Consider the following 43,174-nt stretch of genomic DNA (forward strand, 5'->3'; position numbering starts at 1 on the left):
ATAGTGCCGGAATATTATCGAACAATGGGTAATGGCTTTTAGAAACTTGCGAACCAGATTGGGGAGTCATGCTCTGATAAGTCGCCCTAAAAGGGTTTTGTAGCGTATCAAGTATTTTAGCTATTTGAAATGATAGAAACTTTTTAGCATTAAAATAAGCCAACTTATCTTCTTTGCTTAAACCGTCTAAGGTCTCACTGGTTATGGTCCAAAGATTATTGACATCAATTTGCGCTAAGTAAAGATGTTTGGCGACGGCAAACAATGCTTTACCATAGTCTGAATTGGGCTTTATACCAAAATGCGCTAATTGCTCATAGGCAAGTTCATCAATACTGAGGCTTCACTGGTGTTACGTCTTGGAGAAAGTAATTTGGCTTGTTTTGCTTGCTGCTCACTATTCATAAGATTACCTTTTATAATACAACTTACCAAGCTGTTATTTATTTCTTATTTATGAATAATAGGTAATTATATAAGGCAAAATAAACACAAATCCAAATATAATTTTGAATGGATTGCATATAAATAGGAAAGTTAAGTTTACTATAGGACGACAAAATGACTGATATATTGATCTGTAGCCGAGATGCAATGGATTATGTAGAACAAATTGAACTGGCCAAAATAACCAATCTTAGCCTGCAAATTTGTCCAAAAGACCCCAACTTAATTACCAATGGCCACAGGGTTAACATTATATTAGGCGAACCTGAACTATGTATCGCAGCACTTCCCTATTGTCCAAATGTACAATGGGTTCAGTCGACTTGGGCTGGAATTAAACCTTTTATCGATAAAGCCCCCCAAACCTTTGAATTAACTGGTATAAAAAATGTTTTTGGTTTCGCAGATGCGAGAATATGTATTTAGTTATTTGTTGTATTTTTCGCGAAAAATTCAAACCTTCAAAGAATTGCAATCGACTCAGGCTTGGTCTCAACCAAACTGTAATTCGTTACAGGGAAAAACCATTGGCATTCTTGGAATGGGCTCGATTGGAGTGGAAGTCGCCAAAACAGCAAAGCACTTCGGAATGGAAGTCATTGGAATCGCTCAAACCCCTCGTTCCCTTGATTGTGTTGATGAATTTTATTCACTTAAACATCTGAAAAACTTTGCCCATCGCTTGGATTACTTAGTTGTATTGCTGCCGCATACCAACAAAACTGAAAATATAATCAACCAAGAGTGTTTGACTTCACTTAATCCCCAGTGCATTTTAATTAACGCTGGCAGAGGGCAAGTTGTTGATGAAAATGCGTTGTATGATGCTCTTACGCAAAATCAGATACAGGCTGCGGTTCTAGACGTATTTACTGAAGAGCCATTGCCAAAAGAACATTTATTTTGGCAGCTGAACAACCTGTATATCACTCAGCATACCGCAGCAATCTCTCAACCGAAGGAAATTTCTAGAGTTTTTCTACAAAATTTGCATTTATTTTTAACCCAGCAAAAGCTCCAAAATATAGTGGAATGGAATAAAGGTTATTAATGGCATATTTAATTGCCCATACATACACCTTTACCCTTATCGATAGTTATTAAAGTTAATTAATATAGTGTAAATAATCATAAGTAGTCGTCTGATACTTTGTTATGCTGTATTAAATTTAAGCAAATAATCTTTAAATGGGTTAAGCATTACGGAGGATGCAATAAATTATGATTACGCATTCGGCCCCCATTAAAAAGCGTAGTGCTGAAGAAAGCATTATTCTGACACTTAGTGGCGCAAGTTCCATCGGCGTACTGCCCTTTGCCATCTATCGAATAATGGAATCAGATTGGGCTATCGCTTGCTTAGATTTATTTGCGGTTTTCGCTTTGGGCTCTCTTTTTGTTTATGTCTATCGAACCCATACAACCCAGTTACCTGGCCGTATCCTCGCCTTTGTATCCATGTTTGTTGTTTTTGTGACGGTTTTGCTCAAAGGTATTAGCCAATTGATGTGGATATTTCCGGCTCTCACCGCGGTGTTTTTTTTATTACCCGCCAACATGGCAGCTATTTACAGCATCTTAATTCTACTCTCCATTGGCTATGTTCTTCGCGAGCAACTTACTATATTTTTAGCCTTAGAATTCTATGTTACAGCCATAGCGACATTGCTATTTAGCTATGCATTTTCAGATAGAATGCGTAAACAGCAGCAACAATTAACAGAGTTAGCGACTTGCGATCCCTTAACAGGTGCTGGCAACAGACGAGCTATGGAGCAAAAATTGCTGGAAGTCATTGCTTTTCAAAGAAGAGAGCAAAGTTTGCCTGTATCCTTAATATTGATGGATTTAGATAACTTTAAAAAGGTTAATGATGCTTATGGCCATGCTAAAGGTGATGATATTTTAAGGGTATTTGTAGAGACCATCGAAAAGCGTATTCGCTCGACCGACAAACTATATCGTTTTGGCGGAGAAGAGTTCGTCATTATTGCCGACAACACGCCCCTAAAAGAAGCGATGAAATTAGCGGAAGAATTCCGTTTTTCCATTGAAAATGAAGGCTGGTTGGCAAAGCATAACATCACTATATCGGTTGGAACCGCTAAATATGCTCCCCATGAAACCGCCTTCGAATGGCTTGGTCGTGCAGACCGTGCAATGTATCAAGCGAAAAAATTAGGCCGCAATAATTGCTGTGTTGCCTAAAATTAATCTACCCAAAAGTGTTATTCTAAGGGAAAAATTATGGCATATTCCCCTTCTCAACTTTTATTCGTCGTAACTAAGTAACTCAGATGACCCAACCGCCAGACAACAAGCCCAACTTCGTCACTAAATATTTCAATAAAATAGAATTATTTGGCTGGCTGTTATGTGCATCGTCAATGCTCACAATCGTATTTGCTAAAGAGCTCAACCCGCAAATAATGCCATTTGCTTGGTTAGGAGCGATTGTTGGTGCAGGTATAATAGGTTGGGGAGCAGGACAAAAACATAAACGAAAATAATTGTCCAAAGCCAAGTGATAGTTAGTGCCCACTATCAACAAGCTGACATGAATAATTGCCACAGTGGTGAAATCCTAGTCATTTAACCTTGCATCACTGCGCTAGATTATCCGCAACACCCACCTCATTACCTAATAGTAGCTGCGAGATAGGCGCATAATTCCACGCCTAAATGCTAGTATCAGTGTGGGTTTTAGTGATATAAGTCTTTGCATATTCGTAGTGCTATTTAATCCATTGATTCAGTTTAACCTGTTTTAATTTTTTACTATCAATTTGGATTTTTCTTGTAGCTAACTTATGCCTTAAAAAAGGAAAAATTTATGCCTTCGCAATTTCACGATGTTATTCAAATGTCCCCAGAAAAACGCCATGCCTATCTATTAACTCAGGCAACGATTAATCAAAAAATTTGGATCCTCACTGACGAGCATGGTTGCGTCATGTTAAATAGTGAAGATGAAGACTGTGTTCCCGTTTGGCCGTCAGAAGAGTTTGCTAAATATTGGGCTACCGGAGATTGGGCCGATTGCACACCTAAAGCAATTACCTTGTCAGACTGGTTTGATCGCTGGACCAGAGGATTAGAGGGAGATGGAGTCAATATTGCGGTATTCCCCAATCCAGATGAAGAAGGAATTGTGGTTTTTCCTGACGTATTCGACAGTGAACTCAAAGAAAGAAACCAGTCTAAATTAAACTAAAAGCATTTTAGCTCAAACCTACTTTAAAAGTGAGGTCTTACACCTCACTTTACCTGCTCTAAAGCACGATATTCCCGCGATTCAAGATAACTTTTTCGAATTTAGTTCTGGGGTTTGCTAGAAGATAACCGAAGATTATCTTTAAACGCCAACATACATGGAGTCAACACTAAAGTAAGTACAGTAGCAAAAGCCAATCCACCAGCAACAGCAGTAGCCAACTGAGACCAGTATTCAGTAGAAGGCCCACCAATATCAACATTGCGGCCGATAAAATCTATATTAACCCCTATCACCATAGGTAATAAACCTAAGATAGTTGTTACTGTAGTCATCATTACCGGTCTTAAACGTTGTGCCCCTGTACGCAATATAGCTTCGGTGGTTTTCAGCCCTTCGCTTTTCAATATATTGTAAGTATCAATGAGTACAATATTATTATTCACCACTATACCAGCCAGCGCGATAACACCCACACCAGACATCACAATTCCAAAAGGTTTTTGGAATAGGAGCAGGCCCAACACTACACCAACAATTGAAAATATAACTGCGCTTAAAATTAAAAACGCCTGATAGAAACTATTAAACTGAGTTACCAGGATAATAGCCATTACAAACAAAGCTATCAAAAAAGCGTTCATCAAAAAGGCTTGAGATTCATCTTGTTGCTCATTTTGACCTTTAATGGTTATCTCGACTCTAGGATCTAAATTCAGCGTAGGTAACTGCTCTCGCAGTTCAGGCAGGGCAATACTTAATAACTCACCCGGCACCATATTGGCTTCAACCCGCAGTACTCGTTTACTATCAACGTGGCGTATTAAGTCGGTTTTCAAGCGCGCAGTGCGCTCAACAAAATTACTAATGGGGACTAGACCATTTGCCGTTTTAAGTCTTAATTCATCGAGTTTTCCAATGTATCTGTCAGTGCGGGGAAACCTGACACGAATATCTAATTCATCGTCGACGTCATCGGGTCGATACTCACCAATTCGTAAACCTGTCGTCACAAATTGCACCGTATTTCCTACCAAGGTTGCATCCGCCCCAAATCGGGCAGCATCACTTCTATTTACCTTTAATTGCCACTCAATACCAGGTTTTGCAGTGGTGTCGCCAATGGATGTAAATTTATCATTTGCATCTAAGGCTTTACGGATTGTGACTGCCGCATCATTGAGTAACTCAGGAAACCGAGAGGAAATTTCGATTTGTAAATCTTTACCTGATTGCGGCCCTTCTTGATCAGGAGCAACTTCCATATCAAGTCCAGCCATATCGCCAATGCGGCTTTGAACTTCTTTCAATATCTCATCAGAATGTACTCGCAAATGCCAATCAACTAAGTTCAACCTAAGGGTACCAATTTGATCTTGCCCACCTGAGCGTGAATACAAGGTTTCGATTTCTGGCATATCAATTAATTTTGCTTCCACTTCTTTGATAATACTGTCTTTTTCGTAAACCGAATAATCGCCAATGGAACGCACGGTGATATTCACGCCTTGGCTATCCGCTTTTGGAAAAAACTCCACACCTAAACCCGAGGATGCATAAAGAATAAAAGTGACTACCGCAAAGGCAACCGCAATTAATACGCTTTTTAGGGGGTGAGCGATAGCTACTGAAAGGAAACGAATATAACGACCGGTGTAACCTTCGAGGGTATTAATGTCACCATTTTCTGCTTGCTCAAGTTGCTGTCTAGTTTTGCTACTGATGTATCTTGGTTTACCAAAAGCCGCCCCTAAAGTAGGAACAAATACCAATGCCATCAGCAATGACGCGGTTAAAACAGCAATCAAGGTGAAAGGTAAGTACTTCATAAATTCACCCATAACGCCCGGCCAAAACATTAAGGGCGCAAATGCAGCCAAAGTGGTAGCTGTAGAGGCGGTTATCGGCCACGCCATGCGCAGCGCAGCACTTTTATAAGCCGTTTTTTTATCCTGGCCTTCACTCATACACCTATCGGCATATTCGGTTACAACTATGGCACCATCTACTAACATGCCCACGGCCATAATCAGCGAAAATAACACAACCATATTCAAGGTATAACCGAACAGAGAAATGACTAAAATTCCGGTGAGAAATGAACCCGGTATAGATACTCCAACAAGGATCGCTGTTCTCACCCCCAATATAGCAACGATGACAATCGCCACTAAAACGATGGCACTGGTGACATTATTCTGTAAATCACCCAGCATCATATTGATGTTGATTGACTGGTCACCTGTGTAGGTTACCGACACACTGTTGGGCCAAACTGAAGACTTTTGAGCTTGTTCAACAAATGCTTTAACCTTTTCTACGGTAATCAGCAAGTTCTCACCGGGGCGCTTTTTGACTTCCACCGACACTGAAGGGTGGGAATTTAAGCGCGCAAAACCTGACGGATCTTTATAGGAACGGCGCACCTGGGCCACATCCTCAAAGGTAACGACTCTGTCACCATCCACCTTAATGGGTTGCTCTAATACATCCTTAACACTTTCGAATACGGAAGGAACTTTCACTGCAAAACTGCCAACACCAGTATCCATAGTCCCTGCAGGAACCAAGCGATTATTACGCGATAAGAGCGTTAAGATTTCAGTTTGATCAAGGCCGTATGACTCTAATAACAAGGGATCGACAATAATCTCGACTAAATCTTCGCGATCACCACCGATGTCGACCTCGAGCACTTCAGATATGCCTTCGAGTCCATTTTGCAACTCACGGGCAGTCGTTATTAACGCTCTTTCCGACACTGGACCAGATAGCACCACGGTTAACACAGCCTGTTGACCTGCCATGGTAATTTCATGAATCGTTGGCTCTTCAGTCTCATCGGGTAATTTAGCCCGCGCGACAGTGACCTTATCACGAACGTCCGCTAGGGCTTCTTTGGAGTCAAAACCAGCAACAAATTCCATGGTGATACTGGCAAAGCCCTCACCAGCGGTGGCTTTCATTTCTTTTAGACCGTCAATGGATCGCAACTCCCTTTCCATCGGCTTAACAAGCATGCGTTCAGCATCTTCAGGGGCGATACCATCGTGGACGATTGAAACGTAGATAAATGGAATCGGCACATCTGGATTCGATTCTTTCGGAATATTTAAATAAGTGACTGCACCAGAAACTAACAATAATACAAAGATCATTAGTACGGTGCGCGTATGGTCAATTGAGGCGGTTATGATATTTTTCATGGGAAATTAGTACTGCTACTTTTCAGATGTCACGTCATCGACGATTTCAACTTTATCACCATCACGGACAAACCCTTGCCCGCGAGTAATAATGCGCGCTTGTTCGCCTATCCCTGATAACCAGACCCCTTGACTGTCACTCTTTACAATATCAATGGGCACAAACCTAACGATGTCACCTTCAACTATTTTGACACCTAGGTTACCTTCTTCATCCAAGGCCATTACCGCAGGAGTAATTTTAATTGCACGCTCTTGTTGCAGGGGAATATTTAATTCAGTACTCATTCCAGCCAACAACGTCCCTTCGGGGTTAGCCACTGCCACTTCCAGATTAAAGGTATTCGTGCCTTGATTAGAAATACTGGAGATATATCGAATTTTGCCAGTAAGGGTTTGCCCAGTAGTCAGTCGGCCATTCGCCTGTTGACCAAGGTGAATCTTTTGAATCCAGTTTTCCGTTACATCGGCAGAAATAATGAGAGGATCTAAATCCACTACGGTAGCAATGGTATCGCCGTCTCTCAGTAAATCGCCAATTTCCACTTCACGGCTGTTTAGTACACCATCGAAAGGCGCAATTATGGTTGTTTTAGTGATAGCCAACTCTAAGCGTTCAATTTCAGCTTTTGCTAGCTCAACATTGGCTTCAGCTTGGGCTAAAGCTGATTGTGATTGAAAGCCCTTTTTCCCTAAAGATTCGGCTGCGTCTAATTCAATTTCACGCTGTTTAAGAATCGATTTTGCAGATCGCAACAAGGCATTCAAATCATTTCCATCCATGCGCAAAATCTTTTGTCCTTGTTTGACAGCTTGCCCTTCCTGAACAAAGATATCCACTACCTGACCTTTAACTTCAGAGCGCAGTGTTGCTACACGATCAGGCTCTGTACGTCCATAGATGCTAACTTCTCGGCTAACTTGCTCGGCATATAGGGTGTCTACCTTCACTTTGGTTAGAACTTCTTCAAGCTGTGCTTTTTTGCCTTCATCCTGCTGTGCAGAAAGGTGCCCTGAAGCAATCCATAAGCATAAAAGTATGAAAATAAACAACGCTATCCACGCCGGTTGGCGCCGAATTTTAGTTAGCAGATTTGACATTCTACCTCCTTGTTCAATGGCGCTAACGTTACTACTCTGAAAAAGATACTACCAATTATAAATCGTTTCGAAATATGTACGAAATCAACACCCATTGTTTTAACTCAGTTTTTTCAACTAATTGGCTTTTTACGTTTCGCAAATAATAAAAGTTCTAAAACACACTTAAACTGAGATGGACTAAAGTTTTATTCGACCTAATAGCATTGCCTGCCTGTAAAAAACAAAAAAGCCCCGATGCATAAGCATTGGGGCTTAACAATAAAAATTAGCTACTAACTTAAAATATCAAAACTATCGGTATCCATTACTTTAGTCCATGCGCTAATGATCATTCACAAACTTCTCGTTGCTGTCCACTTCACGGCATTGGTTTGACGATCACAGATGTCATATGTATTTTTACCACTTGGCTGCCACGTATAATTCATGTCGATCATTAACGCATATCTTTTCTAAGGGCTTCAACATCAAGGTTTTTAACGGCTTCCCTATAATCAAACTCTTCCCCTAAAGGATTCGTTTTATAGTCATGCTGATGTAAAATATTTAGGTTTAGGCCACCACTCCAATACTGACATTTTGCTCTCTGTTGCTCCACCATGCATTACTGGGCATTTGTTTTTTGACATATCTAACTTCCCAACTTGTAAAATGAATATCAAGTCACCTTTTAGTTCAAACAACAAAAATGCTTCGCAACCTAAATTTAAGCTCACACTAAGCCAAACAACTTAATAAAAAGTAAGCTATTATTTTTTTAGCAAAATTAATCGATATAGAATTGATATTTGTAAAACAAAACATTGTATTTAAAACTAATTTTAGATGAATAATTTCCTGCGACGCACTTAAGTTCTAGGTTAAATAGTTTCGCTGTGCACACAAAAAAGCCAGCTTAATGCTGGCTTGTTGGTTTAATTTACTTTGAGATTAAACACTAAATGAAGAACCACACCCGCAAGTCGTTGTTGCATTAGGGTTGTTCACCAAAAAGCGAGAACCTTCAAGGCCTTCAACGTAATCGACTGTTCCGCCTACCAAATACTGTAAACTCATAGGATCAACTACTAATGTGACTTCGTTTTTATCGATAGTCATATCGCCTTCATTCACTTTTTCATCAAATGTAAAACCGTATTGAAAGCCAGAGCAACCTCCTCCAGTTACATAGACTCGTAGTTTTAGGTTTGGATTTTCTTCCTCTTCTATTAAAGTACGAACCTTTACGGAAGCGGCTTCAGAAAATTCAATTGGCACCGCCATTTCTACCGACATATATTACCTCTACCTTTACTAACAGGGGAAATACCCTATTTATGGACCAATTATCTAATACCTGAGTAATCTAATCAACTATTCTGTGCTGGTTTGTGTATTTTCAATCTTCCAATCAAAGGTTTTTTCCAATTTGCCCCGCTTTCGTTTGAATTGGAAAACTTCGGTTTTTACTAAGATCTTTTCCGGTGAAAAATTGTTTGGCAGAATCAACTCGCCGCGAATTGTTTGAAAATACTTGAAACTAAAGCTTAACTTGGAAGGCTCATCAGTGACTAGGTCAGACAAATTATATTGCTTAGGCTTACCGTTTTCACTACCCATAATTGTGACGTCAATAGAGCCTTTCACCACATTTTTAATTTTGTTTTGTTGCATCAACACCAATTCGAACCAGTAAGCTCGGTCACTTATTGATTTCTTAACCTCGAAAGCTTCAATTACAAAACCATCTTGTTCCAATTCTGGGGCCATGACTCTTTGATAGAATTGAATTTCTTCTTTTAGTTTCGCTTCTTTGGCTAGTCCTTGCTCAAGGCTAAGCTGTGATTTTTTCACCGCCTCTCTTTGCACTTCCAATTCCACGCCAAGTATATTTAACTGCTTAGTTAAACGTTGGTTATCCTGTGATAAGTTTTCTATTGTGTGCTCAAGGGTGCTGATTTTTGCCTTTTGACTGTCATAGTGAGAATTGCCATAGGTAAATGCAAAATAAGCGGTACAAATAAATAAGATCACTAAAACTGAATAGAATTTAAATGCACTCCAGGTTTTACGAATTTCATCAGGTATCACAAGGTATTTTTCCTAAAATAATTTTATCATTGTTTACAAGCACTTGTGGTAAGCTAATTTTAGCCTAAGGGTGCATCTTAAAATGAATACCAAACACCATTATTACCCATTGAAAGTATAAGCCCAACACATAATGACATTAAAATCTTTCAGACAGGAATTAGCAAATCCTCGCACATCAATTCAACTATGTATATTGGGCATAGTGGGCGGGATGAGTGCTGCGTCATTAATCATTTTATTTCGGCTCTGTGTTGAGTGGTTACAGTTAAGTTTTTTAGACGAATTAAACCGTTTCTCTGATCTAAATCCTTACCTACGCTTTGCTTTACCGATTGGCGGTGCGCTGCTAATAATCTTATTTGCCTTTTTAACTGGCTTTAAGCACTACCGAATGGGCATCCCCTTTGTAATCCATCGACTCAAGCAGCGCTACGGACATATCCCCTTTCGCACAACCATTAATCAATTTTTCGGCGGCATGATTGCTTTAGCCAGTGGGTTTGTTGTTGGTCGAGAAGGTCCTTCTGTGCACTTAGGCGCCGCAGGCAGTAGTTTTATCGGACACGGCTTGAAACTACCCTACAATAGTATTCGTATTTTATCCGGTTGCGGTATCGCTGCTGGAATTTCCGCATCTTTTAACACACCTTTTGCCGCCGTTATTTTTGTAATGGAGGTAGTATTAAGAGAATACCGTATCCATTTATTTATACCGGTAATGTTAGCCGCAGCATGCGGTTCACTGATGACCCGGGTGGTATTTGGGCAAGTTCACGAGTTATCTTTTTTATCTTTTCAATATATTAACCACTGGCATTACCCCTATTTAATTATTTTAGGAATTTCTCTAGGCTGTCTGGCCACCATATTCAATAACCAATTGATGAACGTGATTCGCCTGTTTAGACCTGTAAAAATGATATGGCGGATCTTGATAGCAGCGGTTATCACAGCAATATTTGGCTATTTTTTGCCTGAGTCCCTAAGTGCAAGTTTAGACACTACCCACTCCTTCGTAAGCGGTGAAACCACAAGCATGCTAGTGGCTATTTTAGTCGCCAAATTTATACTCGCATTGGTGGCCATTGGCTTAGGTGTCCCTGGCGGGCTGATTGGTCCAGTTTATGTGATTGGCATGCTTGCTGGAGCAGTGTTTGCCATTCCATTGGGCTTCGTTTTATCAGAAAATATTGATTACAATAATAGCTTTGCGCTACTTGGTATCGCGGGCATGTTAACCGCTGTTCTGCACGCACCACTTGCAGCCTTATCTTCGATTATGGAATTGGCTTACAATGCAGATATCATTTTACCCGCGATGTTGGTCATTGTGCCTGCCTATGTAACCTCTACGCAACTATTCGGAAACCGTTCAATATTTATCCGCCAGTTAGAATATCAAAAATTGCCATATAGTATTTCCCCCATCAGGGAAGCGTTACAGAAAACCGGTGTATTGGCAGTAATGGATACTGAATATAAATTATTTATCGATGCACCAGACAAGCACATAATGGAGTTCTTAGACACCTCTCCTAATCATCCAGTGGTGCTGCGTTCTTCGTTCGAAATTGATGTGCAGTATTCATTGGTACAATACGAATTAAGTTTAAACCACAATAGTGCTCCATTAGCGTATTTCGATATGGAAGGCGTTCCAAGTCAATCGACGTTGGCGGAAGTGTACGAAATATTACAAGTTAGTCGAGATGGTGCAGTGTATGTCTACGAGACGACTCCCTCGAGTATTGTCGGAGTAATTACCTGGAACAGCCTGCGTACATATTTACATCAGGAAAAGTTCTAACAAGTTTAAGAAGGCCTAAGATGTTATTTTTTTGGATAAAAGCGTTACACATTTTTTTTATGATTGCTTGGATGGCTGGGATTTTCTATTTACCTAGGTTATTCGTATATCATGCACAAACTAACAACCAAGACGTGCGCGATCAATTTAAAATCATGGAACGAAGGCTATGGTTTTTTGTTACCCCTTTTGCGGTGCTAACCCTGATTTTTGGCGTTATTTTAATTTATATGCATGGTGCAGAATGGTTTGCCGTTTCTAAGTGGTTGCACGTTAAATTGACGTTAGTCATATTCATTTATGGATATCATGGGTATCTCTATTTACAGTTGAAAAAATTTGCCAAGGATATTATCCCTCACTCATCACGTTTTTATCGGTTTTTAAATGAGACTCCAGTGTTGGTGTTATTTGCCATAGTGGCTTTGGCCGTGCTAAAAGCATTCTAATATTGGGGAAATGTAAACTATCGATTATATTTGCTTTACGCTGTTTCATTAGCCAATATATAGACAGTTAGTAATAAAGGATTGGAATAAAGACAAAATGGATGTCAGCAATCGGCAGCTCACTATGCTTTTAAATAAAACGGATTCTGCGTTTAAGTTACTTCGTGATAACCCTGATTCGGTTGAATATAACAATGCTTACGAAGAAGCTAAACAAGAACTCGACTATTACCTTCACAACATCCGCGACTCACTAAAGAAAAAATACAAAGACTTTTAACCTCCTCACTGACTCAATTTCACCACTAATTAGCGACTTAATCCCTGTCGTATAGGGTTTACGAATATATCCCTATAACAAAATACTATGTATTTTTAATTTACAAACTCCAGTGTCAACTTCTACAATGTTAACCGTGTTAACACTTTATTAACACGGTTAACGTTTTAGTGCTTAGTTTTAAGCCTCAAACTAATAGTAGTCATGGAGTGAATTTGAAACAGTTGGTTTTTTTGTTTGTTATTTTATCTTGCGCATTCCCTGTATGCGCAAAAAGCCCGTTGTCATTAGAAGACTTAAACCAGATACGTAAAGTGAAGACAGTGGCGTTTTCCCCCGATGGGCGTTTGACGGCGATCACTCTAAATTTGCCGGATGACAGCTATGATGGTATTGATTTAGTCAGTTTAAGAGAGCTTTATGTGGTTTCTAAAAGAGGAAGAATCTCACCTGTAATATCAGGTGGCAGACAATTAGGTCATGTAAAGTGGAATAAAGATAGTGATGCTTTGTATTTCTTAGCAAAAATGCAAGATGATAAGACCGTATCCTTATACAGTATTGCTATAGGTGACGATGAGCCTGTAAAAATTTATGCCGGTGAAACCGATATTAAAGGGTTTGATATAAACCAAGATAATGATGTGGCACTTGTCTGGGGATACCCGTCTGAAGATAAACAGCAAAAGCAGTTAAGCAATGCAGGATTCAACGCAAACGTATTTGGTGAGTCTGCTAAAAACGCTTCTTTATGGCGAGTGGGCTTACTCAATCAAAACAAAAATGCTCAGTTACTTTACAACCAAAGTCACGTTCTGAGTGCAAAATGGGTCCCTCAAACTGAACAAATATTATTACATCACTCCCCTAGTCCGTTTGCTGATGACGTAGTAATGGAGAGCGCAATTTCAGTATTGAAACCAAATGGTCAAATTCAGATTACCAATCTCCATCGCGGCAAGGTGGGCGGAATTAGTGTCTCTCCAAATGGAAGCCACTATGCATTTATTGGCGCAGAAGATCAGTCTGACCCCTCAGAGGGTCGGCTTTGGTTAAGCCAAATATCATCTCCTAACCCTGTAAATATACTGCCTAATTTTGAAGGACACGTCACTGCAATTAATTGGTTTAATCCAACAACTATAGGTTTTATTGGGGCTCAAAACCTAAGCACTTTTATTGCCAACAAAGACATCGAGGATCTGAAGAAGTCATATAGAGTAAGAGTGAAACACGAAGGTAAAATTAGTGCCTTAAGTGTTGATAGCAAAGGATACAATATTGCCTATTTAGCCGACTCTCCAGAGCATCCAGACGAGCTATTTATTAAGACCAAACATAGCAATAAAAGAATGACAAATTCGAATATTTGGCTGAAAGATAGGGCATTGCCAAAACAGACTGAAGTCTATTACACGGCTAGAGATGGCACCATTATCGATGGAATTTTAGTTGCTCCATTAGATGATTCTGGACCGAAATCATCGGCCATTATTTTCGTACATGGTGGTCCAGAGGCGCATTTTTCTTTGGGATGGAATAATAGTTATTCCTACCCTGTCGCTTATGCAGCAAGCAAAGGATTTTATAGTTTTTTGCCTAACTACAGAGGGTCAACGGGAAAAGGCGTTGCTTTTACTAAGTTGGGTCAAAGTGACTATGCTGGAGCTGAATTTGACGACCTATTAGATGCTCGAAACTTTTTAATCGAAGAATATGATGTTGATCCTTTGCGCGTAGGCATAACAGGCACATCTTACGGTGGCTACGCTGCGGCTTGGGCAGCAACCAAACAGCATGATTATTTTGCCGCTAGTGTTTCAGGAATGGGGGTATCCAATCAAATTTCAAAATTTGGTACGACCGATATTCCAACAGAAATGCTTAAACTACACGCTTTAGTTGCACCTTGGGAAGACTGGACATGGTATTTAGAACGAAGTCCAATTTATCATACTAAAAATGCAACAACGCCTCTTTTGTTATTACATGGAAGTGAAGATACAAGAGTTTCCCCGAGTCAATCAAAAGAGCTTTATCGCTATTTCAAGTCAAATGCAAATGCCCCAGTAAGGCTTGTTTTGTACCCTAATGAAGCCCATGGATTGGCGTTGGCACCTGCAAAATTAGACTACAGCATGCGATTGATGCGGTGGATGGAGCACTTTATTGTTCAGCAGAATAAATCAAAGCCAAACAAACAACTCCCCCATTATAACTTGCCTGAAGCTGAGCTAAGTAGCGAGTGAACTAAATACAAATCCTTTTCTAAGGTCGCATTGTAATTACCCTACTTGGATTCAGCTGGGTGAAAGTTACTTCATGTATTTGGTTTTTCTAGCATCCACATAATGTTATGATGCTGGGCTACCTAACGAAATTCGGCATTCTGAACAAGTCAGAATAATGCAAACGAGACCACGAATAGATGTCACAAGAACTACAAGACCATTATGCAAGCATCCTCCAACTTTTAGGAGAAGACACTGCCAGAGAAGGTTTGATTGATACTCCCAAAAGAGCGGCGAAAGCTATGCAGTTCTTAACCGATGGCTATGAAAAAGATATTCATGGCGTGGTAAACGGAGCCATTTTCGAAGCCGATACAGACGAAATGGTCATCATCCAAGACATCGAATACTACTCGTTGTGCGAACACCACGTGCTACCGTTTATCGGACGCTGTCACATTGCCTATTTACCAGATGGTAAAGTTCTTGGGTTATCGAAGTTTGCGCGAATTGTAGATATGTTTGCTCGTAGGTTACAGATACAAGAAGGATTGACCAAACAAATTGCTGATGCAGTTTTGGAAGTTACCGGTGCTAAAGGTGTGGGTGTTGTCATGGAAGGTAAGCACATGTGCATGATGATGCGTGGCGTGCAAAAGCAAAACTCATCAATGATTACCTCAGTCATGCTAGGTTCATTTAGAACCTCCCAAGCCACTAGAAACGAATTTTTGCGCTTAATCGGCAAATAAGTGTGCTTTATCTGGTCTAGTTTACTCGATAAAAAAGGCGCTTTTTGAAAGCGCGTTTTTTAGCTTTTGACGAAAACTGTCGAAGTTAAAGATCTAGTTCTTTTAACTTACGCGTTAAGGTGTTTCTGCCCCAACCAAGTTTTTTGGCGGCATCTTGTTTATGCCCATTGGTATATTGCAATGCTCTTTCTAGCATAATTTTTTCAAATTCATGGATGGCTTCATCTAAGATATTCTGACGACCCGAATGCAGTTGTTTATCAGCCCAACTAGCAAGTAATGTTTTCCAATCGCCTTCATGGTTGGCTGATTGGCTGTTTACAGGCTGGGTGTTAATTTCTGGTGGTAAATCATTGATTAAGATTTCTTGTCCACTGGCCATTACGGTTAACCAGCGGCACATATTTTCCAATTGTCTTACGTTACCAGGCCAGGATAACTGCGAAAGTACATTAGCTGCTTCTTTGCTCAGAGATTTTGCATCAACTTCTAACTCTTTCGCCGCACTGTTAAGGAAATGCCTAGCCAACAAAGGAATATCTTCACGACGTTGCGCTAAAGTTGGAATGTGAATTTTAATCACATTCAAACGGTGATAGAGATCTTCTCGAAATTTTCCATCAACAACTCGTTGTTCTAAGTTTTGATGGGTTGCGGCAATAATCCTAACATTAACACTTACCGGATTGTGACCACCTACTCGGTAGAACTGCCCATCTGCTAACACGCGCAATAGTCGTGTTTGCACATCCAGAGGCATATCACCTATTTCATCTAAAAATAGTGTGCCTCCATCTGCTTGTTCAAACCTACCTTGCCGAGCAGATTGCGCGCCGGTAAAAGCCCCCTTTTCATGGCCAAACAATTCAGACTCGATGAGATCAGCGGGAATGGCCGCCATATTCAGGGCGATAAAGGTATTCGTTTTGCGGGGACTATGACGGTGCAATGCTTGAGCGACTAACTCTTTACCAGTACCTGATTGCCCATTGATTAACACACTAATACTAGAGCGTGATAAGCGACCAATGGCACGAAACACTTCTTGCATTGCCGGAGCTTCGCCAATGATTTCGGTATCTTTCGCCTCAGGTTCTGCCTGTCTTTGTGAATTTTGTTCCCTTGAGTGTGCTAATGCGCGCTGTACTAAGTTTACCGCCTCATCAATATCGAAAGGTTTAGGTAAATACTCAAAAGCGCCACTTTGATAGGCATTTACCGCACTATCTAAGTCGGAGTGGGCCGTCATAATAATCACTGGAATATCAGGAAAGTGGCGATGTACTTCTTGCAGTAAAGTCATTCCATCCATTTGTGGCATTTTAATATCAGAAACGATGACTTCTGGTTGTTGACCAGAATGTAATTGCAAAAGTAAATCTTCTGGATTCTCAAAACTAAAACAAGGAATTTGCGCCGACTGCAACGCTTTTTGTAATACCCAACGAATCGAGCTATCGTCATCTACGACCCATACTGGTTCAGCGTTCATTAAATTACGTCCTTTTTATCTATCGGTAAATAAATTTTAAATGCGGTATGTCCGGGCCAGCTTTCGACATCAATTTTGCCTTTATGGTGGTCCACCAAAGATTGTGCAATGGATAATCCTAAGCCTGTGCCATTTGATTTCCCAGTTACCATTGGGTAAAACAGGGTATCTTTAAGCTCTACAGGGATACCTGGTCCATTGTCGATAATTTTAATTTGTGCGACTAATGGGTACTTTACGCCATGTATTGTAAATCGACGTTTGATTCGGCTTCGAATAATAATCTCGGGCTTTTCAGCACTTCCTTCCAAAGCTTGAATACTATTGGTAACAATATTTAAAACCGCTTGTTGCAACATATCTTGGTCTAAATATAGTTCGGGAATACTAGGGTCGTAATCTCGTTCTATGTGAATATTATGGGTCGCGTCCAGCTTTACTAAAGTGCGAATTTTCTCTAAAACTTTATGTATGTTGACCCAATCAAAATTCGGTAAAGAATTCGGCCCTAACAACCTATCGACTAAATTTCGCAATCTATCCGATTGGCCAATAATAACTTGGGTAAACTCTTTTAAATCTGGGCTATGCAGCTCTTTTTCGAGCAATTGTGCAGCGCCACGGACTCCGCCAAGTGGATTTTTAATCTCATGGGCCAAGCCTCGAATCAGCTCTCTAGCAGCTTGGAGTTGAGCCCACTGCTGACTTTCTTGACTAATTCGTTTTTGCTGCTCTATCACTTTAATTTCAAGCAATAGAGCAGGATTTTGTTCAAATTCAACTGATGTAACTGTCACATCAGTTAATACGTGTCGACCATCGGCAAAAGCAAATAAAACTTCGCCATCAGAAAACCCTTGTTCTCGTTCGATTGCATCTTCTAAGCGAGCAAAAGTTAAGCTGGAATGAGATACAAATTGAGTCAACGGAAAACCAAGTAATTGATTTTCTCCAAATTCGAGTATCGACTGCGCAGCTAGATTGACGTACCGGATAGATAGGTTTCTATCCAATACAAGCACGGCCGTAGCTAAGCTTTCCAAAAGGTGTTTATATTGTTCACTCAAAGAAATTTCACCCAATTACATTATTGCACCATGTTAGTGCACAACATTCACCCGTTAAAGTCAATGTCAATTAAGAAGCATGCTACAGGCTTCTAAAACGTTTAATTTGGATTGATTAACGTCGAAGCCTGGTGCATGTAAAACACTCTAGGTTTAGACAATGCAAGGATCTTGCCTGTATGGTGAATAAATTTTACTTGAATTGAATGTTCTCCTCGCACCACATTTTGTAGTTGAAAAGAAGGGGCTGGACTGGTTTGCACTAGCTCACCATCTAAGTAGATTTCGAATTTGCCATTACCTACTGGCTCGAGTTGCGCGCTAACCGATATTTTACCTGCATTATTACGAACAGTAGCTTTATCAGCTGGAGATAAAATTTTAAGCTGATACTCAGGAAACTCTATCTTAGTTCTTTTAGACTGTTTCCTTGCTCCCCCATTTGTTAACGAAGGCATGACTGTACTGTTGCTATTCTGTAAGTCCAGCGGCTGTGCACCACTTTGCGGCGTATCCGTATAGGTTATTGAACCGTCAGAATTTACTATTTTGTATAGCGTCTCCCCCGTTGCAGCGACGGTAAATAACAACAGCGGAATCACAATGGTCTTTTTCATACACTAGAGTGTAGCCTTTTCCAGAACAAAAAAAAGCCCGCAATAATGCGGGCTCGTATAAAAAACAATAACTATAGCAATTAGCAGCTGTAGTACATGCCAAATTCTACTGGGTGAGTAGAAGAGTTAAGTAACTCAACTTCTGCAGATTTAAGCTCAATATAAGCATCAATCATGTCATCAGTCATAACGCCACCAGCAGTTAAGAATTCACGATCACTATCCAAAGCTTCTAGCGCTTGTTCTAATGAACTTGCAACAGTTGGGATTTCAGCCGCTTCTTCTGCAGGTAGGTCATATAGATCTTTATCCATAGAATCGCCAGGGTGGATCTTGTTTTTGATTCCGTCAAGACCAGCCATTAACATTGCAGTGAATGACAAGTATGGGTTACCTGTAGGATCAGGGAAACGTACTTCGATACGACGAGCTCGTTCACTGTTCACGTGAGGAATACGGATAGATGCAGAACGGTTACAAGCAGAATATGCTAGCATTACCGGTGCTTCAAACCCTGGAACCAAACGCTTGTAAGAGTTAGTAGAAGCATTAGTGAATGCGTTAATCGCACGAGCATGCTTAATAATACCACCAATGTAGAACAAGGCGTCTTCAGACATACCAGCATATTTGTCACCAGCAAATACGTTTTTACCGCCTTTGCTAATTGATTGGTGAACATGCATACCTGAACCATTATCGCCTACTAGAGGCTTAGGCATAAAGGTCGCTGTTTGGCCATATGCATGAGCTACGTTGTGTACTACATACTTATAGATTTGAACTTCATCAGCTTTTTTAACTAGCGTGTTAAACAAACAAGCGATTTCGTTTTGACCTGCTGTTGCCACTTCGTGGTGATGAGCTTCAACAGTTAGTCCCATTTCTTCCATAACAAGACACATAGCAGCACGAGTATCATTTGATGAATCAACTGGAGGTACTGGGAAGTATCCGCCTTTGATACCTGGACGGTGACCCATGTTGCCGCCTTCAAACTCAGCGCCTGAGTTCCAAGAAGCTTCTTCAGCATCAATTTTAAAGAAAGAACCTGACATAGTAGTGCTATATTTCACGTCGTCAAACAAGAAAAACTCTGGCTCTGGACCGATATAAACTTCGTCACCAATTCCAGTAGATTTTAAATATTCTTCAGCGCGACGAGCCACAGAGCGTGGGTCACGGTCGTAACCTTGCATAGTAGAAGGCTCAAGTATGTCACAACGAACGTTAATTTGTGTTTCTTCTGCAAAAGGGTCTAGAACGACTGTTTCTGGATCAGGCATAAGTACCATGTCAGATTCATTAATGCCTTTCCATCCAGAGATAGAAGAACCATCAAACATTTTACCTTCTTCAAAGAAGTCTTCAGTTACTTGATGAGATGGGATTGAAACATGCTGTTCTTTACCTTTGGTATCGGTAAAACGTAAATCAACAAATTTCGCTTCGGTTTCTTTGATAAGGTCTAAAGCCTTTTCTACTGACATTGTGTCCTCCTGAATATAATCAAAGATTATGGTATTTTTCAAACTTGCAATACTAATTGCTTAACTAAGCGATTTTCATGCCATATACATGATGCCCCTAAAGTGCCTGTTCTTTCGTTGAAAAGGTGAATTAACAACTCAATCCCGACGATTTAATGCACCAAATAAGGTCAACAAGACCCAATTTGGTGCATTGGTGGTTTATAAGAGCAACTAGTATAGCCAGATTAACCTAATAACAATTAGATAGAAGCATTATTTTGATATTGGCTATTACTAACTTTTTCACAAAAGAGTGCATTCTATTTAAAACTTCGCACCAAGCCACAACCAAAGTTTGTCTGTATCAGCGCGCCCGCTTTCTCCAGAGTAACTTGCGTACTTAATTCCCATGGAATAATTAGCCGACACTTTGTAGGTATACTGTAGGTCAATTTCATTACCAAGATCGTCGACAGACTCTGTAGCTTCGTCTGCGTCAAAATCATGATAGGTTGCCATCAAGCTTCCACCAGCCACTTTGCCAGATAGAGATACCGATAAATCAACTAACCCTTGAGCAGGCGTGCCTAGAAATACATCAGCCCAACCATTAAATTTATGCAAGGTTGCCAAAGGAGTAGAAAACCCATAGTTACCCTCATCAGACCCTAGTAGTTCGTAACCAACTTTTGCTGTAAAACCAGAAAATAAAGCGCCGGCTTCTAACATCAAATAATCGGCATCAAAACTAGTAGTCGCCGAATCACTACTTTGAGTTGCATATTCAGCGGTGTAAATAAGTTTGGTATCACCTACTAAGCTATTCCCTGAAAAACGTATACCAAAGGTATCTAATGAATTTTCCACATTATTATCCACTTCAAGTAGATACCCATATGCCGTTATTTTTCCAATAGATGACTGATAAGAGGCATTAAGTAGATGGTCTTTAGCATCTAAATCGGCGGCTTCAGCAAAAATTCGGTTGCGCTGAGTTAAATATGCGTATTTTAATGAGAGCCCTTTAGTTGGGTTGTAACCGAAGCTTAAACCATCGAATGTTTGACGGTCCTGACGCCAGCCCACATGCCCAACAAAACGATGATTGTCCATGGTAATAACCTGACGCCCAACTTTAGCGGTAAATTCGTCTGTTGAATATTGGACATAACCTTGATCAAGTTCGGTATGCTCAGGATCCGCAATCACGGAATAGATCCCCGAGTTATAACCTGTTGGTCCGACCGTATAATCGCCCTGCCCTAACACTATGCGAGTATCTTCCACTTCAATCATGGCTGAAAAATTCTTATAACTAGCTGATTTATAGCTCAACAAAGTGCGCAAGGTAAGGGCACTGGCATCTTCCACCCCATTGTCTTGTTCAACTGATTCATAACGCAGTAGAAAATTAGCGTTCGCTGTGCCATTTGCCATAGCTTCAGTCACGGTTTCTGCGGCATTTACAGACAGGCTAGATACACTCATTAACGCTAGAGTAATTGCAACATTAAGTGGTTTTTTTGCTATAGATTTCATCGTCGTTTCTCTTATTTTAGACATGACTTTGCCGAGACCTTGGCTGGCTGATAAGCTCATTAGCACAAACCTAGGTCGTGGTTTACATGGTATTTAAAGGTTGATGTGTTTAAATTTTGTCTTAACCTGTTTTTAAGCTTCCAGCGAGTCCGTTGGTCCCTTTACTTTTACGATGGGCTTCCACAGACTCGACCTTTCTCTGTTTTTCGTATAAAAATTTGAGAACTTCATGTCGATAATGGTTGTACTGAGGGTTATCAGCTAACTCAATTCGATTTCGTGGTCGCTCTAATTCTACCGATAAAATTTCGCCGATAGTTGCCGCTGGGCCATTAGTCATCATCACGATGCGATCTGAAAGAAGCACCGCCTCATCCACATCATGGGTGATCATAATTACGGTATTGCCCAGTTGACTGTGAATTTCCATCACGGAGTCTTGCAAATGGGCGCGGGTTAGCGCATCTAGAGCACCAAAAGGTTCATCCATTAATAAAACTTTAGGTTCCATTGCTAATGCTCGAGCTATCCCCACGCGCTGCTTCATTCCACCAGATATTTCCGACGGTAATTTATCTGCAGCATGACTCATATGAACGAGTTCAAGGTTGTGCTCGACCCATTCTTTAATTTCCTTTTTAGAGCGTCCGGTCTGGGTTTGCTTTACGGCTAACTCAACATTTTTATAAGCTGACAACCATGGAAGTAACGAGTGATTTTGAAATACCACTGCTCTTTCAGGACCGGGTTCATTCACTTCCTGTCCTTCAAGTATCACTCCGCCAGTGGTGGCCTGATACAATCCGGCGATTAGGTTCAATACCGTGGATTTACCACACCCCGAGTGACCAATTAAAGATATAAACTCGCCTTTTTGAATTTTTAAATTCACATCTGTCAATGCCGTAAAAGGCCCTTTAGGCGTGGGAAAATCTATTGCTACTTGGGTTAGTTCAAGTTGATGTTTAAATGTCATGTTCATTTCCTCTTAGCGTAAAGTCGCTGATTTATCCCAACTTACCCATTTCTGAAGTTGCAACATCAATCGATCAAGTATGAAACCTATGATGCCAATAGTGAGCACGGCAACCATGATACGAGCTAAAGATTCAGAGCTTCCATTTTGAAACTCATCCCAAACAAACTTTCCAAGCCCGGGATTTTGCGCCAACATTTCGGCCGCAATCAACACCATCCAACCAATGCCTAGTGAAAGACGTAAGCCGGTAAAAATTGCGGGAATTGAAGATGGCATGACAATTTTTATCACATGCTGCAAAGGATTTAACCGCAGTACCTTACTCACGTTAATAAGGTCTGTATCGATACTCGACACACCTACAGCAGTATTAATTAGCGTTGGCCATAGACAACAAAGAGCCACTGTTGCTGCTGAGGTAATGAAAGACTTCGCGAACATTGGATCCTCGGAAACATACACCGCACTAACAACCATGGTGACTAGAGGCAACCATGCAAGAGGCGAAATAGGCTTAAACAACTGAATTAATGGATTGATTGCGGCATAAGAAGATTTGCTTAATCCACATAATATACCTAAGGGAACCGCAATCAGTGAGGCCATTAAAAAGCCGATCATAACGGTATAAAGGCTTGTCCAAATCTGTTCAAAGAAAGTGGGCGCGCCAGTGAAAGCGCGAATCTTAGGTTGATAGTTGGGATCTTTGGCCATCCTTTCAGCATTACGTTTATGCTGGCGTTCGTAAAAAGCTTCGGCTTTATTTTGCTGCGTATAATGTTCATCTACTAACACTTTTGCCTGTTGCCAGACAGCGGTGGTACCTGGAAACTGCCCCAATGACGTATCAATATTTTTAGCTAGTACATTCCATAGGCCAATAAACACAACTAGCCCAATTACCGGCAACATAATTGTTTTCAGCCATCCAGTTAGCTTTGCGAAATCAATCCTCGATTCCTTCTCAGTGATCATGGGAATAGCGGCTTGTTTAGACATTTTCGTTCTCCGTCCGGTTAACCTAAGCCTTACAGCTTAGTGTTACCTTTAATCCCAATAGTGAATTTTTCCAAATAAGCATTTGGCTGAGTACCGTCATAAACAATGTTATCTATAAAGTGTTTCTGAGGGGATTTGTAGCCAGTTTCAGTGGCAAACTCAGGAAAATCTTTTGGGTCAGCCTTGCCTTCTGCAATAAGTGCTTTAGCAGCCTGTGCATAGATGTCTGGACGATAAACTTGCTTGGCAATATCATTATACCAAGAGTCAGGTTTTTGTTCGCTGATTTGGCCCCAACGACGCATTTGCGTTAAGTACCAAATGGCATCACTATAGAATGGATAAGTGGCGTTGTAACGGAAGAATACATTGAAATCTGGGACCTCTCGTTTGTCGCCTTTTTCATACTCAAAGGTTCCCACCATACTATTGGCAATCACCTCGGCATCCGCTCCAACATAATCACTTTTAGCTAAAATTTTCACAGCTTCTGGACGGTTGGCATTATTGTTTTCATCTAACCATATAGCGGCTCGAATCATCGCTTTAACCACACGAATATGGGTATTTGGATTCTCTTCAGCCCATTTTTTACTAACCCCAAATACTTTCTCTGGATTATCTTTCCAAATTTCATAATCGGTGACAACCGGCACCCCAATACCTTTAAATACCGCCTGCTGATTCCAAGGTTCACCAACACAGTAGCCTTCAATTGTGCCGGCTTCCATAGTGGCAGGCATTTGTGGAGGCGGAGTGACCGATAACAAGGCATCGGCATTAATCTGTCCACTAGTATCACCTTGATGGGGCGCATAATATCCCGGATGAATATTACCAGCAGCGAGCCAATAACGAAGTTCATAGTTGTGGGTTGATACCGGAAATACCATTCCCATTTTGAATGGTTTACCGGCATCTTTGAAACTATCAATGACAGGTTTTAAGGCGTCGGCTTTTATAGGGTGTACAGGTTTCCCATTTTCGTGGGGAATATGGTTCTTCATTTGACGCCAAATATCGTTAGAAACGGTAATTGCATTACCATTTAAATCCATGCTGAAAGCAGTAATGATATCGGCTTGAGTGCCATACCCTATAGTTGCACCTAAGGGCTGACCGGCAAGCATATGGGCACCGTCTAACTGACCATCAATAACTCTATCAAGTAATACTTTCCAGTTTGCCTGCGCTTCTAAAGTGACATATAACCCCTCATCTTCAAAAAATTGCTTCTCGTAAGCAATGGCAAGGGGGGCCATATCGGTTAATTTAATAAACCCAAATTTCAGTTCTTCTTTTTCTGGATAACCCACCTCTTTAGCATGCAAACCAGTACTACTAATTACTGCAGCTATTGGGGCTAAAATCATTGTTTTACGAATCGACGATAACAACGTAATAACAATATCCGACCATTTTGTTCGAGACATAATCCACTCCGAATTTTTTCCAAAAAAAAACCCACGTCAACTCCAAAAACTTGAAGTTCACGTGGGCTACTTTGCCGTATCAAATAACTGCGACTGTGCAGACAAATGATATTATGTTAGATGGACAACGCTTAGATTATTATTTTTGCTTTAAGCCTTTGTCTCGAGCGATATAAAGCACGACTAGTGCCAACTTTTATTATTCATTAATATCAATAACTTAGAGAGAACCACCTATTAAGTGGCACTCATATAAAACCATTGTAGTGCAATTAGCACAAAGTTTTTGCTTCATAAGAGTGCTCTCCACTCACTTTTAGTTTTTTATCTTGAGAAGCCTTTAATCAAATTTTTCTAAAAGTGGCGCGATTTGAGCGTAGATATCACTTCGGTAAATACGTTCAATACAGCCGTTGGTTTCGATACCGTCGGGTATCTGTCCACTGCTTTGTATTTTTTGTAGCAGCCACTGACCATATTCAACATCCGGATTATTCACGTCATTTCCATCGACAGTGGTAGAAAACTGATTATACGATGGCACTGAACGTGGAGAAAATTTCGCTTGGGTCAAACAGCTACCTAACAAAGAAGGGGTTATGACTTCTAAAGGCTCACCTAGGAAGCCTTGTTGACTCATCATTACCGCGGTTTCAAAACGATTAGGTACAGAGTCGAGCCAAATACAGGACTGTTTCAAAGCGGCACAAACGGCTAATACTGTATTGGGGTTAGTTTCCACAAATGACGACAAAAAACCTAATACCTTTTCGGGGGAGTCTTGCCATATATCAGAAGACGTTACCACTGTTGCGCCGAAACTGCCACGAACCGCTTTGGCATTCCAAGGTCCGCCAACACAAAACCCGTCGATATCGCCGCTTAACATTGTATCAACCATATTGATCGGCGGTACAACACTAATATTCACGTCGTCAAAGGTAATCCCACCACTTAATAACCAATCTTTGAGTTGATAGTGATGGCAACTGTAAGGAAATACCGTAGCAAATGAGAGTTTGCTTTTATTTTGCTGAATTCGATAATCAATCACATTTTTTAGCAGCTTGGCATCTAAAGGAAACTCTAGCTGAAAGATATTGTTTACCGATAGAAGCTCTTGAACCAAAGCTTCAGACAAGGTTATACCATTACCGTTTTGACTCAAAACCATAGGGGTAACGACATGAATCGGTGCAACTCCCAGCCCTAAGGTACTGGCAATAGGCATAGGCGCAAGCATCTGTGCTGCATCCAAAACACCCGCGTGCAACTTGTCACGTAAGGTTGCCCATGAGTTTTGCTTCTGCAAGGTAACGTCCAATCCCCAGTGTTCAAAATATCCTAAATTTTTGGCTACCACAAAAGGCGCGCAATCAGTTAGGGGGCTAAACCCAAGGGTTAATTGTGTTTTTTCAAGTTTCATCATGCTTTACATTACAACGAGTTAAACATCGATATTATGGTTTTGGCCACATCATCTAATTTCTGACCAGTATCCATTGCTGTTTTGCGCATGGTATGGAACGCTTGGTCTTCACTGATATTTCTATTTTTCATGAGAATACGTTTAGCCTGGTCAATATTTTTTCGGGAATTAAGTTGCTGTTTAGTATCACTTAGTTCGGTTTTCAATTTTTGAAATTCACGGAATCTAGCGACAGCGGCATCTAATATAGGTTTCACTCTATGAGGCTCGAGATCACCGACCACGTAAGCACTTACACCAGATTCAATACTTTGATTAATGGTATCGGTATCTTCTTCACTGGAAAACATCACTACAGGCTTAGGATCAATATTTTTAATAGTATGCAAACTCTCCAGAATGTCACGGCTAGGTGACTCAATATCAATGACTATAATATCTGGTTGTAGTTGATCCACTTGCTTTAATAAAGTACCTGAAGGACTAGCTAAATGACTTATTTGATAACGAGAATTACCCAGCGCAGTGGTTACAATTTCTGCACGATGGGTATTTTCATCAATTAACAGAATTCGTAATTTTTTTGCGCTTTGAGCTAAACTTTTATTATTTTCATTACTCGCCAAAACACATTTCCAGCTTTAAATTGAAAGGATTACTATGGGTAAATATTGTCACAGCAATCTCCACACCATAAATATTAAACCACTAAAATCAATAACTTAGATTTACTCATTTAATAAACTAACGTAAATTCCAATATTATTTGTGCAAACGCACCAACTTTGTGCGAAATTAATGAGCGTAATGTTTACCTGTGGTATCAAATAACGACTTAGCAACTGTTTTTTGCTCAATGGTGCCAGGCCAGCTCTTATTGCGCATTGACCATAAAGCTTTGGCTTGATTAAGGGCTTCTGGCCATTCAAGATTTTCCATCAACACAAGCATAACCCCCAAAGTACCCAATACCGCATCCTGTGCATAGGTATTCTCTTTGCCTTGCCAAAAATCTATTAGCTCACTAGGGACAAGTTGACGAGGTTTAGTCACGCGAGTTTCATTAAACGCGGCGACATTGACCACTTTAGATTCAGTTTTTCGACAAATATGTAAAGCTACATCTCGCTCGGGGTTAAACTCAACTTCCCCCCCCTCTCCTCGAAAACAAAGCATATTTGGATCGTTTAATAATGCCGATGTTAGTCGATGCTTCTCATCCACCTGACGATGAAACACCCCTTGAAGGCTATGCTCTGCCTTTGACGGGTTAAGAATTCGCGCTAGGGTATTTGCACAAGAACGCAGTCCGAATTGTGCGCGTAATTGAATGATCTTATCGAGTTGTGGATTAACTTGTTCTAATCCCATATAACTAAACCCGTGACTTGCTAGCTGTTCAGCAACCATTTGCGTAGAAGTTGCGACTTCAAAACCTAGGTGTGGCAACACTTCATTTAAATACAGTCGCTTTGAATCCGGTTCTGTAGTGCCGTGCAGAAAAATACGTTTTCCTTGTTGTGCTAAAACTAATACCGCTAACAAGAACCAAGGCAACTGCCGTCTTTTTCCCGCGTAACAACCCATGTCTAAATCAACATGTAAAGCATCTAGACCAGTAATAGTATGTTGTCGAAACGCCTGGGTAAAACCCGCTAATTCCTCTGATGTTTCCTCCCTGACTCGTAGCAACATCAGAAATGCACCTTTTTGCTCTGGCGTCACGCGCTCTTCAATAACCATAGTCATGGCATCAAATGCTTCTTGCTGGGTTAATGTACGTCCAGCTCTTTGGCCTCTGCCAATGATACGGATAAAATCTTTAAAGTCCTGTTGTTCGTTCATTCGAGTAATCTACCTTAGCCAGCTATGATTATTATAATGAGTGCTGGGATGACAAAGAGTGTAAATTTAGGAGCGTAAAATACATGTTATGTGCCAGTTTGCAAAGGTTTAAGTTCAGCATCAAGGATGGTTAAATTTTCCTCAAAAATATGACTTTTGACTAGCTGCTTTAACTCAGTTTTACATGAACCACAATTGGTGCCGCACTTGAGCTTGTCACCTAATTTATCAACCGAGTCGCAACCTTGTTTTATGGCATCGACTATGGTGTTTTCACCGACTTTAAAGCAACTACAAACTAACCTTCCTTGGGCAAATGCAGGATCAGGTGTTGCCCGCAATAAAGCAGACTTTTGTTGGTCATCTAATGTCGATTGCTGTAACAGGCTATTAATCCAATTTACATCCATCATTGGAGCATTAGCATCCGCAAATAAAACTAAATCTATTAGGCCATCACGAAGAGCAAACGTATTTCTTATCTCACCACCATCACTTTTGTGCTGAGATGAAAACCATTCCGTGCACAATGGTAAATTCACCTGCAATTCAGAGACCACGTCAGCATGGTTTGAAGCAAAATAAACTAAATGCCCCTGCTCGATAGGGACTTCAGTCCAATATTCGGCTACCTGATTCAATAAAATATGATTCAGCTTATTACGGCTAAACAATTGGCCGTGGGCGGAGAAGTGACATAAATTAACGTTAACAGCAGTGTGTTTTAACTCGGGTTGCCCAGAGATATCATCAGTTGCATCGGAATAAAGTGCTGCAACGGCTGAACTTGATGAATTTGAAGCACTCCAGTGAATGGGGACAAACAACTCTCCTCGGCGTTGTTGTTTCTGCAACTTGACGGGCATGACTACTTTTTGTGTGCTGTCATTTTCTAGGTACTTAGCGGAAATGGCGGAACTTAGCACCACAAAATCCCCCTCACTAATCCCCTTAGATATAGCGTCTAGCGGGTGCATATGTACAAAGGCGCGATCAATATGACCAGTTAATTCTGCGGTTTTTCCCGTTCGCGTCATGGTATGCCATTGATCTCTAATCCGACCGCTATTCAAGACAAAAGGAAAGGCTTCACTTGTGGTGACTTCTGGCGCTTTGGGTTGTAAGGCTATGAATTGGGCTTTTTTAGACGCGGTAAAAAACTCACCACCAGCAAATAAACGAGCGGTTCCCTCAGGATTGTCTTGGGTTATTGGCCATTGAATTGGTTTTAACCTGTCATACTCTTTTTCACTTATATTCTGTAATGCAGATAAATCTAGGGCTCTACTGCCGGCGTTTTGATAAGCAGTTAAGCCTGCGTGCTCACGAAATATTTCAGATGGATGGGCATAGTTAAACCCCTGCTCGAATCCCATAGCTTTGGCTACATCACAAATAATTTGCCAATCATGTTTTGCAAGGCCCGGCGCTGAGAGAATACCTCGTTGTCGAGAAATACGACGCTCTGAATTCGTTACTGTGCCATTCTTTTCAGACCAACCCGTAGCAGGAAGTACAACATCCGCCATGGCTAGGGTGTCATTTTTGGCCACACAATCCGACACCACAACAAACTCACACTTTTCCAATGCACTGGCGATTTTGCCTCTATTTGGCATGCTCACCATAGGATTGGTTGCCATGATCCAAATGGCTTTAATATTGCCTTTATGCACTTCATCAAACATATCCACGGCTTTGAGACCAATGCGTTTTGGAATCGCTGGAGACTGCCAATACGACTGAACAAGTTGTTGATGCTGTGGATTATCGATATCCATGTGTGCCGCTAGCATATTGGCAAGTCCACCCACTTCCCTACCACCCATTGCGTTTGGCTGACCGGTGAGGGAAAAGGGGCCACAACCTTCTCTACCTAACTTGCCGCTGGCCAAATGACAATTAATAATACTGTTGGCTTTATCGGTTCCAGAACTAGACTGATTCACGCCCATGGTATAAGCAGAAATAGTCCGCTCAGATTGGGCAAATAATTGGTAAAACGCGGCAACATCTGTTGCCGGTATATCACAAACTTGCGCAACCTTATCTATGCTCCATTCTTTTGAGCACACTAATGCAGCGGCAAAACCTTCGGTGTTGGCATTGATGTAATCTTGGTCGAGTTTGTTTTCTTGTTGTAAATAATTGAGTAGCCCGTTAAATAAGGCGGTGTCTGTGCCAGATTTTATACCTAAATGTAGATCTGCTATCTCTCCGGTGCCAGTTTGGCGAGGGTCAACGGTCACGATTTTGATGGCGGGATTTAGCTTTTTAGCCCGCTCAATACGTTGAAATAAAACCGGATGAGTCCAGGCCGCATTAGATCCAATAAAGACAATGAGGTCAGCAAGCTCTAAATCTTCATAATTACAGGGGACTGCATCTGCTCCAAATGCACGTTTGTATGCAGAAACGGCGGACGACATACACAAACGTGAATTGGTATCGATATTCGCAGTACCAATGTAGCCTTTCATGAGTTTGTTCGCCACGTAATAGTCTTCTGTCAATAACTGACCTGATACATAAAACGCCACAGCATCAGGGCCATGCTCAGCGATAATTTGCTTAAACTTGCTAGCAACGTGCTCAGTAGCTTGATGCCAATCTACGTCTTGGCCTTGGATTTTAGGGCTTAATAAACGCCCATCTAATCCATTGGTTTCCCGCAGTTTGCTGCCTTTAACGCATAATCGACCAAAGTTCGCTGGATGGTCCGAAGTGCCGTTGACTTGTTTTATTTGCTTCTGCCCACCTACGCTAGATTTTTCTATCTGAACATCAACACCACAACCAACGCCACAATATGGGCAAGTTGTTTTTGCCAGTGTTGCAGACGGTTGACATTGAAGAAATAGATCTTTGTCGGCTGCAACGAGGGAGCTAAGTGGGATATGAGCACTCATTTAGTTCACTAATTGAAGCTGGACTTGATGATCAACAATACGAGCTGGGTAAACGGCAATTTGAACACTTTGGTCATCAACACATTCACCAGATTTCAATTTATAACGCTGCTTATACAGGGGTGATGCAACAAAGGGTTCATCCTTTACCGAACCCACTAATCCACGATACATGACATTTGCTTTACCGATGGGATCCCAGTTGCTCATGGCATAAAGATGTTGTTCATCTCCCTGACAAATTTTGAAGATAGCCACTTGAACATCGTCGATAAGGGCGCAAACTCCCGAATTATCAACCAAGTCATTAGGTTTACAAACGTTAATCCAGTTATCATTCATGCTCATAATTCCTTACTCCACTTCTACAATTTTGATTGTTGAAGCAGCTTCAACAACTGGCTTCACCGTACCTAAAATATTATCGACTTCACTTTCTGTGGCCGGACGGATCTGATCTCGCTCTTCCACAAAAATGATGTTGCTATCACTTTTTTCACTATTCACGAATTGACGGAAACGCTTGCGAGACTCATCAGCTGCTATGGCGGTTTTCCACTCACATTGATAGCTATCGACTACATGTTGCATTTGTTGCTCTAGTTCGGCGGCTAGTCTTAGGGAGTCGTTAATCACCACCTCTTTAAGGTAATCAAGTCCACCTTCCATATTCTCCATCCACACGGAAGTTCTTTGCAGTCTGTCAGCAGTGCGTACATAGAACATCAACACTCTATCGATGTATTTAATTAACGTTTCTGTATCGAGGTCGGTAGCGAATAAATCGGCATGTCGAGGTTTCATTCCACCGTTACCGCAAACATATAAATTCCAGCCGTTTTCAGTGGCAATAATGCCAATATCTTTACTTTGGGCTTCGGCACATTCACGCGTACAGCCAGAAACACCAATTTTTAATTTATGGGGGGAACGCAGGCCTTTATAGCGATTTTCAATGTCAATCGCTTGCCCCACCGAATCTTGCACTCCGTAGCGACACCAGGTGCTACCGACACATGACTTAACGGTTCTGAGTGATTTAGCGTAGGCGTGCCCGGTCTCGAAACCAGCATCAATCAACTCTTCCCAAATAAGCGGGAGCTGTTCAACTCTGGCTCCAAATAAATCAATTCGTTGGCCACCGGTGACTTTGGTGTATAGGTTGTATTTCTTGGCTACTTGGCCCAGTACAATCAGTTTATCAGGGGTGATTTCCCCCCCCGCAATACGGGGCACTACTGAATAGGTACCATTTTTTTGCATGTTGGCCAAATAGGTATCATTGGTGTCTTGTAATGTGACGTGAGGTTTTTCAAGGACAAAGTCATTCCAAATTGAAGCTAAAATAGAAGCTGCGGCAGGTTTACAAATTTCACAGCCTAAACCCGTACCGTGTTTTTCCAATAATTCGTCAAAGGTTTTAATTTGCCCTACCTTGACCATGTGGAATAACTCTTGACGTGAATAAGCAAAGTGCTCACAAATGTCTTTTTTAACTTCTACACCGCGCTTTTCTAGTTCACTGTCAGTCACCGACTTCAGCAACGCCGCACAACCTCCACAGCCAGTGCTGGCTTTAGTACAACTTTTCACCGCGGCTAGATCACAAGCTCCTCCATCAAGGCTGGCAACAATGTCACCTTTAGTCACGTTATGACATGAGCAAATAGTGGCAGTATCAGGCAAAGCGTCCGCGCCTAAGGTGGGTGCGCCTTCACCGAATGAAGGCAAAATGAGACTTTCAGGAAATTCCGGTAAATCTATTTCATTTAATGCGTATTGCAATAAGGTATCGTAATCGCCGGTATCCCCAACGAGTACAGCACCCGTTAATTTGTTAGTTTCCGGATTCACCACAATTTTTTTATACACGCCTGACACCTGATCTTCATAGGTGTAGGTTAATGCGCCATGCTCTCTAGCATGGGCATCGCCGATAGAACCTACTTCTACTCCCATCAGCTTTAACTTGGTGCTCATGTCAGCACCTTCGAACGCAAGATCACCACCGACAATATTACTAGCAGCGGCTCTGGCCATGGTGTAACCAGGAGCAACCAAACCGAAAATAAAGTTGTTCCATAGGGCACATTCACCGATGGCGTAGATATCTGGATCGCTGGTTAAACAGTGGTCATTTACAACAATGCCACCACGCTCGCCAATCACAATGCCAAATTCTCTGGCCAGCTTATCTTGTGGACGAATTCCGGCAGAAAACAAAATCATATCGGTTTCAAGGATTTCACCGTCTGCGAACACCATTTTATAACGACTGTTTTCACCCGCCTCGATACTTTGGGTGGCTTTTTGGGTATGCACTTCCACCCCAAGATCTTCAATTTTGTCTTTTAGTACTCGACCACCGCTGCCATCTACCTGAACAGCCATCAGTTGCGGAGCAAACTCAACTACATGGGTTTTCAACCCCGCTTGTTTAAGGGCATTAGCCGCTTCTAAGCCCAATAAACCACCACCAACAACCACACCAACTTTGCTGACTTGTGCAGATGCGCTAATGGCTTCTAGATCTTCAATGGTTCTATACACAAGGCAGTGAGGTTGATCGTTGCCAGGAATGGGCGGCACAAATGGAAATGAGCCTGTCGCTAAAATCAATTTGTCATAACTTAAGGTTTCACCACTTTCGATAGCCACGGTTTTGGCTTGCTTATCAATATCATTAACCCGTGCGTTAACCTGAAAATTCACACCAAGCTGTTGATAATGTTCAGCACTAGTTAAAGACAACTCGTCGGCAGTTTTACCAGAGAAATACTCTGATAAATGAACACGGTCATAGGCCAATCTGGGTTCCGCAGACAACACTGTAATGTGAAAACGATTTTTACCGTACACCTCTTCACTTTGTTGAATAAGTTGCTCAACAAAATGGTGTCCTACCATTCCATTGCCGACTACGACAATGCGAGTTAACTGTTCATTTGTGGTCATAATAAGCCTCTAATTTATTAGCCCCAGAAACGCAAAAAGCCCGCAGAATCTGCTAAACAGATTTTGCGGGCTTCGTTGCCGGGTATAACTAACCGCCGTGGCTAGTTATTGAATTTTGTGTAATAGATGCAACCCTAGAAAACGTTGCAACCTATCTCTATTAACTAATAAAGCATTAATTAGGCCAAAATATTAACCATATATTATTCAATAACTTAACAATTTAAAAGAACTAAAAAGTAGGTTGATATGCAGTGTATTGGTGCAAGTTTTAACTAAAATAGGGCATGGCCGTTAAACGCTAACTATGCTCAAATAAAGTAGATCAATAATAATAAAATAATAATAAACTCAATTAGGGCTATTATTTTAAAAAATCTAAGTGGATGGCGTTGGATTAGTGGTCGATGCTGAATTTGCGCCAGCATGTTGTAGTTGGGTTTAGTCAAATCCATTAAAAATTCAGAGAAAGCCTGATAACGCTGTTCTGGACTGGTCATTAATCCTTTCTGTAAGGTAATATCTAACCATTGTGGCAGTTCAGGTCTAAATTTTCTTAGGGAAATATATTGCCAATTATCAACCGTTAATCCTGATGATGATTGGGGAGTAAACTCGTTGAAGGGCAAGTGCCCTGCTAACATTTCAAAACACACTACGGCCACTGAAAATAAGTCAGAACGAAAATCGAAGCGGTTATTCAGCAAAAATTCTGGTGCCACATAGTTTACCGAACCTACGGCTACACTCTCTTCTTGCCAAGCTTCCGTTTCCGCTATGGCCCCCACATAAACGGTGCCGAAATCAATAAGCTTTACCTCTCCGGTGCTAGTAATCATCACATTTTCTGGTTTGATATCACGGTGGACCATGTCTTGACGCTGAAATATGCGCAAAGCAGCAATTAACTGCTTAATAATACTTCTAACTTCAACAATAGTAGGAGTGGGGTTATCTAACATCCATTGTCGCAGAGTTTGCCCATCAATAAACTCGCACACATGGTACATAAATTTCGCGTTTTCTGGTCGCGGAATTATTTTCATTATATTCATGTGATTCAGTTTTTGACCTATCCATTCTTCACGTAAAAAACCGCTTAAATAAATAGGATCATCAACAAAATATTGAGACGGTGTCTTTAAACAATACAGCTCTTGGGTGTCTTCTTTTATGACCTTGTACAAACTACTTCGAGTGCCGTTGAACACCTGCTCCAATACTCGGTATCCCTCAAGCTTCATCCCTTCTTGTAAAACAGGTGGCATGGCTAGGCGAGTTAGCTGGCGGTGATATTCATTGAGATCGGCCTGAGGAAGCCCTGCGACTTTGACAAGTAAACAACTTAGATTGTCATCACTACCAGCCTGAATGGCCAATTCCACAATACTTTTGGCTAGCACTTCTAGACTAGTGTTAGGTTTTAGTAACCACTGATTGAGCACAGATTGTATCTGTTTTGGGCTAATAAACTCGTGAATACCATCGGTAGTCAATACAAATAAATCGTTCGTTCTAAGCTCAAAGGTTCGAAAGTCCACATCCAAATTATTTTCGATACCAATAGCACGACTTAACACTTTTTTATTGCCAAAACGGGCATGATGATCTGTAGAGAGCTGTTCAAAATCGCCTTGTTGTAAACGACAAATACGGCTGTCTCCTGCGTGAAAGAGAAATCCGGTGGTTGACTTAAAGATCAGCGCACTAAAAGTCGTCACCATTTGACTTTGCTCCCCCATGGAGTAGTCATGCTGACCGGCACACCAACGATTCAAGCCTTGAAGCACTTGGGTAGCGGCTCTTTTCACAGTCCAGGTCTGTGGGGTTTGTCTGTAATCTTGAATAAAATTGGTGGCGCAGGTGATGGCTGCTTCTTTTGCCCGACTACATGAACTCACGCCATCAGCAATAGTGGCGACTGAGCCTTTAGTTGTTAATTCAGAATCAGTAGGCAGCCAGGCTGCAAACGCATCCTGATTTTCTTGTTTAACACCCGCGGTTGAATAACCACCAAATTCTAGGTGTAGTTTTCCCAAGCTAAAATACCTGAATGAAGTAAGACAATTTATATTATGTGACGTTTATCAATTCGACACTACCATCTTCTCTTACTTCTGTAATAGTGCCGCTTGGCTCTTTCATAAATAGTAATGCTACAAAACCCAAAACAGCTGTACTCGCAATCACAATAAAGAAGGTAGATGTATCGACAAGAGAGTACACGGTTAAATATACCACTGCACCAACATTACCGTATGCCCCAGTCATTCCAGCAATCTGCCCTGTTAAGCGACGCTTTATTAACGGTACCACGGCAAAGACAGCACCTTCACCGGATTGAACAAAAAAGGAACATGCCATTACCACTACTACGGCCAACCAAATCGGCCAAGTTGCATCAATAAAGCTCATGGCAAAGTAACCTAAGGCGAGACCTGCAGTCAGTATCAATAATGTAGGTTTACGCCCAAACTTATCAGAGATGAGTCCACCGCCAGGACGTGACATTAGGTTCATAAATGCATACATTCCCGCTAGTAACCCAGCTGTGGCCATATTTAATGTGAAAGTATCCGCAAAAAAAGCCGGTAACATAGAGACTACCGCCAATTCAGAACCAAAGGTCGCAAAATACAATACGTTCAACACCGCAACTTGCTTGAATTCATATTTATGAATGTCAGGTACAGGCGTAGTGAATATATCTTTGTTAACTTGGTAGGTCTTATAAACATCAAAAATATAGAGCGCGCCAAGGCTCAAATACAAAATTGTTCCCACTTCACTACTCAACAACCCGACGCCATTTGGCGAAAGTTTCCAATTTAATAAAGCCAGCGCCAAATACATGGGCGTTTTCATCACCAATAAAAAATAGAAATCTTTCACACTAGTGACTTCTAATCCGCCGAGATTTTTAGGACGAAAGTACGTGGAACCTTTAGGGGTGTCTGTGGTGTTTTTGTAATAAATAACACTAAAAATCAAACTCAATACACCGGTAATACCAATGGCATAGCGCCACCCATTGTCACCGCCGAACAATAATGCAATGGTCGGTAAAGAAAAAGCAGCCGCAGCTGAACCAAAGTTACCCCAACCGCCATAAACACCTTCAGCGGTACCTAACTCTTTGGGGGGAAACCATTCACTTACCATACGAATACCGACAACAAAGCCAGCACCAATACAGCCCATGGCAAAACGTGCAATTAATAATTGTTCAAAGGTACTAGCTAGGGCAAAGGCAAAACAGGGAATGGCGCAAATGGCTAGTAATGAGGAATACACAAGTCTAGGGCCAAATTTATCGGTTAGGGAACCTATTAATACCCTAGCAGGAATAGTTAAGGCGACATTGATGATCAATAGAGTTTTCCATTCGCTCAGTGTCAGTCCAACCCCGTCAACTATCGCTTCTTTTAAAGGTGCCATGTTGAACCACACCACAAAGGTGATAAAAAAGGCCATCCAGGAAAGATGTAGGGTTTTCATTTTGCCCGTAAAAGACACCAGATTAAATTTTTGAGCACTCATGTTATATCGCCTAATTCGCCGTAACTTTTCGTTGAGCAAAAAAAAACCCACTCAAATTTCCCTTAAAAGGAAAATTGTGCGGGCTTCATTGCCTGACGATGATTATGCTTTGTCGCAAATCTCGTCATATATGTTTAATTGGGTGTAGATCTTTATATTTATTTTTTGTCTTTTAAAAGCAAAAATGGCGCCATGATCATATTTAAGTTTAACTACTTAAAATTCAATGACATATGAAAAACCGGAAGCGATACTGTGAAAATGCACTCTCCACTTTGGTGCAACTCTGCACTCTAATGTTTACTTTTAGCGGTTCCATGAAAGCTAAAACGTCGATTTCAACATACTATGAGGTTAATCATTATGAAAAGGACCCTTCCCTAAAACAATATAGTTTCCTAGGATCACAAATAAATAGGGCGCTGCTCACTATTTACCTGTATAATCCGCGCCCAAACGTAACCCTCGGCAATATCAGTGATGAATACTGGATATTAATGGCAATCCGAGAGCATATTTAAAAGTACAGGCTTACCGATCAAAATGAAAGATATTAGTAAATTAAGAAACATTGCAATTATTGCGCACGTTGACCACGGAAAAACAACCTTGGTTGACAAATTGTTGCAACAGTCAGGAACCTTGGAAAGCCGAGGCGAAGCTGAAGAGCGGGTTATGGATTCTAACGACATTGAAAAAGAACGTGGAATTACCATACTTGCTAAAAACACAGCAATTAACTGGAATGATTACCGTATTAATATCGTTGATACTCCTGGACACGCCGATTTCGGTGGTGAAGTTGAACGTGTAATGTCAATGGCTGACTCTGTACTTCTATTAGTAGATGCTCAAGAAGGTCCAATGCCACAAACGCGCTTTGTAACACAAAAAGCATTTGCTCAAGGCTTGAAGCCTATTGTTGTTATCAACAAAATTGACAAGCCAGGCGCACGTCCTGATTGGGTTATGGATCAAGTTTTCGATTTGTTCGACAACCTTGGTGCAACTGATGACCAGTTGGACTTCCAAGTCGTTTATGCATCAGCACTAAACGGTTGGGCAACTAGAGAAGCAGACGAGCAAGCTGAAGACATGACGGATTTGTTCCAAACAATCGTTGATGTTGTAGATGCACCGGATGCAGATCCTGAAGGTCCTTTCCAAATGCAAATTTCGCAACTTGATTACAACTCATACGTGGGTGTTATCGGAGTTGGCCGTGTTACTCGTGGTGTGGTTAAACCAAACCAACAAGTCACTGTTGTTATGGCAGATGGAACTAAACGCAATGGTAAAGTAGGTCAAGTACAAGGTTACCTTGGACTACAAAGACATGAAGTTGATTCAGCACAAGCTGGAGACATTATTGCAATTACCGGTTTAGGTGAATTGAAAATCTCTGACACAATATGTGATCCAAATGCAGTAGAAGCATTACCACAGTTATCAGTTGATGAACCTACGGTAACCATGACGTTCCAAGTAAATACTTCTCCATTTGCGGGTAAAGAAGGTAAATACGTTACTTCTCGTAATATTCTTGAACGTTTACAAAACGAATTGATTCATAACGTAGCCCTAAAAGTAGAAGAAACAGAAGATCCGGATAAATTCCGCGTATCAGGACGTGGTGAACTACATTTGGGTATATTGATTGAAAACATGCGCCGTGAAGGTTACGAATTAGCCGTTTCTCGTCCAGAAGTAATTCTAAAAGAAATTGATGGTGAAATTCACGAACCGTTTGAAACATTAACCATTGATGCTGAAGAAGAGCATCAGGGCTCGATCATGGAGCAAATCGGTCTTCGTAAAGGTGAATTGACGAATATGTCTCCGGATGGAAAAGGACGTATTCGTATGGACTTTATGATCCCGAGCCGTGGCTTAATTGGTTTCCAAACTGACTTTATGACTATGACCTCAGGCTCAGGCTTGATCTACCATACTTTTGATCACTACGGTCCTCATAAAGGTGGTTCAATTGGTCAACGTAAGAACGGTGTACTTATTGCCAACGCTACAGGTAAAGCACTAACCAATGCATTATTTAACTTACAAGAACGTGGTCGTCTATTCATAGGTCACGGTGTTGAAGTATATGAAGGTATGGTTATCGGTATTCATAGCCGTGATAACGACCTGACGGTAAATGCCCTTAAAGGTAAGCAACTTACTAACGTTCGAGCTTCTGGTACTGATGAAGCCCAAACACTAGTACCACCAGTAAGAATGTCCCTTGAGCAAGCCCTTGAGTTTATCGATAACGATGAACTAGTAGAAGTGACTCCAGAGAGCATTCGTATTCGTAAGAAATTGCTAACTGAAAATGAAAGAAAACGCGCTAGCCGTAGTAAAGAATCATAGTAAGTAGTCAATAACTTTTAAAAACCGGCTGAAAATGCCGGTTTTTTTATATCTGTTTTTTATGAATGGCCTTTAAATGAAGCTTCCGACTAAGTTGCATATTCCTGCATATAGTTAATAATAAGTCACCCACTTCTAACCCCTTAGATTGATGAATGCAAACTAGAACATTCCCTGTATTTGAAACCCAACGACTTCGATTAGATCAATTAACCAAACAAGATAGACAGTCTATATTTGAAGTATTTTCCGATCCTAAAGTTGTTGAACATTACGATGTTGAGCTATTTAAAAACATTCGGGAAGCTGACAGCTTAGTGGAATATTTTGATTCTAGATTCACCAGCGACAATGGTATTCGTTGGGCGATTCGTAATAAAGAAAGTGGAGAATATATAGGTTCTTGCGGTTTTACCCATTGGAACAAATATGATCATAGTGCGGTTCTTGGTTACGAGATCAGCCAAAAAAATTGGGGAAAGGGCTTTGCAACAGAAGCGGTTCGGAAAATTACGGACTACTTATTCTCCTCTGAATTTCATTTTTATATTCATAGAATTGAAGCCTTAGCACTACCTTCTAACATTCCCTCAGGTGCTTTGTTAAAAAAACTTGGATTCAAGTTTGAGGGTACCTTACGTGGCAAATGCTACTGGAATGACGACTTCCATGATATGGATATGTATGGGTTGTTACGTGAAGATCGCACAAATTAAGATTCGATATAGTACATATCTGTTTAACCTAACTAGCGATCATATCATTAATCACTTTTCACATCTTTTGCAGAAAAAGCGCTTGCGCTTCCCTCTTGGGTTAAGTTAATGGCCTGAATTGGATAAGGAATAACGATTCCCTCCTCTGCGAAACGTTTATGTAACGCTTTAATAAACTCAGACTTAATAAAAAACCTGTTGAAGTATTCTTGGGCTCTCAACATAACCGTAAAATTAATACTCGAGTTATCAAAGGTGTGGAAAACAACGAAGGTATCATAGTCCTTTATTCCCCATTTATGGGTTTTGAGTATTTCTCTAGCTACTTCTAAAGATACTCGCTCCACATGCTCCAAATCAGAATCATAATGCACGCCCACATCAACAGGCACGGATAGTTGCTTTTCGGGGTAATAGTAATTAATGATCTTTGATTGGGCTAAAACACTATTTGGCATAATGACTGTGTTGTTCGGAAGCATTTTAATCCAGGTTGAGCGCCAACCAATTTTGTCAACAAACCCCTGTTCACCTGTATCTAACTCAATAAAATCTCCCACTCTTATTGGCTTATCAGCCAACATTTGAATCCCCGAAAAAAAGTTTTCCAAAGTAGGTTGCAGGGCAAGAGCTACCGCTAATGAGCCGATTCCTAATGATGCCACTATGGGAGTAATAGATATTCCTACGGTACTCAATACGATAAGCACACCAATAAGATAAATGACTACCCTTACAGTCCCTCTCACTAGGTTGCCACTGCTTCTTAGCATTGGTGAACTGTTGGAATATCGACATAAACTTTTGCGCGTAAATTGGTCGGCAAAAATAATAATAGCGAAAACAATGGCCAATTTACTGACCACTGTAAAAGTGGTTTCAAGAGTACTCACGTCTTCAGCTATTTTTATTAGAACTAACTCACTTAAAGATAACGAGGCTGCCACGATAATTAATGTTACTGGGCGGCTTACAGAATCCAGTATAATTGTATCTAAACTAAACCGACTTTTATTAGAGAGCCTACGTAGATAAAAGAAAGTTATGTGTTTAATCAACCACAAAAATAAAAATAGGCCGACAAAAACAACAGCAAAAATCATCCATACAGAGGAACTATCCAATATTAGGTGAATAAATTCTGTAACTTGTTCCACTATATTGTCCTTAGCTTAATGCAACCAAACGTTCAATAATATTAAGAGTATGCAAATGACGAACCAGCGTTATGCTGATTAATTAAGGATTAAATGCTGGAATTTACCTGTAACTGCACCAAAATATTATTTTGATATTGAGGTGTGACAATTAAAAGTGCATGGAGGTCGTTGAATTACGGATTCAACATACAAAGACTTATTGCGTAGACAAGATTAATTGTTTGCCAATACTGCTCCTTATTCGAATAATTAAGTTAAAACGTTATGCACCTAAAATTAGGTGCATAACGAACAGCTCTAAATAGCTCAGCGTATAAACGAGCGATATTATCGTACGGGTAATATCCAAATCCTAATTCACAAGCTAAACGCTCGGCATATAATGCCCAACTTTCAGCATAAGCGGTAAAAGGCGATAAGGATCTGAAAATAGGTAACCCCTCTAGCTCCACAGAAATACTGATTTGAAAGTGATGGCCTAGAATACCTTCATGGTAGGCTAAAGTGCGCATCCAATACTTAGGCGTATCTTTAATATCATACAAGTTAGCTTAAAAGACGCCCGGTCTAGACCCGCCCATATAGATACTTGTGTTTTATCTGCATAAAAATTTGCGGCTTTATCAATTTTGCCTGTAAGTACACAATATGTTTTCTTCTGCGCGTGAATCCACAAAAGTAGAGGCTATAATATTATTTTGCTCTCGGACAATTAAATCCTCCATTTTTTGCGCAAATTTAACATGAACAGGCATGGCTTATTCCACGGGCTGAAGCCCGTGCTACAGAGTTATACATTTCTTTGCTCTCACATGGGGGTGGAATCGGTTGTGTTTAGCTTCGCAGAAGCGTTAACCGATGGAACGGGCAGCAGGGATGCTGCACTGGAGATAGCCACATGGAGGTGTGACACCTAGATGACTATTACATCGACAGGCATTGCATGACATTAGATGGGTATGGTTTCCCTTGGGGTGTTGTTGCGCGGCAGCGCTTTAGAGTAAGGGCTATCCACACCATGTATTTCATATTGGCTATGTTGTAAAGTCACAAATGCAAAAAAGGGCTACCCTTTCGGATAGCCCTTTC

The 43,174-nt window shown here is 40.9% G+C and carries 33 protein-coding genes and 3 pseudogenes (1 of these 36 running past the window's edge); 12 read left to right on the forward strand and 24 right to left on the reverse strand.

Going from position 1 to position 43,174, the window contains the following annotated elements; translation table 11 throughout:
- Positions 1-405 (reverse strand): annotated as a pseudogene (locus AB6T38_RS16135) (PLP-dependent aspartate aminotransferase family protein); it reaches 1,385 nt to the left of the window's first position.
- Between the two features lie 156 nt (positions 406-561).
- On the opposite strand from AB6T38_RS16135, the gene AB6T38_RS16140 reads away from it, so the two are divergent.
- The 5 genes from AB6T38_RS16140 to AB6T38_RS16160 all read left to right on the forward strand — a co-directional run bounded on the left by AB6T38_RS16140 (position 562) and on the right by AB6T38_RS16160 (position 3,661).
- A complete protein-coding gene (locus AB6T38_RS16140) occupies positions 562-873 on the forward strand; it encodes a hypothetical protein (RefSeq protein ID WP_372548281.1) in 312 nt (103 codons plus the stop codon).
- Positions 854-1,498 (forward strand): NAD(P)-dependent oxidoreductase, encoded by a 645-nt coding sequence (locus AB6T38_RS16145; protein ID WP_372548282.1) that lies wholly within the window; start codon positions 854-856, stop codon positions 1,496-1,498. Before AB6T38_RS16140 ends, AB6T38_RS16145 begins: the two co-directional genes overlap by 20 nt.
- Before the next feature lie 170 nt (positions 1,499-1,668).
- The gene (locus AB6T38_RS16150; protein WP_372548283.1) at positions 1,669-2,655 is read left to right on the forward strand and encodes a GGDEF domain-containing protein; all 987 of its coding nucleotides are present in this window, start codon (positions 1,669-1,671) and stop codon (positions 2,653-2,655) included.
- Positions 2,656-2,744: 89 nt separating this feature from the next.
- A complete protein-coding gene (locus AB6T38_RS16155) occupies positions 2,745-2,957 on the forward strand; it encodes a hypothetical protein (RefSeq protein WP_372548284.1) in 213 nt (70 codons plus the stop codon).
- Between the two features lie 323 nt (positions 2,958-3,280).
- Complete coding sequence (locus AB6T38_RS16160; protein WP_372548285.1) at positions 3,281-3,661, forward strand: DUF2750 domain-containing protein; 381 nt, start codon at positions 3,281-3,283, stop codon at positions 3,659-3,661.
- 101 nt (positions 3,662-3,762) lie between these two features.
- On the opposite strand, the gene AB6T38_RS16165 is transcribed toward AB6T38_RS16160, so the two are convergent.
- From AB6T38_RS16165 to AB6T38_RS16185, 5 genes and pseudogenes are all read right to left on the reverse strand, one after another.
- The gene (locus AB6T38_RS16165; protein WP_372548286.1) at positions 3,763-6,867 is read right to left on the reverse strand and encodes an efflux RND transporter permease subunit; all 3,105 of its coding nucleotides are present in this window, start codon (positions 6,865-6,867) and stop codon (positions 3,763-3,765) included.
- Positions 6,868-6,882: 15 nt separating this feature from the next.
- On the reverse strand, positions 6,883-7,968 hold the full coding sequence (locus tag AB6T38_RS16170; protein WP_372548287.1) for an efflux RND transporter periplasmic adaptor subunit: 1,086 nt from the start codon (positions 7,966-7,968) through the stop codon (positions 6,883-6,885).
- 445 nt (positions 7,969-8,413) lie between these two features.
- Positions 8,414-8,600: pseudogene (locus AB6T38_RS16175) on the reverse strand (hypothetical protein); the annotation flags it as partial.
- Positions 8,601-8,901: 301 nt separating this feature from the next.
- Positions 8,902-9,246 (reverse strand): iron-sulfur cluster insertion protein ErpA, encoded by a 345-nt coding sequence (gene erpA, locus AB6T38_RS16180; RefSeq protein ID WP_372548288.1) that lies wholly within the window; start codon positions 9,244-9,246, stop codon positions 8,902-8,904.
- A gap of 78 nt (positions 9,247-9,324) precedes the next feature.
- A complete protein-coding gene (locus tag AB6T38_RS16185; RefSeq protein WP_372548289.1) occupies positions 9,325-10,041 on the reverse strand; it encodes a DUF6776 family protein in 717 nt (238 codons plus the stop codon).
- 133 nt (positions 10,042-10,174) lie between these two features.
- Here AB6T38_RS16185 and AB6T38_RS16190 point away from each other — a divergent pair, with 133 nt between their 5' ends.
- The 5 genes from AB6T38_RS16190 to folE all read left to right on the forward strand — a co-directional run bounded on the left by AB6T38_RS16190 (position 10,175) and on the right by folE (position 15,563).
- Positions 10,175-11,851, forward strand: a complete 1,677-nt coding sequence (locus AB6T38_RS16190) for a chloride channel protein (RefSeq protein WP_372548290.1) — start codon at positions 10,175-10,177, stop codon at positions 11,849-11,851.
- 20 nt (positions 11,852-11,871) lie between these two features.
- Positions 11,872-12,300: a CopD family protein gene (locus AB6T38_RS16195; protein WP_372548291.1), complete on the forward strand. Its 429-nt coding sequence runs from the start codon at positions 11,872-11,874 to the stop codon at positions 12,298-12,300.
- A 97-nt stretch (positions 12,301-12,397) separates the two neighbouring features.
- On the forward strand, positions 12,398-12,580 hold the full coding sequence (locus AB6T38_RS16200; protein ID WP_348491195.1) for a hypothetical protein: 183 nt from the start codon (positions 12,398-12,400) through the stop codon (positions 12,578-12,580).
- A gap of 215 nt (positions 12,581-12,795) precedes the next feature.
- Positions 12,796-14,829, forward strand: coding sequence for an alpha/beta hydrolase family protein (locus AB6T38_RS16205; protein ID WP_372548292.1), 2,034 nt, complete (start codon positions 12,796-12,798; stop codon positions 14,827-14,829).
- A gap of 179 nt (positions 14,830-15,008) precedes the next feature.
- Positions 15,009-15,563, forward strand: coding sequence for a GTP cyclohydrolase I FolE (gene folE / locus AB6T38_RS16210; protein WP_348491197.1), 555 nt, complete (start codon positions 15,009-15,011; stop codon positions 15,561-15,563).
- An 85-nt stretch (positions 15,564-15,648) separates the two neighbouring features.
- Here the strand turns inward: folE and glnG are convergent, their stop codons facing one another.
- The 16 genes from glnG to AB6T38_RS16290 form a co-directional block, all read right to left on the reverse strand.
- Entirely contained in the window at positions 15,649-17,055 is a 1,407-nt protein-coding gene (gene glnG, locus AB6T38_RS16215; protein ID WP_372548293.1) for a nitrogen regulation protein NR(I), read from the reverse strand.
- On the reverse strand, positions 17,055-18,128 hold the full coding sequence (glnL, locus tag AB6T38_RS16220; protein ID WP_372548310.1) for a nitrogen regulation protein NR(II): 1,074 nt from the start codon (positions 18,126-18,128) through the stop codon (positions 17,055-17,057). The genes glnG and glnL overlap by 1 nt, the downstream gene beginning before the upstream one ends.
- A gap of 95 nt (positions 18,129-18,223) precedes the next feature.
- Entirely contained in the window at positions 18,224-18,739 is a 516-nt protein-coding gene (locus AB6T38_RS16225) for a DUF4124 domain-containing protein (protein WP_372548294.1), read from the reverse strand.
- An 80-nt stretch (positions 18,740-18,819) separates the two neighbouring features.
- Entirely contained in the window at positions 18,820-20,229 is a 1,410-nt protein-coding gene (gene glnA / locus AB6T38_RS16230) for a glutamate--ammonia ligase (RefSeq protein ID WP_348491201.1), read from the reverse strand.
- Between the two features lie 306 nt (positions 20,230-20,535).
- On the reverse strand, positions 20,536-21,774 hold the full coding sequence (locus AB6T38_RS16235; protein WP_372548311.1) for an alginate export family protein: 1,239 nt from the start codon (positions 21,772-21,774) through the stop codon (positions 20,536-20,538).
- A gap of 97 nt (positions 21,775-21,871) precedes the next feature.
- Positions 21,872-22,726 carry an ABC transporter ATP-binding protein gene (locus tag AB6T38_RS16240; RefSeq protein ID WP_372548295.1) on the reverse strand — a complete coding sequence of 285 codons (855 nt, stop codon included), beginning with the start codon at positions 22,724-22,726 and terminating at the stop codon, positions 21,872-21,874.
- A 12-nt stretch (positions 22,727-22,738) separates the two neighbouring features.
- Positions 22,739-23,704 (reverse strand): ABC transporter permease, encoded by a 966-nt coding sequence (locus tag AB6T38_RS16245; protein ID WP_372548313.1) that lies wholly within the window; start codon positions 23,702-23,704, stop codon positions 22,739-22,741.
- A gap of 53 nt (positions 23,705-23,757) precedes the next feature.
- Positions 23,758-25,101 (reverse strand): CmpA/NrtA family ABC transporter substrate-binding protein, encoded by a 1,344-nt coding sequence (locus tag AB6T38_RS16250; protein ID WP_372548314.1) that lies wholly within the window; start codon positions 25,099-25,101, stop codon positions 23,758-23,760.
- Positions 25,102-25,501: 400 nt separating this feature from the next.
- Positions 25,502-26,590, reverse strand: coding sequence for a CmpA/NrtA family ABC transporter substrate-binding protein (locus tag AB6T38_RS16255; RefSeq protein ID WP_372548296.1), 1,089 nt, complete (start codon positions 26,588-26,590; stop codon positions 25,502-25,504).
- Positions 26,591-26,598: 8 nt separating this feature from the next.
- On the reverse strand, positions 26,599-27,216 hold the full coding sequence (locus AB6T38_RS16260) for an ANTAR domain-containing response regulator (RefSeq protein WP_372548297.1): 618 nt from the start codon (positions 27,214-27,216) through the stop codon (positions 26,599-26,601).
- A 169-nt stretch (positions 27,217-27,385) separates the two neighbouring features.
- Positions 27,386-28,435 (reverse strand): glycosyl transferase family protein, encoded by a 1,050-nt coding sequence (locus tag AB6T38_RS16265; protein WP_372548298.1) that lies wholly within the window; start codon positions 28,433-28,435, stop codon positions 27,386-27,388.
- 86 nt (positions 28,436-28,521) lie between these two features.
- Positions 28,522-31,344, reverse strand: coding sequence for a molybdopterin-dependent oxidoreductase (locus tag AB6T38_RS16270; RefSeq protein ID WP_372548299.1), 2,823 nt, complete (start codon positions 31,342-31,344; stop codon positions 28,522-28,524).
- Positions 31,345-31,692, reverse strand: a complete 348-nt coding sequence (gene nirD / locus AB6T38_RS16275) for a nitrite reductase small subunit NirD (protein WP_372548300.1) — start codon at positions 31,690-31,692, stop codon at positions 31,345-31,347.
- Between the two features lie 6 nt (positions 31,693-31,698).
- On the reverse strand, positions 31,699-34,299 hold the full coding sequence (gene nirB / locus AB6T38_RS16280) for a nitrite reductase large subunit NirB (RefSeq protein WP_372548301.1): 2,601 nt from the start codon (positions 34,297-34,299) through the stop codon (positions 31,699-31,701).
- A 311-nt stretch (positions 34,300-34,610) separates the two neighbouring features.
- The gene (locus AB6T38_RS16285) at positions 34,611-36,338 is read right to left on the reverse strand and encodes a protein kinase (protein ID WP_372548302.1); all 1,728 of its coding nucleotides are present in this window, start codon (positions 36,336-36,338) and stop codon (positions 34,611-34,613) included.
- Between the two features lie 34 nt (positions 36,339-36,372).
- On the reverse strand, positions 36,373-37,839 hold the full coding sequence (locus AB6T38_RS16290) for a NarK family nitrate/nitrite MFS transporter (protein WP_372548303.1): 1,467 nt from the start codon (positions 37,837-37,839) through the stop codon (positions 36,373-36,375).
- 543 nt (positions 37,840-38,382) lie between these two features.
- On the opposite strand from AB6T38_RS16290, the gene typA reads away from it, so the two are divergent.
- Positions 38,383-40,209: a translational GTPase TypA gene (typA, locus tag AB6T38_RS16295; protein ID WP_348491211.1), complete on the forward strand. Its 1,827-nt coding sequence runs from the start codon at positions 38,383-38,385 to the stop codon at positions 40,207-40,209.
- Positions 40,210-40,364: 155 nt separating this feature from the next.
- Positions 40,365-40,925, forward strand: a complete 561-nt coding sequence (locus tag AB6T38_RS16300; protein WP_372548304.1) for a GNAT family N-acetyltransferase — start codon at positions 40,365-40,367, stop codon at positions 40,923-40,925.
- A gap of 47 nt (positions 40,926-40,972) precedes the next feature.
- Here AB6T38_RS16300 and AB6T38_RS16305 read toward each other — a convergent pair whose 3' ends face one another.
- Both AB6T38_RS16305 and AB6T38_RS16310 read right to left on the reverse strand, forming a co-directional pair.
- Entirely contained in the window at positions 40,973-42,082 is a 1,110-nt protein-coding gene (locus AB6T38_RS16305; protein ID WP_372548305.1) for a mechanosensitive ion channel family protein, read from the reverse strand.
- 290 nt (positions 42,083-42,372) lie between these two features.
- Positions 42,373-42,660 (reverse strand): annotated as a pseudogene (locus AB6T38_RS16310) (DUF885 family protein); the annotation flags it as partial.
- Positions 42,661-43,174 lie beyond the last annotated feature (514 nt).

Source organism: Aliiglaciecola sp. SL4, from assembly GCF_041538045.1.
In the GTDB taxonomy this organism is placed as follows: domain Bacteria; phylum Pseudomonadota; class Gammaproteobacteria; order Enterobacterales; family Alteromonadaceae; genus Aliiglaciecola.

Bases quoted from the DNA above. Each gene is read 5' to 3' on its own strand.
- AB6T38_RS16265 (WP_372548298.1), bottom strand. From the start codon at position 28,435: ATGAACGAACAACAGGACTTTAAAGATTTTATCCGTATCATTGGCAGA.
- AB6T38_RS16240 (WP_372548295.1), bottom strand. From the start codon at position 22,726: ATGACATTTAAACATCAACTTGAACTAACCCAAGTAGCAATAGATTTT.
- folE (WP_348491197.1), top strand. From the start codon at position 15,009: ATGTCACAAGAACTACAAGACCATTATGCAAGCATCCTCCAACTTTTA.
- typA (WP_348491211.1), top strand. From the start codon at position 38,383: ATGAAAGATATTAGTAAATTAAGAAACATTGCAATTATTGCGCACGTT.
- AB6T38_RS16170 (WP_372548287.1), bottom strand. From the start codon at position 7,968: ATGTCAAATCTGCTAACTAAAATTCGGCGCCAACCGGCGTGGATAGCG.
- AB6T38_RS16245 (WP_372548313.1), bottom strand. From the start codon at position 23,704: ATGATCACTGAGAAGGAATCGAGGATTGATTTCGCAAAGCTAACTGGA.
- AB6T38_RS16250 (WP_372548314.1), bottom strand. From the start codon at position 25,101: ATGATTTTAGCCCCAATAGCTGCAGTAATTAGTAGTACTGGTTTGCAT.
- AB6T38_RS16290 (WP_372548303.1), bottom strand. From the start codon at position 37,839: ATGAGTGCTCAAAAATTTAATCTGGTGTCTTTTACGGGCAAAATGAAA.
- AB6T38_RS16270 (WP_372548299.1), bottom strand. From the start codon at position 31,344: ATGAGTGCTCATATCCCACTTAGCTCCCTCGTTGCAGCCGACAAAGAT.
- AB6T38_RS16255 (WP_372548296.1), bottom strand. From the start codon at position 26,590: ATGATGAAACTTGAAAAAACACAATTAACCCTTGGGTTTAGCCCCCTA.
- glnA (WP_348491201.1), bottom strand. From the start codon at position 20,229: ATGTCAGTAGAAAAGGCTTTAGACCTTATCAAAGAAACCGAAGCGAAA.
- AB6T38_RS16300 (WP_372548304.1), top strand. From the start codon at position 40,365: ATGCAAACTAGAACATTCCCTGTATTTGAAACCCAACGACTTCGATTA.
- AB6T38_RS16165 (WP_372548286.1), bottom strand. From the start codon at position 6,867: ATGAAAAATATCATAACCGCCTCAATTGACCATACGCGCACCGTACTA.
- AB6T38_RS16195 (WP_372548291.1), top strand. From the start codon at position 11,872: ATGTTATTTTTTTGGATAAAAGCGTTACACATTTTTTTTATGATTGCT.
- AB6T38_RS16140 (WP_372548281.1), top strand. From the start codon at position 562: ATGACTGATATATTGATCTGTAGCCGAGATGCAATGGATTATGTAGAA.
- AB6T38_RS16190 (WP_372548290.1), top strand. From the start codon at position 10,175: ATGACATTAAAATCTTTCAGACAGGAATTAGCAAATCCTCGCACATCA.
- AB6T38_RS16150 (WP_372548283.1), top strand. From the start codon at position 1,669: ATGATTACGCATTCGGCCCCCATTAAAAAGCGTAGTGCTGAAGAAAGC.
- AB6T38_RS16235 (WP_372548311.1), bottom strand. From the start codon at position 21,774: ATGTCTAAAATAAGAGAAACGACGATGAAATCTATAGCAAAAAAACCA.
- nirB (WP_372548301.1), bottom strand. From the start codon at position 34,299: ATGACCACAAATGAACAGTTAACTCGCATTGTCGTAGTCGGCAATGGA.
- AB6T38_RS16160 (WP_372548285.1), top strand. From the start codon at position 3,281: ATGCCTTCGCAATTTCACGATGTTATTCAAATGTCCCCAGAAAAACGC.
- glnG (WP_372548293.1), bottom strand. From the start codon at position 17,055: ATGAACGCTGAACCAGTATGGGTCGTAGATGACGATAGCTCGATTCGT.
- AB6T38_RS16145 (WP_372548282.1), top strand. From the start codon at position 854: ATGCGAGAATATGTATTTAGTTATTTGTTGTATTTTTCGCGAAAAATT.
- erpA (WP_372548288.1), bottom strand. From the start codon at position 9,246: ATGTCGGTAGAAATGGCGGTGCCAATTGAATTTTCTGAAGCCGCTTCC.
- AB6T38_RS16225 (WP_372548294.1), bottom strand. From the start codon at position 18,739: ATGAAAAAGACCATTGTGATTCCGCTGTTGTTATTTACCGTCGCTGCA.
- AB6T38_RS16155 (WP_372548284.1), top strand. From the start codon at position 2,745: ATGACCCAACCGCCAGACAACAAGCCCAACTTCGTCACTAAATATTTC.
- AB6T38_RS16200 (WP_348491195.1), top strand. From the start codon at position 12,398: ATGGATGTCAGCAATCGGCAGCTCACTATGCTTTTAAATAAAACGGAT.
- nirD (WP_372548300.1), bottom strand. From the start codon at position 31,692: ATGAGCATGAATGATAACTGGATTAACGTTTGTAAACCTAATGACTTG.